Raw genomic sequence first — 56577 nt, 5'->3', positions numbered from 1 at the left:
GACCACGGTCGGGGTCGATCCGATCATCATGCTCACCGGACCCATCCCGGCTACCCGAAAGCTGCTTGAACGCAACGGGATGACGATGAACGACATCGATCTCGTCGAGATCAACGAAGCGTTCTCCTCCGTCGTGTTGGCGTGGGAACGCGAGCTCAAACCCAACATGGGTCGTGTCAATGTCAATGGTGGAGCCATCGCCATGGGACATCCCGTTGGCGCCACCGGCGCCCGTCTCGTCGCTACGGTCGTTGCGGAACTAGAGCGTCGGGACGCGGAGATCGGACTGGTCACCATGTGCTGCGGCGGCGGTCTAGGCACGGCAACTCTGGTGCAACGGATCTAGTGATGATCGATCTGACGCCGTACATCGCAGAGGGCTCGGGCGTGTGGTGGAGCCAGACCACAGCAGAGCCGACGCCGTTGGTGCATGCACTACTGAGGCAAATCCCCGACATCGGCTCGGTCAGTGCCTTTGTCGGTATGTCGCTGGACAAGACATTTGCCGACGTCGTGCCGGACCAGCTCAGTGTCATCTCGTACGGCGGACTCGGTGAGCTGGGGAAATTGAGCAGTCGCGGATTGCTCGATGTTGTGCCGTGCCACTACTCGGCGTTGCCGCGTTTCTTCGAACAGAAGCTGCTGCCATGCGATGTCGGCTTGATCCAGGTCTCGCTGCCCGACGCTGACGGATACTGCTCTCTCGGGGTCGGTGTCGACTACGTCGCCGACGCGATTCCCCATACCCGGGTGCTGATCGCCGAGATGAACAGGCACATGCCGGTAACGAGGGGAGCGATGAAACTACACGTCAGTCGATTCGCTGCGATGCTCGAGACGGATCGGCCATTGCCAGAGGTCCCCGACCGGGCACCGTCAGTAGTCGAGGTGGCCATCGCGTCGAACGTTGCCGGGCTCGTCACGGACGGCGATACGATCCAGACCGGTGTCGGGTCATTGCCGGGTGCTGTCCTGTCCGCGTTGTCGAACCACCGCGATCTCGGCTTGCATTCGGGAATGATCTCGGACGGAGTGGTATCCCTGATCGACAAGGGTGTCCTGACCGGAGCGCGCAAGGAGATCGACACCGGCGTGCTCGTGACCGGCGCGGCGTTGGGGACGTCGGCACTGTACGACAGGCTCGCCGACCTCCCCATCGAGTTTCTGCCTGCCAGTTACACACACGCGCCGAGCGTGCTGTCACAACTTCGCAACCTGGTAGCGATCAATTCGGCAATCGAAGTTGATCTCACCGGACAGGTGGGGGCGGAGACGCGTGGTGAGTCCTACGTAGGCGCTGTGGGTGGCCAGGTGGATTTCTGTCGAGCTGCGTCACTGACCGGTGGCCGCTCCATCATCGCCCTGCGATCGACCTCACGCGGCGAGTCCACGATCAAGGCCACCTTGGATTTCGGCTCGGTGACCACGGCTCGTGCTGACGTGGATTTCGTCGTGACCGAACACGGCGTCGCGAGCTTACGCGGCGTGGGACTGGCTGAACGGGCACGTCGGCTGACAGCCGTCGCAGCTCCGGAGCATCGTGAGCTCCTCAAGCGGAGCCTGACACTAACGGACTGCGCGTCCTAGACGCGGCAGGGGAGAGGAAAGAAATCATGGCTCGACCGGCAAGTGTGAAGATCCGTGAAGTGGGTCCGCGCGACGGTTTCCAGAACGAACCGGAGACTATCTCGACCGACGACAAGGTGAGATTGATCGACAGTCTCGGGCGCAGTGGTCTCAAGCGAATCGAGGTCGCGAGTTTTGTTCGGCCCGATGTCATTCCGCAGCTGTCCGACGGCGTCGAGGTTCTCAGTCGGATCAACGTTCCGGATGACGTTCGCCTCATGGTGCTCGTACCCAACTCGCGTGGCCTGGATAATGCCTTGAAGGTCAAGGACACCTTTCACGAGGTGGCGATCTTTGTCAGTGCGTCGGAGACGCACAACTTCAAGAACGTCAATCGCACGGTGGATCAGACGATGGCGGACAACGACGGTATGGCTCGTCGAATCGTCGACGAGGGCCTCACATGCGCTGCTGTGATCGCGACGTCATTCGGATGCCCCTACGAAGGGCACGTCGAAATGGAACGGGTGCTGGATCTGGCTCAGCGTTTTGCCGAGGCCGGGGCAACCGAGATCGGTTTCGGTGACACGACGGGTATGTGCAACCCTGCCTACGCATCGAAGTTCTTCGCTGCGGCGATCGACCGACTGCCAGGCGTCGAGATCACCGCTCACTTTCACAACACCCGCGGCCAGGGCTTGGCCAACGCCTACGCAGCGCTCGAATCCGGCTGTGCAAGTTTCGAATCGAGCTTCGGCGAACTGGGTGGCTGCCCGGTGCCCGCCGGCTCCACCGGCAACATCGCTACCGAAGATCTCGTGAGCATGTTCCATGAGATGGATGTCGAAACCGGCCTCGATCTCGGCAAGATCATCGACTCCGCGCGTGAGGCGCAGTCCGTACTCGGACGGAAGCTGTCGAGCCATTCCATCATCGCCGGCCCGATCACGTGGAACACCCTCGCTAGCTAGCGCAATTAATCGTTATCGTTATCGAAAGAGAAAAGAGTAGACATGAGCAACAGAGTCGCGTTCGTGACCGGTGGTGCACAGGGTATCGGCAAGGGTATTTCGGAGACATTGGGCGCGCAGGGTTTCCGCGTGGCCGTCGCCGATCTCAACATCGAGGCTGCTGAGGCCACCGCAGCAGAGATCAACGCAGCGGGCGGTGAGGCTATCGCGGTGCGGGTCGATGTCACCGACACGGCATCGGTGCAGTCTGCCGTCAAGGAGGTGTCGGCTCAGCTCGGACCGATCGAGATCGCCGTCAACAACGCAGGTTGGGACGATTTCATGAAGTTCCTCGACACCACCGAGGAATTCTGGGATCGGGTCCTGGAGATCAACTTCAAGGGAGCGCTTCGTGTCACCCAGGCAGTTGTGCCTGGCATGATCGAGCGCGGTTTCGGCCGCGTCGTCAACGTCGGCTCTGACGCCGGCCGCGTCGGCTCTTCACTCGAGGCGGTCTACTCAGGCGCGAAGGGTGGCATCATCGCCTTCACGAAGACCCTCGCTCGTGAGATTGCAACCAAGGGTGTCACCGCCAACACGGTGTGCCCCGGTCCGACCGACACCCCGGCTCTGCGCAAGTTCGCCTCCAACTCCGGAGACGACGCGGACAAGGTTCTCGCCGGCATGACTCGTGCCGTCCCGATGAAGCGGCTCGCCAAGCCGAGCGACGTTGCAGCTGCTGTTGCATTCTTCGCCTCCGACGCGGCCGAGTACGTGACGGGCCAGACCTTGTCCGTCAGTGGCGGGTTGACAATGGCCTGATTCGGCCGAAGTTTCGATGAGTGCCCCTGCTGTGGTTGCCCGTAGCAGGGGCACTGTCGGAGGAATTCGGGCGAACGATCAGGTTGCTAAACGCTTCCATTTTGGTCCTACAATTAGTATTGTAGGACTCAAATGCCGAACAGGCGTCAAGAACAGATGAGGACGTTCCCATGTCAGATACCGCAACAGCCGCAGTCGAGTGGAGTGTCGTCGAGGGCGGCATCATGGTCGTGACCATGGCGCGTACCCCCGCAAACGCGTTGGGGCTCCCTATCATCGAAGGTCTGAACGCAGCCCTCGACGCCGCTGATGCGGACGGTGGGATCAAGGTGGTCGTCGTATCGTCCAGCATCCCGAACTTCTTCGCGGCCGGCGCTGATATCAAGCACATGGCAGCCGTCGACGCGGAGTCGTTCACCGCATACGGCGACCAGTTGCGAAGCGCGCTCGATCGGCTTGCGTCCGCGGATCGAATCTCGATCGCAGCAGTTGACGGCCTGGCTCTCGGTGGCGGTCTCGAACTGGCAATGGCCTGCACTCTCCGTGTCGGTGGTGCGTCCGCACAGTTCGGTCTGCCTGAGGTCAAGCTGGGTCTCATTCCGGGAGCTGGTGGTACACAGCGTCTTCCGCGTCTTGTCGGCCGTGGCCGTGCTCTCGATATCATGCTCACCGCACGTCAGGTCCCGGCGGATGAGGCTCATGCCATCGGTTTGGTGGACAGACTCGTTGATGCCGGAACCGCAACCACTGCAGCACTCGAATTGGCGCGCTTGCTGTGCACCATGTCGCTTCCCGCGCAGCGTGCAGTGATTCGGACGGTCGGTGCCGCGTTCGATACCCCGATCGAGGAGGGTTTTGCCTACGAGGTCGCCCAGGAGCAGCAGCTGTTCGAAGACGGCGAGGCAAAGGAAGGCATCACGGCGTTTCTGGCGAAGCGAGCACCGAACTTCGCGTGATGCGAGTTCCTGATATTCGCAGTCAGCTAGCCACGGATACCGACCAGGCCGACTCCGGCCAATTATGAATGAGGAGTATGTCGCTATGAGCCTTCCGAAGCTTGACTTGGAGACCATCGAGCTCACAGAACCATCGCCCGGCGTCGCATTGGCGACCCTAGACCGTCCGGACCGTATGAACTCGATGACGAACGTCATGTTCGTCGAACTCGAAACTCTTGCACGCGCTCTCGATCGTGACGACGATGTCCGCGTCCTCATCCTGACCGGAGCGGGAAGGGCGTTCTGCGCCGGATACGACCTCGACGATGCCGACCACCTATCCTCGCTGTCTCCTCTGGGAATGCTCGATCAGCAGGAACTCGCAGCGCGGGGTCTCGCGGCGATCCGTTCGATGCGCATTCCTGTCATTGCTGCCGTTAACGGTGCAGCAGCCGGTGGTGGGCTCTCACTCTCGCTGGCCGCCGACATTCGCATCGGTTCCTCGGCGGCGCGATTCAACGCGGCCTTCGTTCGAATCGGTTTGTCTGCGGGCGATTTGGGGGCCTCATGGCTGCTGAGCCGGTTGATCGGCCCTGCCCGCGCTGCGGAGTTCGCCTACACCGGACGCTTGATCGACGCGGTCGAGGCTGAAGATATCGGCCTGATCAACACAATCGTTCCGCCCGATGCGCTCATTTCCGAGGCTGTGTCCATGGCTGAGAAAATCTGCTCCAATTCGCCAGGTGGCGTGCAGTTGTCCAAGCGAGCGCTGCAGGCCAACATGGAGGTTGCGTCCTACGCTGCAGCGCTGGAACTCGAAAACCGGGGCCAGGCGCTGCTGACCCGAGGTCAGGACATGCCGGAAGCGCTGGCGGCATTCAAAGAAAAGCGCGCTCCGCGCTTTACGGGAAAGTGACAAGCCGATGACCAGCACAGATATCAACGACACGTCGACCGAATTGATCAACTACAACCCGCCCGAACTCGAGACACTCCGGCTGGATGTGCTGCCCGGCAAGATCGTCGTCCTGACGATCAACCGGCCGGAGCGGATGAACTCGCAGACGGTGCAGATGTTCACCGAGTACAACACGGTCGCGTACGCGTTACGCGATACCGACGCGCGGGCACTGATCATTCGGGGAGCGGAAGAGCGGGCGTTCTGCGCCGGATTCGATCTGGAGGAGATTGACGTCATCACGACGATGGGCGTCCGCGACTTCCTGAAGTTCCAGGAGACGGCCACCGGCGGACTCGCCGCCATTCGTCATCTACCTTTTCCGGTCATCGCAGCCATTCATGGCGCGGCGACCGGTGGTGGGATGGCACTTGCGCTCGCCGCAGACATCAGGCTGCTGGCACCAACCGCCAAGTTCAGTGCGGCGTTCGTGAAAGTAGGATTGTCCGTTGGTGAGCTCGGGACGTCGTGGCAGCTGACACGGCTGGTGGGCTACGGCCGTGCCGCCGAGATCGGTTACACCGCACGGTTGGTCGGAGCGGATGAGGCCGTGAAGATCGGTATGGCCAACCGCGTTGTACCGTCGGAGGAGCTCATGGATGCAGCAGTGGCCATGGCAAACGACATCGCACTCAACTCGCCAGGTGGAGTCCGAATGTCCAAGCGCGCACTGCAACGCAACCAGGAGGTGTCGTCGTATGCGGCTGCCCTCGAGCTCGAGAATCGTGGTCAGGCGCTACTGACGCGTGGCCAAGACATGCCCGAAGCCCTCGCAGCCTTCAAGGAGAAGCGAGCACCCCGGTTTACCGGGCAATAACGGAAACGAGAGCACGAGATGTGGGAATGGTCCGAATCCGAACGAGCGCAGCTTGCGGTGTTCCTCGAAGACCGAGGCATTGCCGCAGGACCGGTCAGCACGGCGACGATCGGTGACGGTCACTCCAACCTCACCTACCTGGTGACGGATGGAAACGCACGTGTGGTGCTGCGTCGTCCGCCGCCTCCGCCGGTGCCGCGCGGCGCGCACGACATGCTGCGTGAGGCCCGGCTCATCGACGCCCTGCGCGATACAGGCGTTCCCGTCGCCGATGTGCTGGCAACGGGCCAGGTCGGCGACGTCCTCGACGTCCCGTTCTACGTCATGAGCCATGTCCAGGGACCCGTCGTCACGACGGAGACACCTGAGTCGCTGAGTTCACCGGAGGATCGGCGCAAGATCGGTGAGGCACTGATCGACACGCTGGCGGCATTGCACCAGGTCGATTGGCGTGCCGCCGGGCTGTCCGACATCGGAAAACCCGAGGGATTCAATCGCCGTCACCTTGAGCGTATGGGAAAGCTGGTGGCCGACGAAGCCGGAAATCCTCCAGCGGAGTTTGCTGCCATCGACGCGTGGTTGTCGGTTAACGTGCCCACGGAGTCAGGGGCGTCGATCATCCACAACGATTACCGGATCGGTAACGTCATCCTGGCGCCTGATTCGCCGGGGCGCATTGCCGCTGTACTGGATTGGGAGCTTGCGACGGTAGGAGATCCGCTGTTCGACGTCGGGTACTTCCTCGCCTCCTATCCGGTCGAGGGAGAACCGCTCACTCCCACGGCTGAGCTCGGTACGGCTACTCTCGAGGAGGGATACCCGACGCGAGATGAACTGGCACAGCGCTATTCGGCGAGCACAGGTGCCGATCTCACGAACATCGGGTGGTACACGGCGTTGGCGTTGTGGAAGCTCGCGGTGTTGTACGAGTACGGGCGTCGACGCGCAGACAAAGGCGTGGGAGATCTGTACTACAAGGACCCGGAGCTGGTGCGGTCGTTCCTCGAGGCCGCGCATCGCGCAGCGGGCATCGAGTAGATCTCTCGCGTTGTGTGGGTGAGATATCTGCCCGCCGGGCCGACCCACTGACTTCGGTCAGGAGTCCAGCCTGGCGGGCAGATTCGTTTTTGCTCAGAGGGCGGAACTATTGGTCATTCGCGGCGACAACCAGCGCAGATCCCCGAATGGCCGTGTCGTCGCCTCGAGTGAGCGTGAGTTCGACTGTGGCCAAGGTTGTTCCGTCGCCGTCGCCGTCGCCGTCGCCGTCGCCGCCGGAGTTCACGGATGTCACGATAGCGGAGGCAGTCAAGATGTCACCGAGGAACACCGGAGCAACAAATCGAACTTCGTATTCCCGGATGTGTTCTACGCCCACCCAGTCGGACAGTAAGCCGGCAAGAATGCCCGCGTGCATTTGTCCCATGGCGATAACTCCGGGGAACCCAGATGATCGAACGAACTCCGGATCGTGGTGCAGAGGATTGAAATCTCCACCGGCACCGGCGAACCGGACAATGTCGGTTTGGCTGATCGGCCCCACGGTTCGAGATTCGGGTCCCGCGCCGATCGATACTGTCACTGGTGATCTCATGATCCGCCGCCCCGCTCGATGATGGTTTCCTGCTGCCGCGCCACCGTGGCGCCGTGCGCGTCGACGAACTCGGTTTCGAGGGTGATCACACGCATCGTGCCGCCGCGTTTGCCCTCTCGAATCTCGTCTTTCGCCACTCGTCTCACGCCGGTCAACGAGTCCCCGGTAACCAGCGGGCGAAGGTACTCCCATTTCACTCCACCGACCACTACGCGTTCAAGTGCCAGTCCGAGGGAGTCGACGAAGGCGCGTTGATTGCGATGATGTCCCGATACAACCGTGTGGGTCGCGGTGGCGGGGACACCGGCGAATCCTGCTGACATCGCCAGGGTTCGATCGGTGTGTACAGGATCTTCGGTGAAGGTTGCACGGGCGAACTCGCGAACCTTGCCGGCTTCTACGTCGAACTGGACGGTATCGATGACGTGATCGTCAGGTGTGTCTCTTAATGACATGAACTCTCCCTATCGGTCTGACCGATAATACCATTGGTCCAATTCTGCATCGAGTGATTCTGCCAAGGCTCGATCGAGTCGCGGTGCACGCCTACGTCAGGAAGGATTCTGCACGTAAAGTGAACGGCCCCGCAGGAGTTCCCGCGGGACCGTTCACTTTACGACCGGAGTTGGAGAGGTTCTATTCGTCGGCGGGCAAGGTGATGTCGACACGCTCGTCGACTGCCAGAGCCGCTTCTGCGTAGGAATGCACATGCCTTGTCATGCGGCGAAGTGCGGCATCCGGGTCTTGTTCGCGGATGGCGCGTGTGATGCTGCGGTGTGCGCGGAGGGTAGTCGAGCGCACCGTGTCGGTGATGAAGCCTTCGTTCTCGGTTGCCGTGTAGATGGCACGCGAAAGTGCCGTCATCATGCCCATCAAGAGTTCGTTGTGACTTGCATTGGACACGCCCACATGCCAATCCACGTTTGCGCGGAGAAATGCGTCGAGGTCGTCGCCGGCCGCTGCGATTGCCTCGTTGGCGGCGTCGAGTGCTCGGAGATCCTCTGCGGTTCGGTACTTGGCGGCCAGTCGAGCGCAGAATGGTTCAATTGCTTCACGTGTCTCGTGCAGAGCGGCGAGTCGGATCTGCTGCCCCCGGATCAAAAGTGCGACAGAGTTCGCCATCGACTCGCCACCGGGCTTTTGCACGAAGGCGCCGCCGGCGCGTCCAGCCTTGATGCGTACGAGGCCTTGGACTTCCAGGATTCGCAGAGCTTCACGAACAGTGGTGCGGCTCATGCGCGTCTGGACCACCAGTTCACGCTCGGGCGGCAGAGGCGTGCCCTCCTCGTATTCGCCGCTGAGAATGCGCTCGCGCAGTTCATTAGCCAGCACGTCCGATGCTTTCGGAACTTCCATCGGTGTGAGCTGTATGGTTGATCGACTGGCCTTGACGACTCTTTCGGTGGCCCATGCCATGACATCCCCCAGTTGCTGGTCTAATGATCGGACCTAAATGTAGCACTCGATGGATCATTGTCTCGCGTCACCTGCAGAATTCGTTGCCGGTTTGTCGGAGAATCAGCCGGGTTGCTTCGTACGATCTGGGAATCGTTCAGATCACTGATCTCGTGCCGTGAGGCCGATGGTCGTCGTCGCCACCGGCCGTCGGGTGTGGGTTTAGTTGCCGCGGTCTTTGCTGAAGTCGGGTGTGCGTTTTTCGTTGAAGGCGGTGATGCCTTCTTTGGCTTCGTCGGATTCGCCGAAGATTTTGAGGGTGGAGATGGCCATGGCGCCTTGGGCGATGAAGTGTTCGGTGTCGGCGTTGAGGGATTGTTTGAGGATTTTGAGGGTGGTGGGGGAGAGTTGGAGGATTTCGTCGGCCCAGGTGCGGACTTCGGTGGTGAGTTGGTCGGCGGGGACGATTTTGTTGACCAGGCCCCAGTCGAGGGCTTGTTGGGCGGTGTAGCGGCGGCAGAGGAACCAGATTTCGCGGGCGCGTTTTTCGCCGATGGTGCGGGCGAGGTATCCGGTTCCTAGTCCGGCGTCGAAGGATCCGACGCGGGGTCCGTTTTGGCCGAAGATGGCGTCTTCGGTGGTGATGGTGAGGTCGCAGAGGAGGTGGAGGACGTGTCCGCCGCCGACGGCGACGCCGTTGACGGCGGCGATGACGGGTTTGGTGACGTCGCGGATGACGCGGTGGAGGGCTTCGACTTCGAAGAGTCCGCTGTCGGAGGGGCCGTAGTCGCCGGTTTCCATGCGTTGTTTTTGGTCGCCGCCGGCGCAGAAGGCTTTGTTTCCGGCGCCGGTGAGGGCGATGGCGCCGACGTCGTTGCTGCCCCAGGCGTGTTTGAAGGCTTTGACGAGTTCGTCGACGGTGCGGGCGCGGAATGCGTTGTAGCGGTCGGGTCGGTTGATGGTGATCCAGGCGAGGCCGTTGTCTACTTTGTAGGTGACGTCGGTGAAGTCGCTGCTGAAGTCGTTCATGTGACCTGGTGGTCCTTCCGTGGGCGCGTTCGTCGGGTTTGGTCCGACCGTATGACTGAATGTAGCGGTGATAACGATCGTTTTCAAGAGTGGATCGATCCTCGAGAAGGTCGAGTGCTAACTCCGCAATTGTTCGAGTAGTCGTCTGGTCGACTGTGCAGGGGAGGTCTGTAGCTCGGCCAGCGTGTCCTGGCATCGGCGAAATGCGCTGATCACGCGATCGTCGTGGCCCATCGCAGCGGCGACTTTCATCGACAGCCTCCAGGTGCTCTCGCGGTACGGATCATCGATGAGCACGTCCCTGACATAGTTCGCAGCAGACTCGAGATTGCCGAGGGAGAAGGCGGTGGCCGCTGCGTCGTATCGAGTATCGGTAGCCATTTCACGCAGATCTTGTCGACGGTTCACAGTGAAGGTCGAATCGAATCCGTCGAGGTAATCGCCATTGTCCACAATCGTGAGGGCGCGTGTTGCGGCATCGAACCGTGCAGTGCCTTGCAGTCGCATGGATTGTCGGACGGCATGCTCGAACTCGACCGACTCGCTGCTCAGGTATCCACCGATCCAGTGGACGTGTGTTCGGTCGGTATCGACGACAGAATGTTCCGGAAAGGCCTCTCTGAGTCGGTTGATCGTCTGGCGGAGGTACGACTTCGCACTTTCATCGGAACGTCCGTCGAACAGGCCCTCCATCAGTGTGGTCTTCTTCGCTGTGCCTCCATTTGCTCCCAAAAGTGCCAGTAGTTCAACACTTTTGGTGAGTTTTGGGACAATGTTGTTTCCGCCGGAAAGGATGGAACTGTGGCCGAACTCTGTCATCCTCACCGGCGGGGCAACGGATACGGAGGCCAATGTCATACGATTGCGTGCCCGCTTCGGCTGCGGGGCCCCACGATCTGTCAAGACCGATCGGCCGAGTAGGTGCCACGTGGTATCCGTCTCTGGCTCCGAGTCCAGCCGACGCGACACGACGGACGGAAATTCGTGGAGCGCCTGCAGGAGAAGGTGATCGGAACCCTGTGTCATAGCCGCGGCGAGCGCATGATCGGCAGCTTCATCTGCGAGGTCTCCTTGCCCGAGTCGCCACCGGGTTTCCGACATATACACAAATGCGGTGGGAAGGAAGAACTGCCGATCCCAGCGCCGCATCGTCTCGATGGCAGAAACCAGGTGCGTGTGTGCGGTGTCGAGGTCCGACCGAAAGAGTGCGAGGAGCCCTCGCCACATATGGAGTTGCTCGAGGATTCGTACGCGTCTGCGAGCAGTTGGGTCGCTCTCCACACGATCGAGCGCACGGTGAGCGTCGTCGATGTCGTGTGTGACTCGAAGGGCAACCATGGCTTCCTGCAACTCGTGGAGCATCACACAGAAGGGGCTACTGCGCATCGCGATCGTACGACTGTGCCGAAATAATTCGGGGAGTTCGAGTGTGCTGCCACGGTCAACGGCAAGTGCGATCCGGATGCGTGCCAGCGCAGGGGAATTGCGATGAATTGATGCTTCGTCGAGCAGCTGTTGAGCCTCGACGAGTCGGCCGGTGGCCCGGAGCGCCGCGATCCGACTCGAACGCGATGCTGCCCAGGGCGCAGGCGTGTGGGTCAGAACTCGTTCGAATCGACCATGCATCAGATCGATTCGGTGGAGGAGTCCGTCGACGACGTCGCCGCGGTCACCGGGGCGGTCACGGTAGTGGTTCGGCTGGTCGTCCATATCGACTCCCAGCGCGAATCTCCATGTCTCCGTCGCATCGCCGGACCGGGCGTGGTCGGTGACAGTGACAACGTCTTCAAGGCGGCCGACATGAATGAAGCAGGTGCCTATCATGCCGGCCAGCGCGGGATCCAGCCTTCGTCCAGCTGTTGCTCCCTCTTGCATAACAAGCAATCGATCTGCGATCGTTGCGCCTTCGGCCCACGATTCGCGGTCCAGGGCAACTGTCAATTGCGCACGAGTCAGCACCTCGGACGTATGGACGCTGTCGGTATCGAACCGGTGGAGCCACTGGTCTGCGATTGCGAAATCACCTCGTCGAAGTACTGACTGGATGGCCTCCGCTCCTGCTGCCGCTGCAGCAGATGTGTCGCTTGCCGAGAGGAACGACCACACAGCGTCCTCATGATTTCCCTGTTCGGCAAGCAGTCGACCGTAAGCCTGATGAAGTTCTTCGACCACGCTGCCTTCATATGCGTCGAGCCCAGTTCTCAGAAACTCACTTGGTCTCAACAGGTCAACGCGTCACCGACGATAACGGATCAACCCCAGAAGATCGGATCACCACCGTTTTCGATGTGATCGAGTAAATCCTGAATATGAGGGCTCGGATCCAAGAACTGGTAGCGGTGAAATTTGAGGTGCTGATCCCGCCAATACAACGTCCACAACCCGGTCTTCTTCGTGTAATACAGCCGGGCGATCGGAAATCGCGTCCACTCCGGGCCGAAGTCCTCCCGCCACGGCCGCCGGCATTCGCAGATCGTCACATGACGGGCCGCGATGTCATATTCGACCCGAATATCATGACGCAGGTGATCGGGAACTCTACTGGCGCAGTACTTCACGACTCGCGCGACATCGAGTTCGGGAAGTCCGGTAGCAACCATGCCCACCATCATGCCAACCGCCTTCGGCGGCCGGCTTTCCTATCCGGTTGCGCAGGAACCGAGCACTCGTTCTTCTCGTTGACGTGGACTATCCCAATCGAGCACACGCCGAGGCCGATCGTTGAGTCTGTCCGCGACCCTATTCAGGTCATCCTGGGCGAAACTGCGCAGGTCAGCGTTCTTGCGCAGGTACTGCCGAAGCAATGGAGTGGACCCCGAAAGTTGGACTCGTAATGGAACCTTATGCGATGGCGGGTGTTTGGGCGCGGTACTCGTCGGGGCTGAGGTAGCCGAGTCGCTGTTGAATGCGGGTGGTGTTCCACCATCGCAGGTAGTCGGTGAGCCCTGAGTGAAACTCGTCAAGAGTTCCGGGTTTCTGGATGCGGAACCATTCCTCCTTGAGGTGGCTGAAGAATCCTTCCATGACGGCGTTGTCGAGGCACGTGCCTTTGCGGGACATTGACTGGGTGAGCCCTGCTTCGCGCAGCGTGTCCCTCCAGAGGATATGTCGGTACTGAAAACCTTGGATGCTCTCCTGAGAGTCAAGCTGCTTTTCGATGGTGTCGGGTGTTCGGGGTGATGGTCTGCGGTCCAGGGTTGAGGAGGTAGTAGACCTCGCGAGCCAGGTAGCGTTTCAGGCACCGAATGGTTTCCAGTTTCGAGTGGCCTTCGCTGGTTTTCTTCTCTACGTAGGCCTGGGTTTTCGGGTCGAGTCGAATGCGGCCGATGACGGCCAGATGCAAGGCTCGGTTGGCTTGGCGGTCACCGCCGCGATTGAGGCGGTGGCGTTGGGTCATGCCAGAAGATGCGGGTAGCGGCGCGACACCGCATAGCATCGCGAACGCGGCTTCGGATTTCATTCGATCGGAATTGTCGCCGGCGGTGACAAGCATTTGTCCGGCGACTTCGATACCGATTCCGACGCGCTCGAGTAGTTGAGGTGCGAGGGCTTTCACGATCGGGTTGATCAGTTCGTCGAGATCGGCGATCTCGTCGGTCAATTCGAGATAGCGGCGAGCCAGGGATTTCAGCGAAACCCGGTAGGCGGTCACAGGATCGGTAGCGTTCGAGACATCCGGCCGCCACGCGGCGAGGAGGCGTATCAGCTGCATCCGCGTCAGATCGCGGACCTGCTCGCGCAGCTCGTCGGGAGCGGAGATGATCGTCATCCGCAATAGTTGCAGCGCACTGCGCCGCTCTCGTACCGAATGGGCTCGGGTCACCCTCAACACACGAAGTGACTCGACGGCACCGTCTTTCGATTTCGGGGTGGTGGTGCGCCGGTTGGTTTTGGCTGCACGCGCTGCGTTAATGGCATCGAGGTCGTCGTTTTTGCCCTTACGGCGGCGGTCCGAGCGATCGGGGCGGTCCACCTCGAGTACCGTCACGCCGGCTTTCGCGAGGTGGCGGGTCAGCCCAGCTCCGTAGGAGCCAGTGCCCTCAATACCGATCCGGATCAGATTGCCGTACTCGCCGATCCAGGTCAGCATGGTTCGATACCCGTTTCGGGTGGTCGGAAAACTGCGAGTTCCGAGGACGTTGTCGTCGGTATCGATCACCGCGGCGACGTGCAGTTCTTTGTGGGTATCGACTCCGGCGAACACTTCCCGGTCTTGATCGAGATCGGCTTTGTCAGGCATCCTTGTCATGTCGCTTTCCTCTCCGTTGACCGATGAGCAAGGCGGCGCCGCGCATCGACCGAACCGGCGGACAAGACAGTGATGAGCACCTGGTGGTGCAGGCTCTCCTCAGGTCACCCCGACGGTGAGGCGTAGCGCCTCACCGGGGGTTCCCAGGAACCGACAAATCCAAGGAAAGACATACGATCGTCGATCGGAGTGCGGGTCAGGAACACTGGGAACTCCCGGCACCAGCATTCTCTCGTCTCCATGCGTTAACGGTCAGGAAATCCGAAAACACCGGCACAAACAGTCTCACTGTCGGAGTGGAGAAGTGGCTTTTCTCCAGCGTTGAGGGTGTCGATTGCCATGCGGAGGCTGTCGGTGACCATCTTCACGCTCGGAGAGGGCCCCGCCGTCGCTGAGATGATTCGGTTGTCATGGAGATCGAGGATGGGCGAAAGGTAGACCTTGGAGCTGCCGATATTGAACTCGGTTACGTCTGTTGCCCATTTGGTGTGCGCCGTCTCTGCGGCGAACTGGCGGTTCAACACGTTCTCGGCTGCCTCGCCGACTTCTCCTCGGAAGGAGTTGTACCGTTTGCGACGACGCACCAGGCACTGCAGTCCGAGGGCGCGCATCAGTGTGAGCACGGTTTTCTTCGCCACCCGCCGTCCCTGCCGTCGCAGGATAGCGAGGATACGTCGGTGCCCGTAGGCGCCCTTCGCATCTTCGAAGGTCTCACGAATGGCTTCTTTGAGCTCAGCATGCCGGTCCGCGCGACGGAGTCGATTCCGATGGTCATAGAACGTCGATCTGGGGAGGTACGCGATCGACAGCAAGAGTGCCAGCGGAAATTGCGCCTTGAGATCATCGACAGCTCGAACTTTCAGCGTCGTTCCTGCGACCTCAAGGCCCGCAATTTTCCCAAGTACGCGACCTCAGCGCGAAGCCGTTCGTTCTCAGCGCGCAGTGTCTCGAGCTCGCTTTTCGGAGGGGAATCCCCGCGATCGGTTGGAGGCCTGCCACGCCTCTTCGGGCGCAACCCGTCTTCTCCGTCACGTCGGTAGATGACAGTCCAGTTCGCTACCGTTGTGGGCGAGGGCAAGTCGTACTCTTCGGCCAGAGCCCTCCCGGACTCTCCGTTGACGTTGCGACGCACGATCTCGAGCTTGGTCTCGAAATCGTACTGTCTTCGGTCTCTCGTCACCAGCGCACCTGCTCCCCGAAGTTGCCATCGTTGATACAACATTTGGACAGGGTTCGGGGCAAGGTCAAGAGTCAACGCGACGGACTTCGCCGTGAAGCCTTCCTCGAATAGTTCGAGCGCCGACACGGCGTCGGAGTGACTCAACGTGCTTTTCGCGTACATCTGACTACTCCCTGAAGAAGGATACCTAGATTTGGTGTCCAACTTTCGGGGTCCAGTCCAGCAACCCGTTCGCGTTTTCGTTCGTCCCTCGTTGCCACGGATGATGAGGGGCGCAAAAGTAGACGGGCATGTCCAGAGCTGCGGTGATGCGCTCGTGTTCGGCCATTTCCCGTCCCCGATCCCAGGTCAACGAACGACGTAGATGAGCCGGTAACCTGCCCAGGTAGGTGATCAGCGCATCGGCGACCCTCTCGGCCCGGTAGCCGTGCGGCAAGGCCACAACATGGGTGACGCGTGATTGCCGATCCACCAGCGTCGCGACCGCCGACGGGCGGGTTCCGAACACGAGATCACCCTCCAGGTGCCCGGGCTCGCTACGATCGTTTGCCGCAGCTCCTCGAAGATCGATCGAGACCATATTTCGTATCCGCCCACGACCGTGGGAGCGTTTCTTCCCGCGAGGTCTACGTATCGGCCGATCGGTACGCAGTTCGTGAAATACAGTGCTGTCGAATACTTTCCGTGACGGTATGTAGAGGCAACGGTAAATCGTCTCGTGCGAGACCCACATCTGCGGATCGTCCGGGTACTCGCGCCGAAGCCAGACGGAGATCTGTTGCGGTGACCACTGCTCATGGAGCTTGTCCGTGATGACGGTCCGCAGACTCGGCCGGGCACACAGGATCGACATTTTGGGGCGGCGGGCACGGACGTAGGCAGCTGTATCGGCGTCTATCGCCCGGTACTCCTCGCGGCCGCCGTTGCGGGCGATCTCACGTGCAATCGTGGACGGGGATCTTCCGAGGTTCTCGGCGATCGTCCGAGCGCTGTCACCTGCGGCAATTCCACGCGAAACTTCTTCGCGTTCACCTGCGGTGATATGGCTCTTTCTTCGCGTTCGTGGGACCGGTCGGATACCGCCGGACTCACGTAGGAAACGACGAATTCGGGGCATCGTTTCTCCGAGAACCCGCTCGATTTCTCGTATCGATTCCCCGCGGCGGTGAAGATCCCAGATCAGGTTCTCCTGCTCCACAGTGAACCCGAGTGCCTTGCTGCCCATCCATGTCTCCACGATCACGCATCATCTCACCAGTAGTGATGCGTTCACCTATTGAGACCAAGCACGAAATCGGGGGTGCGCACGCATTTCTCGACGATCGGCAGAGAACCAGACGGGAATGTGTCGCTGCGAGATTGACGACATGATTTGAACGGCATTCGTGTGCCCCAGAGCTTTGGCATCGTCTGATGTGACGCTGTGGAGAATGGAGGTGCCCACGAGAAACCATCGTTCCGCGTCACTCAGGTCCCCCATGATCTCAGTAGCGAGATATGTGTTGAGGGCGTCTGTTTCGCCGCCTCCACCAAACGTATGATCGGGCGATCGCCACGCTTCGAAAAGGTTGCCTGCTACCCATCCTCCAGTTGCTTCCACTGCATCCTGCGCGACGGTGTCGGCGTGGCCGAGGCTGGAGAGAACAAGTGTCGCCTCGTCTGCGTTAAAGGCTAGTTCGTGCTCGGTGAGGACTCCGATGCCGCCGACACCGACTGCGCTGCCGAGACGCAGAGTGACAGTTCGCCTTGAGATCAGGACGACTTTCACTGTGGCCGGAAGGCATCGCAAAAATGTCGACAGCGCATCGAGCGCTGCGGGTCCGCCACATGCTCCACTTCGTCGAGTACCAGGGTCAACAGAGTTCCGGCGAGGGCGTCGGCGAGGTCGGCAGCGGCTTCGGCGTGGGGCACCTCGGCAGCCAACGCAGCGGTCGCTGCACGCATCATTGTGGGTGCGATGTGGGTGAGCGCGTCTTCGATGTGCACGAGCAGTCGACCAGGCGCGGTTTCGGTGCTGTCGAGGGTTAGCCATGCGGTATTCGAATCGAGGGCTGTGACCGCATCTACGACCGCCGTCGTCTTTCCCGAACCCGCCGAGCCGAGGACCCACACGATTCGGTAGTCCTGGCGAAGGGTGAACAGCCGTTTGTTGAGACGAGGACGTGGGATGACCCAGTCATTGTGAGCGGGAGGGTGGATCTTTGATCGCGAGGCAGTCACTGTACTCAATCTCTTTGTCGGGATCTGCGCGTCCGAATTGGAGGATGACCAGCTATTTCGCCGGGATTTCGGGCTTCAAATTACCGTTCGTGCCGAGGGTCTGGCAATACCGGAAGTCGCTGCGGCAATGGAGGTTTCCACAGTGCAAGGAAACTGCGGAAGGCGCGCGCGGGCGGTGATGGTCGACCCGTCGCTATCAAAGGAGATGATTTGATCACTGCAGCAGATGCTGAGTACCACCTGACTGGCAACGCGGACACAGCCGATGCCACGTGGGCAGAGACGATAGTTCTCGTGTTCTCGGTTCCCGAGGCCGGGATTCTGGGAAATGCGTATGTCTTGTCCAGACCGAACGTCGGTACGACGATTTCTTCCGTCGTCCTACATTCCGGTTTCTGCACGCAACCCTACGAAATCGATTTCACCGACGCGCAAATGCATGTTCCTGCGCCCGAGAAGTTTTCGGATTTTTCGTTGACCAGCGGATTGAGTCTGACGGCGACAAGCCGCCCACGAGATTTTCGGGTTCGCTACGAGCACGCTCTTGGTTCGTGCCGCCTCGATCTGCAGTTCCGGGGGCTTCACGATCCCTTCGACGTCCACGACCCGACGCAGAATCCGCTCGTCGTCAACGTATCGGAACCCCTGGACACCGGACTAGGCGATGTATGGGCGCACGGTCACTATGACATGATCGGCAGAATCACCGGAACACTCGAACTCCGTGGCAAGACATACGAAGTCGATTGCGTCGACGGAATGGATCGGAGTTGGGGTCCGCGTGCTGAAATCGGTGACCGGGGAGCGGCATGGATTCATGTGACATTCGGTGAAGAGTTCGGTCTCCATCTGGGTATGTCACTCGATATTCGTGACGGCGAGGTTATTTACGACGCTCTGAAGTTCGGCTACGTTGTCGAAGGCGGTGAGCTCTATGGCATCGTCTCCGCGGCGGTGAGTGCGGTTCGGGTCGACATGGTCGCAGTGACTAATCGGATCGTTGCCACCGATATTCGCGGTAAGACTTACGAGTTCTTCGGGACCGCTGTCGGTGGCGCTCCGTGGTACAGCTCCAGCCCGGCATACGCCAGTTTCCAAAGCTTGTTTCGCTACCAAATGGGTGATCGCATCGGATATGCCGAGTCCACTGATGTCCTGGGTCTTGAATTCATGGGCGACAGACTGTCTAAACATGCTCGTCAGGGACGTTTTTCGGCAATTTCCGGCGCTGAGAGGAGTGTGGGTAAATGACAACAAGTGCTAGGTCTACGGCGATGGGCATGGCGGATCCCCATGTCGAAGAGACAATCGACCTGACCCTCACGCGAAAGCTGGCCCGGCGTGGTGTCGTTGTCCATACCAATCCCAGCGCGTCGGATATCCAGGATCGCCTGACAGTATTTCTCGGCAGCAGAATCCAGGGGGAATTCCGGCTGACGAACCTGTCGAGACTCCCCGGCGGCGCATCGAAGGAGCAGAGTTCGGGGGTTCGTGACATTACGCTCGGTGATCTACTTCGCGAGGGCGCAGCTACGGTGCCCGAGAGGATCGCACTGGTCGATGGTGTAGCTGATCCCGACGCGCGCAAGAGCTGGACATACAGCCAACTGTTGGTGGAAACCGAACGTGTCGCGCAGGCGTTGCTCACCGAGTTCAAGCCAGGAGATCGGATTGGTATCTGGGCACCGAACAGTGCGGGGTGGGTGGTTCTTCAACAGGCGATTGCCATGGCGGGCATGGTCGTCGTTGCTGCAAACCCGGCGTACCGTGCGCATGAGCTCGAATATGTGTTGAAGCAGTCCGGTGCCGTTGCGCTGTTCTACCGCGACTCTTACCGAGGCACTGATTTGCGCGAGATTCTCGACGAGATCCGACCTCGGCTTCCCGAACTGAGGAAGGCGATCAGTACGCAGGGTTGGAACTCGTTCGTCGAAGCTGCAGATCGGACGAAAGAACTGCCGGCCGTTTCGCCGACGGATCCGGTTCAGATTCAGTACACGTCTGGTACCACAGGGTTTCCGAAGGGGGCATTACTGCACCACAAGGGCATCGTCAACGAAGCGAAGTTCGTCTTCGAACGTGCCGGCATGGAGGACGGTGGAGTCTGCGTCAATGCGATGCCGATGTATCACATCGGTGGTGGCGCGGTGACCGAACTCGGGACATTTTCGTCGTTTGGAACATACGTCGTACTGCCGATCGGGGAGCAAGGCGAGATCTGCTGCTGCCACCTTCCGATGGAGGGCGTTTGCTAGTCACAGCCAGAACTGTAAATGGTTAGACCGAGGATGGAAATAGCGTCCCAGTCGGTAGATCGGGTGGCTGAGGCGCGAAGTTATTCGCGATGAAGGATGATCGCGTTTCCTTGGCCCCCGCCACCACATAGTGCGGCAGCTCCGGTGCCTCGGCCGTGTTGTTTAAGTGAATTTGCAAGGCTGAGAGCTATTCGGGCGCCAGACATTCCGACGGGATGGCCGAGTGCAATCGCGCCGCCGTGGATGTTGACCCTTTGCTCGTCCACGCCGAGGTCGGCCATCGACGCCAGCGCTACGCCGGCAAAAGCTTCGTTGATCTCGATCAGGTCGAGCATGTCGACCGTCGTTCGTCCGTCGAGTTTGACGGCCTGTGTGATGGCGGCCGCCGGCTGATGGAGCAGGGAGGTGTCGGGCCCAGCTACCAGTGCCGTTCCGCCGATCTCGGCGATCCACTCGAGGCCTCGCTGGACTGCTGTGGACTTCGCCATGACGATCACTGCGCAAGCGCCGTCGGAGAGTTGGGACGACGACCCAGCCGTAATGATCCCGTCGTTGGTGAAGGCAGGTTTCAGGGTCCCAAGTTTCGCAACCGTGGTTTCCGGGCGGATACCTTCGTCGTGTTCGAGCGTGACGGTTCCATGTCGTCCCTTGGTGTCGATGGGCGCAATCTCTGATGCGAAGGTGCCGTTGACGGATGCCTCGGCGGCATACGCGTGCGAGCGGGCCGAAAAGGTGTCGAGTTCTAACCGGCTGACGGTGGCGGAGTCGAGGTAACGTTCAGTGGCTTGGCCCATCGGGATCCGGTCGAAAGCGCACAGTAACGCATCATGTTCGAGTGCATCCTCGAAATCGGCTCGGCCGAATCGGAATCCGGATCTGGCGCCCCGCGCCAAGTAGGGGGCGTTGCTCATCGATTCCATGCCACCGGCGACCACGACTTCCGCGTCACCGGACCGGATCATTCTGTCTGCGTCGATGATTGCTTGAAGTCCCGACAGGCAGAGGTTGTTGATCGTGACGGCCGGGACGGACATGGGGATACCTGCCGACACAGCTGCCTGGCGTGCGGGGTTGGGTCCGACACCTGCTTGAACGACATTTCCCATCACGACGGCATCGACGTCCGACGCGTGCACTTTGGCGCGGCTGAGAGCGTGGCTGATGGCGTGGGCGCCCAAATCGGTGGCGCTGATCGTAGCTAGAGTGCCGCCGAGTTTGCCGATGGGTGTGCGTGCACCGGCGACGATGACTGCGTGTGGCATGGAGAACTCCTGTGGTCTGTGGGTTGGAATGACGGATGTCCCCTGTCACGTCTTGTTTCTTACCATCACTTTGGAATACAGTCCAATGGTTGGACCGAAATGAGGAGTGGCGTGGACGCAGTTGTAATGCAGGAGTTCGGTGGTCCGGAAGTACTTCGTTGGGGGTCGGTGCCCACGCCTGCCGCCCGCGATGGGTGGGTGAGCGTCGAATTGCGAGCGAGTGCGCTGAACTGGCACGACATCCTTGTCCGTCAAGGTCGATACGGTTCGCCGCTTCCACACGTACCTGGCGCGGATGGCGCGGGTGTCAGAACCGATACCGGGGAAGACGTGATCGTCGTTCCGTCTTTGTGGTGGGGCGACAATGAGTTTGCTCCTGGTGAGAAGTGGGAGATCCTGGGTGACCACAGGCACGGTACGTACGCCGAGGTGGTCTCTGTTCCTGCTGAATGTGTCGTACCGAAACCACGTGGATTGGACTGGGCGCAAGCTGCAGCGCTGCCATTGGTGGGTTTGACGACATTTCGTGCGCTGTTCAGTCGTGGACGACTGCGCGCCGGTGAGAGTGTGCTGATTCTGGGTGCAGGTGGCGGAGTGGCCACGATGGCGGTGACGCTGGCGGCAGCCGTCGGCGCCTCCGTCGTGGTGACATCGTCGACCGAGGAGAAGCTCCGGCAATCCGTCGAGTTGGGCGCTCAGGGGGGTGTCTTGTATACCGATCCGGCGTGGCCGCAGGCGGCACGAGCACTCTCGCCGGGCGGGCGTGGGTACGATCTGATCATCGATTCTGTTGGTACATGGTCGGATTCGATCAAGGCACTGCGCCCGGGTGGCCGTTTAGTGGTGTTCGGGGCGTCGCGGAGCGAACACGCAGAGTTGGATGTGCGTGGATTCTATTTCGGTCAATACGAGTTGATCGGGACCACCATGGGTAGCCCGCGGGATTTTTCAGGGTTGGTGTCGCTGCTCGACGAGCGCGCAGTCGCCCCGGTTCCAGTTGGCAAGGTCTTTCCGTTGTCTGATGCTGCGCACGCACATGTTTTCCTGGAGCAGGGTAGTGGATTCGGCAAAGTTGTTCTGTCACATAGGTGATCAATACGCACCCACGGTTGCTGATCACATGAAACATATACTCGAAAGGATCTTTTGATGCCGCAACTGGTTCGGTATGAGATCGAGGAAGACGACATCGCCGTCATCACACTTGACAGTCCGGCAACTCGAAATGCGCTCAGTGACGAGTTGCTCGATGAACTTATCGGGGCTTTCGAATGTGCAAAGGCGGACGTTTCCGTCCGGGTCGTGGTGTTGACGTCCTCACACGAGCGAATCTTCTCCGCCGGCGGAGATCTGAAAGCTTTCGCCAGTGGGACGCCGACCATAGTGAAATATGCCGGCCTGGATCGATTTCCTCGGTTGTATCAACTGATCGGGGGACTGGGGAAGCCCGTAATCTGTGCAGCCAATGGCGACGTTCTCGCCGGCGCCTTCGGACTGGCGCTCGCGTGTGATCTGATTCTTGCGAAGGAATCGGTACATTTCGGCTGTCCGGAAATTAACGTCGGGGTGTTCCCGTTCATGATTTCGGCGCTCATCTATCGCACCGTCGGTCGGTTCACGGCAAACGAGCTGATGATGCTGGGGGACAGGATCACTGCCGCTGAGGCGCGGGAGTACGGACTGGTCAATCGTGTAGTACCCGACGATCAGTTCGACGAGACCGTGAGTGTCTGGGCACGTCGGGTCGCGGACAAGTCTCCGCTGTTGATGAAACTCGGAAAGGATGCGATCAATGCGACCCGCGACATGTCGCTTCCCGATGCACTCACCTCACTGCAGTCGCAATTGGCCCTTGCTTTTACCACCGAGGATGTTGTGGAGGGAGTAACGGCATTCCGGGAGAAGCGTTCTCCTGCATGGAAGATGCGTTGACAATTTCGCGTGAGGAGTCCCGTGTTGTCCGCTTCGGCAACACGGGACTCGAAATACCGATATCGTTCGACCGCTGACTAATTGTCTTCTGGTACGACGATATCGACACGTTCGTCAACCGCCAACACTTCTTCCGCGTAGGAATGGACGTGCCGGGTCATGCGGCGAACGGCGGCATCAGGGTCCTGATCGCGGATTGCACGCGTGATGCTGCGGTGTGCGCGAACGGCGATGGAACGTACCGAATCGTCGATAAAGCCTTCGTTCTCCGTTGCGGTATAGATGGCACGCGAGAGTGCAGTCATCATGCCCATCAAGAGTTCGTTGTGGCTTGCATTGGCTACAGCCACATGCCAGTCGATATTTGCACTCAGAAATGAGTCGAGTTCGCTACCGGCCGCCGCGATCGCGTCGTTGGCAGCGTCCAAGGCCTCGAGATCCTGTGCTGTGCGATGTTCGGCTGCCAAGCGAGCGCAGAATGGTTCGATTGCCTCGCGGGTCTCGAGTAGTGCAGCCAGCCGGATCTGCTGTCCGCGGATCAACAGCGCGACAGAACTTGCCATCGACTCGCCACCCGGTCGCTGCACGAAGGCGCCGCCCGCGCGTCCGGCCTTGATGCGTACGAGGCCTTGGACTTCCAGGATTCGGAGGGCTTCGCGAACGGTGGTACGACTCATGCGCGTCTGGACCACGAGTTCACGCTCGGGCGGTAGTGGCGTACCTTCTTCGTATTCGCCGCTGAGTATACGTTCACGCAGCTCATTGGCCAGCACGTCCGAGGCTTTCGGAACTTCCATCGGTGTGAGCCGAATAGACGACCGTCCGCTTTTCACGCTATTCTCTGCGGCTGGTGCCATGACATCTCCCAATTGGCGGTCTAAAGGTCAGACCTAATATACCATTTGAGGTTCCGGTCGGCCTGCGATTTGACCGCAGAATGAAGCCGGGGAATGGTGCGACGAACCACTGGTGCATCACTCCCCGATTGTGAAAGGTCTCTCAGGCTGCGGAGATTCCACCATTGACGCTTATTGCCTGGCCGGTCAGGCGTCGAGCGGCGGGTGAGGCAAGAAACACCGCGAGGGCAGCGATATCCTCGGATTCGGGAACCCCGAGATGCGCTTGGGTCGCGGCTTTTGCGAATAGCTTGGCACTGAACCCTGCCGAGGTGATGCGCTCGGTGGACCCGGTTCCGTTGACAAGCGAGGGCGTCAGCACGTTGACTCGAATTCCGCTGCGCTTGGCCTCGATTGCCAATGTCCGGGTGAACATCACGATTGCAGCCTTTGCCGCGTCGATGACGGCCTCGCCCGGTGTTGCAGTCTTTCCCGCGTCCGATGCGACGTTGATGATGACGCCGGTCTTGCGTCGACTCATGTGCGGGAGGATTTCGCTGGCCATGTACATCGAGGGCAGTGCAAGTTGGGTGAAGGTTCGTGAGATGTCATCGGTGGGGATGTTTGCGAAGAGTTCCGGCTGAACATCGGCGGCAGTGGTGCAGACGAGTCTGTCGACGCCGCCGAGTTGTTTCTCTGCTTCGGACGCAATACGTGCGGCACCTTCCACGGTTGTGGCGTCCGCGGCAAGAAACGTGACTTCGCAGGAGTTTCCGGAGGCAACCGCCGCTCGGGTTGCTTCACCGCGTTCGGAATTGCGTCCCACGATCATGATGCGAGGAACTCCTGCCGCTGCTAGTTGCGTGGCGGTCGCGGCGCCGATGCCGGCAGTGCCGCCGACTATCAGTGCCGCACTGCCTTTGAGCTCTTTGGGCGTGAACGATTCGTTCGAAGTCATTGTGTTCTCCAGCCTGTTTCGGGAATTTCAGAGTGAGACGGTTCCGCGGGTGTAGATGTCTTTGGAGATGATGCGCTTCTGGATCTCGGAGGTGCCGTCGGCGACCAGATATGCCATGACGTCGCGGTAGCGTTGTTGGAGTGGGAATTCGGTGGAGTAGCCGAGATTTCCGTGCACTCGCATGGCGAACTCGATCGCATTCTTGGCTACGAGCGGGGGCCACCACTTGCTCATCGATGCCAACGAGGTATGCGGCTGTCCGGTCTGCCGCAGCCACAGCGCGCGGTAGCACATCCACCTGGCGCCTTCGAGATATGTTGCGTGCTCTGCCAATTCGAATGCGATGCTCTGGTAAGACGACAACGTGTTGCCGAACGTTTCACGTTGCTCTGAGTAAATGCGTGCTTCCTCGAGGCTCTGCTTTGCTGCGCCGATGCACATGAGTCCGAGTGCAGCGCGGCTGAAGTCGAAATGCGCCATCACGGACTGAAATCCGCGACCGTACTCACCGACGAGGTGTGAGGACGGGACGAACGCACCGTCGAGTTTGATGCTTCCCCATCCGATGGGGAGGCAACCCATTCCGGGCATATGACTGGTGGTGACGCCGTCGGAATCGAGCGGAACGACGAAGCAACTTACGCCGGTCGAGCGTGTCGATCCGGGTTCGCGGGCGTAAACGAGCGCTACCGTCGCGTTCATCGCCCAACTGATAGCCGTTTTCTCGCCGGTCAGCAGCCAGCCTCCGTCGACGGGATTGGCCGTGGTGGTCAGTGCGCTTGCGTCGGAACCGGACCCTGGTTCGGTCAGGGCGATGGCAATTGTCTCCTCGCCGGCGATGAGGGGAGGGAGGTACCTGGCCTGAACTTCGGGGGTGCAGAGAGTGAGTTGTGAGCCGACGAGGCCGATCTGAACAGGTGCGGAAGCCATGTTGACGTTCCCGTATGCCAGGGTTTCGGTAGCCAGCCCGAGTAAGATCGAGTCCTCATCGCCGGTTCCACCGAATTCCTCGGGAAGTCCGATGCCCAGGATGCCGAGATCCCCGAGCTTCTTGTAGATGTCGAATGGGAAGTCCGTGGTCGCAGCGCGATCACGGTATCCGGGGAGCAAGACGCGAGTGCTAAACGACTCGAGAGTCTTCCTGAACTCTTCGTGCTCGCTATCGAATGCAAACGAAACCATGTGATTTCTCTTTCTTCTTCGCAGCCGGGACCGGACCGTACCTGCGCATGTGTGTGGGGGATCGATGACCTGTCGAGTCGTCGTGACGACGAGATCTCCGTGCATGTTCTTCTTTGAAGAATTGGTCTAGATTTGAATAGTAGGACCATAAACTATTTTAAGGCAAGCCTTTTGCTGCCTTCGGCATCTCAGGTTTTGCAGATTCGATCAGAGACCGGTTTCGTCGTCGCCCATTGCTAAACGAGCGACTGCCAGACCATGGGCGAATATGTCGAGATCTTCCGGACCGATCGCTTCGAGTCCGAAACCGACGGCGGCCAGTTGTTCGTTCGCGAGATCGACAAGCTCCGCACCCTCGATTGTCAAGGTGGCGAGCACGGTTCGTCGGTCTGTCGGGTGCGGGCCCCGTTCCACGAGTCCGGCCTTCTGCAGTTGGTCCACTGTCATCGACACCGTTGTCGCATGCACCATCAGGTACTTTGCGAGTTTCCCCATAGAGTGTGTTCGGCCTTCGGACATCTGTAGCGACGTCAAAATCAGGTAGGCGTTGCGCGAGAGCCTTAGACGTCGAAGTACTGCATCGATGACAGTGACGACTTGTTGATGGGTGCGCAGTAACGCCATGGCGGTGCCGTACTGCCGAGCGCCAGGCCCGTGTTGCACCTCCCACTGTGAACTCATCCAGTCGACGACGTTCTCCGGCCGGTCGACCGTGTCGGAATTGCCCGGCTTTGATGAACCTGTCACGATGCATCTCCTCTCATCGAGAACGGTCGTTACGATTTCCATACGCGAATGTGTGATGGTGTGAACGTGGATTCGCGATAACGCACGTTATCGATTGGAGGTAGGGTACCGCTATGTCCATGACAAATGACACCAACCAGGTGGAGTGGTCGCCGGTTGGCGACTACGAAGACATCAAGTACGAACTCAGCGGTGACGGAATCGCCAAGGTCACGATTTGCAGACCGGAAGTGCGAAATGCGTTCCGTCCGCAGACATTGATGGAGATATCCGACGCCTTGATCGAGGCTCGCGAGGACCCGTCGGTCGGCGTCATCATTCTGACCGGCGAGGGCCCTGATGCGTTCTGTTCGGGTGGTGATCAGCGTGTTCGTGGAGATACCGGGTATCTCACAGAGCCAGGTAAAGCCGGCGGGGTAGGTCGTTTCCATGTCACTGACTTGCAGGTCCAGATCCGACGACTGCCCAAGCCCATAGTTGCCATGGTTGCCGGATATGCGATCGGTGGTGGCCACATTCTGCATCTGGTGTGTGATCTGTCGATTGCTGCCGACAATGCTCGCTTCGGTCAAGTTGGTCCGAAGGTCGGTTCGTTCGACGGTGGTTTCGGTGCCGGTCTGCTGGCAGAGTTGGTCGGGGTCAAGAAGGCGAAGGAGATCTGGTTCCTCTGCCGCCAGTACGACGCTCGGGAAGCGAGAGAGATGGGTCTGGTCAACACTGTGGTCCCACTCGCCGATCTCGAGGCGGAGACTGTCCAGTGGTGCCGCGAGATGTTGCAGATGTCTCCGTTTGCGCTGCGGTTGATGAAGGCCAGCTTCAATGCGGCGGAAGATGGTCTGTCGGGTATCCAGCAACTCGCGCACGACGCGAACCTGTTGTTCTACTCCACGGACGAGGCAAAAGAAGGCCGCGAAGCGTACAAGGAGAAGAGGCGGCCCGAGTTCGAGAAGTTCCCGCGTCGTCCGTGATTCAACGTCTTTCATTTTGGTCTGACAATTAATAACATTGGCATGTTCCGCCGGAGTTTCGGAGCGTAATCGCATGATGCTCCCGGCCTGACTGTTTCCGCCGCGTGCGGTGCCGTGAACTAATGAGGATGGCCGAAAATGACTGAACCCGTTGTGTCTGCGGTGGAGTGGCGGGCCGAGGGAGACGGCGGCAAGGTGACGGCCGGGCGCGCAAGTAGAGGCGCAATCGCGTTGGCGCTCGGACTTGTCTACGTCATCTGGGGTTCGATTTACCTCGCCGTGCGATTGGTCATCACAGAACTTCCGCCCTTGGGGTCAATGGGAATCCGGTTTGTTGCTGCTGGCATTCTGATGGGTCTGTACCTCGGAATTCGCGGAGGATTCGGCCGATTGAAGCTTACGTGGCGCCAAGTGGTTGGCGTTGTCTTCATGGGTTTCATGTTGCTGGCAATCGGGAACGGTATGACGTCTCTCGGCCAATTGCAGGGCGTGCCTTCCGGTGTCACGGCGTTGTTGATTGCGACCGTGCCGCTGTGGATCGCGCTGTATCGAACATTCAGTGGGGATCGACCGTCGCGGCTGAGCCTCACCGGTATCGCACTCGGACTGGTGGGCTTGGTCGTGTTGGTAGCAGGCGGGTCACCGGCATCCGATGGTGGGGAACTGCCACTCTTGGGTGTTGGGATCATTTTGGTGTCCAGCCTGTGCTGGTCCTTCGGATCATGGATTCAACCTCGAATCTGGTTGCCGAGCAACGCGTTTGTCGCCTCCACCTATCAATTGCTGGTGGCGGGTGGAGTGATGATGATCGGCGCCGTGATCTCAGGTGAACGATTCGAAGGATCTGTGAGCGCTCAAACGTGGGGCGCCCTCACGTATCTTGTGCTGATCGGTTCGATCGTCGGCTTCACTGCCTATGTCTGGCTACTCGGAAACGCGCCGGTGTCGCTCGTCGCGACACACGCGTATGTGAACCCGGTTGTCGCAATTTTCCTCGGATGGTTGGTACTGGCGGAGCCCGTCACGCCCGCGATTGCGATCGGCGGCGGGATTGTCGTGGCGTCGGTTGTTCTCGTAATCGCAGGCGAGAAGATTCGGAAGGAAAATACGTCCGTGGCTGCCGTGGATGACCGTATCTCCCCCTGATGGGGGTGGTATATCTCCCCTTCGAGGGGTGTTCAAGGTCCAATTGTTCGACCATTCTTGTGTGACGCGCCACACAGAGGGTGCGTTAGATTTCGGATGGAGCGATCGGCTCCTCGATCCCAATACAAGGGGTGGATAGTAGTGGCGAGCAAATTCTGGACTGCGCTTTCAGCGCTGATGATTGGCGGCCTCGTAGTCGCATGTGGAACACCAGGCAGTGCTGGGACCGATACAAGTGACGTCGTCAAGGTCGCGATCATTCCTTCGTCGAGTGGTGCACTGGCGCAGTTCGGTTCGGATGCCGCAGACGCATGGCAGTTCGCCGTTGACGAGGTCAATGCCTCAGGTGGTATAGCGGGTCGCCAGATCGAACTGGTACGTGTTGATACAGATGCGACGCCGGCTGCAACTGTGCGCGCGGCGCGCGAAGCTGTCACGCAGCGAGGTGCAAGCTTCATCGGAGCGGTAATGACGTCGACCGAGCACGGAGCGCTGAACGCCCAGTTGCCCGGACTGAATGCACTTTCATTCAACGGTCTGGGGAAGGACGACGCTCTGACCGGTAAAGACTGCAACGCCAACGCATTTAGGGCCGTGCAGTCTACGACCATGGACATGAATGCTCTGGCTGCAAGCCTTGCTGAGTTGCCTGGTGAAAAGTGGGCTATTCAAGCCGTCGATTACTCGACGGGACATACGTCCGCTGAGATTTTCAAGGAAGCCGCCGCGAAGGCCGGCAAGACGGTGGTACTCGAGCAGTACGCGCCGCTTAACACCACCGAGTTCGGTTCGTACATTTCCAAGATCGTCGCCAGCGCCGCAGATGCTCTGTTTGCTGTCGAATTCGGTGCTGACGGAATCGCATTCGTCAACCAAGCTGCTCAATTCAACCTCGCCGACAGATTCGAGACCGTTTTGGGATTCAACATGGTTTCCGAACCGCTTTTCGACGCCTTGGGTGACAAAATTCTCGGCTACTACAACAACCTCGGTTACGACGTCAACGAGTTGTTCGGTCTGCATACAAGAACCGACGATGTGTGATGCCGTCACTGCAACGTCCGCGCCTCGTTGTCGCAGTTGCTCGTACAGGTGGCGCCCGGACGCTGTCGGTCCGGCCTCGAGCGACTTCCTCGGCACTGGTTCGTCGAGGGCCATCTTTTGTTCGTTGTCGGAATTCACGATTAGCACCTCGTAACTCCTTGTCGGTTGCGGGCATACTATAACGATCGTTCACGCTTGTGCTAGGTTCAGATGGTGGACAGGAATCGCAAAATTCTCGATACCGCAGCTGAACTCTTCTACGAGAAGGGCTTCCACGGAACAAGTATGGACGAATTGGGGACTCGCGCCGGCATGAGTGGGCCGGCGGTGTACCGCCATTTCGCAGGCAAAGACGAGATCCTGGCGTCGCTGTTCGGTGAGGCAATGGATGAATTGCTCGCTGCGACAGAACCTGTCGACGACGATCCGGCGCGGGACCTGGAGCGTTTGGTCCGGTTCCACGTGGTTTTCGCATTGGGCAATCGGCATCTGGTCAATGTCACGCAACGCGAGGACCGCTCTCTCGTTGACCCCTGGCGGCGCCGAGTCGATCGCAGACGTAAAAAATATGTCGCCGGTTGGGAATCCGCAGTTGCGCTGTACCTGCCACTATCGTCTACCGCGGAGGTAGCTGTCGCCGCACAGTCCTGCCTCGGAATGATCTTCTCGATCGCGTACTGGCCGACCAAAGCTACTCGAACTCCTGGACTCGAAGACATCGTCGTCCGTACCTCGCTGGCCGGACTCGAGGCGTTCAAGCGCTGATCGAGCACCAAGTCGGATAGGTCATCCTCGCAGGGGTGAGTGGAGAATTCCTAACCCTCAGTGCTGATTCCGTCGAATCCTCCCGTCCTGTGCTTTGCACACCGGACGGGAGAATGTGGGTGTTCCTCAGCGACCCGCGGGTTGACCGACAAGCTTGTCGTAGCTGAATTCTGTTGGTATCGGATCGCCTCCATTGTAGGCGCTCAGTTCCCGTTGCTGTAACTCGACGCGTCGAATCTTTCCCGAGATTGTCTTGGGGAGGTCGAAGAACTCGATCCGTCGAACTTTCAAATATGCAGGCAGATGTGCGCTTGCATACTCGAGGATGGATCTTGCAGTCTCTTCGGTTGGCTCCCAGCCTGCAGCGAGTGAGACGTACGCCTTGGGGAGCGCTAGTCGCGTCTCGTCCGGCTGGGGCACGACGGCGGCTTCGACTACGGCTGGGTGTTCGATCAGGACGCTTTCGAGTTCGAAGGGGGATACCTTGTAATCCGAAGATTTGAACACGTCGTCGGTGCGGCCGATGTAGGTGATGTAGCCGTCCTCGTCGCGCTTGGCGATATCACCGGTGTGGTAATAGTTGTCGGCCATGACTTCGGCGTTTCGCTCAGGGTCGCCGAGATATCCGGACATCAAGTTCAAGGGTGAGCGGCGCAGGTCCAGGCAGATCTCGCCTTCGTCTGACGGTTGCCCGCTGGTCGGATCGATCAGGATGACGGGTACACCGGGCATAGGGCGCCCCATCGATCCGGCTTTGAGTGGTTGGTTCGGAGTGTTTCCGATCAACAGAGTGGTTTCGGTCTGTCCGAAGCCGTCGCGAATGGTGAGTCCCCAGGATTCCTCAACCCGTCGGATGCCGTCGGGGTTGAGGGGTTCACAGGCGCCGAGCACTTCGCGTAGGCCTTCGGGCTTGTCGCCGAGATCTGCCTGAATGAGCATTCGCCATACTGTCGGTGGTGCACAAAAAGTGTTGATGTATGCGCGGCGCAGCTGCGCCAAAAGTGCGGCAGCATCGAACCGCTGGTAGTTGTACACGAAGATGGTGGCTTCGGCGATCCACGGTGCGAAGAAGCAGCTCCAGGCGGGCTTTGCCCATCCTGGTGAGCTGATTGCGAGGTGGATGTCGCCGGGTTTGGCGCCGATCCAGGCCATTGTCGTGAAATGTCCTACTGCGTAGCTGATCTGGGAATGTGCTACGAGTTTGGGCTTGCTCGTAGTCCCGGAGGTGAAGTAGATCAGCATGGTGTCGTCGACCGTTGTGGGCGATTCGAACGGGCCCTGCGACGGCTCCGAGTAGGCGTCGTCGTACGGGAGCCAGCCTTCGACCGGGTTGCCGATGACGATCCTCGTGTAGTCACCTTCGATACCGGCGAACTTCCCGGCATCACGACTGTTGGTGATGATGAATTTTGCATCGCCACGGTTAATTCGGTTGGTTAGGCCCCCGTTAGCAGTCCAGCGCCTATGCGATAGCTAGTTGTTTTTCTTGAGTCCAGTTTTCCCAGTATCGGTTTGGCGTCATGCCATCCAGGGATCCGTGGGGCCGTTCATGATTGTAGATAGCTTTCCATTCATCGGCCAAATAGGTCGCTTCACCCATGGTGTCCATGATTTCTCCCGAGAGTTGTTCCCTTCTGAACTGGGCGTTGAACGATTCGACGAAACCGTTCTGCCACGGTGAACCCGGGTCGATGAAGGCGGTGCCCACGCCGACGGTGTCGCACCAGTCGATCAGTGCGGCGGCGGTGAATTCGGGACCGTTGTCGCAGCGGACGTAGGTCGGGGCGGTGCCGGTTTCGGCGATGACGTTCTCCAATACTGCGACTACGTCGGAGGCTGTGAACGACCGACGCGCGATGATGGCCAGCGCGGTGCGGGTGTATTCGTCGATGACATTGAAGAATCGGATGTGCCGCCCGCAGGAAGTCACGTCGGATTGGAAGTCGAAACTGACCACGTGCATCGGGTATTCGGCCGTCAGCCGCTTCTGCTCCCCGGCGCAGGGACCGGCCCGGCGCTTCTTCCGCGCCTTGGGTTTACAGACGAGGCCTTCCTCGCGCCAGAGCCGGCGCACGCGCTTGTTGTTGAGCGCCATCCCAGCCCACTCATGGGCGAGCAGGCACCAGCGGGCTTTCCTCCATCCCCATGCCGGATGCTTGACCGCGATGGCGCGCAGGGCGCCGCGAAGCCGTGTCTCCTCGAGTCCCGTATCGGGTTTCTTCTTCCGGAAGGCAGACCGGTTTTGGCCGATGATCTTGCAGGCAAAACGCTCCGAAGCCCCGAACTTCTCCACCGCCATGCGCACGGCACGGCGGCGGGGTTCGGGGCTCAAAATTTTCCCTTGGCCACCTCGTTGAGGATGTCGATGGCCAGTTCCTTCTCCGCCAGAAGCCGTTGGAGTCGCGCGTTCTCCTTCTCCAGTTCCTTGGTCCGTGTGGACGCCTCGGCGTTCTTTCGGACCCGTACTGGTTCAGCCACCGGTACCAGGTCGCTTCGGTGACCCGGAGTTCCTTGACGACCTCGATCATCGGGTGGCCGTCGTTGAGCATTTTCTGGCCCTGCCGGACCTTCGCGATGACCTGTTCAGGGGTGTGTCTACGTGCCATGATTCGTGAATTTCCTCCTGTGTCCATTGTCGGACACGAAAATCACACAGACACTGGACTTCTACACGGGGCCCCAACCACGGTCGCGAAGGTCGTCTGTTCCGAGTGCGCCCGTCGTGGGCATGACGATCGCGCCCAATTTGGCCACCGTGAGCATCGCCTCCCGCAGTTCGACTTGGTTTCCGAGCATCAGAATCACTCGGTCACCTTTGACGACACCGAAGCGGCGCAGCCAGGTTGCTACTTGGTCTGAACGCGTTGCCATCTCGTCGAACGTAACCTTCTGCTCGGTGCCGTCTTCTTCGACGATCCACAGTGCGGGGCGGTCGTTTCCACGAGCGATGGTGTCGAACCAGTCGATTGCCCAGTTGAATGATCCGGTTAACTGTGGCCACTCGAACTCGGCGACTGCCCTGTCGTAGTCCTCGGTCATTTCGATGAGGGAGTCGCGAGATGCGCGGTACAGGTTGGTGTTCCGTGCTGAGGTTGCCGGTGTCACGTGCCGTAGTCCTTTCAACGTCGATGTTCGATGGTGCGCGGTCGTGGATTCTTGCGCGAGTGCGATTCTGTCGATCTCACCCGAGACCTGTGGCGGGTAGAGATGTGGAACTGTCGAATCTCTCACTCTCGGTCGGACTCTCAGAGTGAGGGAAGTTGCTGCTCTCTGTTCATGGCTTGTTCCGGTGGTCGGAACTGTGCGAGTCGAGGCGGGCGTTCCAGACCCCGGAACAGTCCGTGGAGATCGGCGGTCGGTGAACGCGACAGTAGCAGAGACAAAGACGCTGATTCGAGGAGAGAACATGGTTGATGTTCAAGAATGTGCTGAGGCTGAATCGATGGCCTTGAGCCACGAGGTGGAGCAGTTTCTCTACAACGAGGCAGATCTGCTCGATTCGTGGCGACTGCCGGAGTGGCTGGAACTGTTTGTGCCAACGGGCGTGTACTTGATTCCGGCGACGGACAAGCCTGGCGGGGACCCGGCGAAGGATCTGTTTCTGGTGCAGGATGACCGCTTCCTGCTCGAACAGCGGATTAATTCGCTGATGCGGCGCGCTGCGCACGCAGAGTATCCGCACCCGCGGACTCGCCGGTTGATAACCAATGTCAGGGTGGCCCCTGACGAGGACGGTCGACTGAAGGTCGCGGCGAACTTTGCGGTCTTTCGGATGCGGTCGGGAACCATGGACACCTATGTCGGGTACTACAACCACGTCGTCGATCGAAATGAACTGGGAGAATTCCGCTTTCATGTTCGGAAGTCGATTCTGGACCTCGACGCGCTGCGCCCCCACGGAAAAGTGAGCATCATCCTGTGAACCGCTTGGCAGACAAAGTGGCAATCGTGACCGGTGCCAGCCCGAACATCGGCGGGACATTGGCGATGGGACTTGCGGCCGAGGGTGCGCGGGTTCTGTGCACGGATCTGTCGCCAAGCGTGGCGGAGGATTGCGCTGCGAAGATTGTCGCGCAGGGTGGTGAGGCGATCGCAATCGCCGGAGACGTGACGGATCCCGCTCACGCCGACGAGGCAGCCGCTGCTGCGGTCGACTGCTGGGGCAAGATCGACCTTCTGGTCAACAACGCCATGTTCTTTCAGCAGCAGGGCGTACTGACGATGCCCTACGAGGACTTCCGTCGACAGCTCGACGTGATTCTGGGTGGGTCGTTCCTCTTCACCCGCGCTGTCGCGCGAACAATGATCGAGACCGGTACAGCCGGCAGTATCGTCAACGTATTATCCACGGCGGCATGGCAAGGACAGCCTGGAAACATTGGCTATTCGACAGGCAAGAGCGGTCTTGTGAACTTCACGAGATCGGTTGCCATGGAGTTGGCCGAGTACGGTTGGTAGGACCCCGTTTGGTGAGCCACTCGCTATCAGAGAATCAATGCGTGTGAATACAGCTGGCAGCGTACTCATTCGGAGTGCGGTACGCCAGCGATGAATGACGGTGTCGGTTGTTGTAATCCTCCTTCCAATCCTCGATGACCACCCTGGCTTCGAGGAGGCTGTGGAATTCGTTCATGTTCAGGCACTCGTCGCGAACACGATTGTTGAAGGACTCGATGTACCCGTTCTTCCACGGTTGACCAGGTGGAACGTAGCCGATACCAACCTGGTCCTCGCAGAATGCCCTCAGCGCGTCGGAGATGAACTCGGGCCCGTTGTCACACCGAAGGACCTGTGGTGGGCCGCCCCAGAGTGCAAACGTTTTCTCCAACGCTGCGACGAGATCCTCTGCCGGGATGGATCGCTCGACCATGTTGAGCACCGACTGCCGGGTGTGTTCGTCGACCATCGACGCGATCTTGAATTTCCGGCCGTCGGTGGTGGAGTCAAATTGGAAGTCGATCGCCCACACCACCTTCGGGGCATCGGCCTCGGTAATCGGAGTGGTCGAAGCGCCGGCCCGTTTCCGGATCTTGCGGACCTTCACCCGCAGTCCTTCCTCGCGCCAGAGACGCTGAACCTTCTTCTTGTTGATCACCCAGCCCGCGGCACGCAAGTCCGCCCACGCCCGACGAAATCCCTTGCGGGCATTCGCTTTGGCCCAGTCCCGCAACCACTTCCGCAGATCGGCGTCCGGGTCGTCCGGGGTGTTCTTCGCAAGCACTTTCCGTTGAGTCGATCGCGGTTGCCCGACGACCTTGCAGGCGAAACGCTGCGAGAGCCCCATCGTTTCCTGGAGCATTGTGACTGCGTTTCGTTTGGCGGTCGGGCTCAGAATTTTCCCTTCGCGATCTCCTTGAGCGCGGCCTTTTCGAGTTCGGCTTCGGCGAGGAGCTTCTTGAGCAGGGCGTTTTCGTTCTTGAGTTCCTTGAACTCTTTGGCGTCGTCGGCTTTCATGCCGCCGTACTGCTTGCGCCAGTTGTAGAGCGTCGGCACTGAGACGTCGAGTTGTCGGGCGATTTCTTCGACGTCGGCGCCTGTGGCGGCGAGTTCGTCGCCTTGGCGCAGTTTTCGGATGATCTGTTCGGGCGTGTGCCGTTTACGTCCAGCCATGAGATGAAGCCTTTCATACCCGTGATCAGGGCAGAAGGATTCTCATAACTTGCGGATCACTTCACGGGGGTCATGCCACTCCCGACCGAGAAACACCCTTAGGAAGGAACCCCCTATCATGACCAACTTTAGTCTGCGGGCCATACGGACCCAGCCGCGAGCAGTGCCATTCGCGCTGGCCCTGACGATTCTCGCTGTACTCGTATTCTCATTCGGTGCGGTACGTGACTTTGCCGTGCAGGCAGGCATACCGGAGCACCTTGCATGGCTATTTCCTGTCCTCATAGACGGCATGATCGCCGGCTCGATCATTGCAATGCTCTTCCTCCGCTACCTCGAGACGAGAGAGCGACGGGCCGGCGCAGAAGCCAAGCGCAACTGAGCAGTTCGATACATCAGAAAAGAGGAGCCCCACCGGCGCATTGCGGTTCCGGTTCGCCGAGAGAGTGTGTGGGACCCGTGATCTTTGGACTCCGTGATTGCAACTCCGATTCAGTTCGCATCGTGTCACGGTTAACTCCCTGACGATAAGTCGGAGCTGTACTTCATCCGTGCAGCAGGCCTTCTTCTGAAATGCGTAGATGGTCGAGCTCTGGGTTTGAATCCCATCATTGGCGGCTCTGGCCGTGTTTTCGAAGCCTTGGATTGTGCCGGAGTTGACCGCTGGTGTCAGCATCGCCCGAAGGCCGTTCGGTATGAGATTTTGCAGTGTGGGCGGGTGCACCTTGCGGACTCCGGGGCCGCAAAGTGATACTAGATGCAGTATCACTAGTGCATGGGAAAGAGAGACAAGCTGCGAGCGCGAATGCGGAGCGCACCGCAGAACGTCACTTACGACGAACTGTTCGCACTCTGTATCGACGTCACCGGTCAGGCCCGACAAAACGCTGGTTCTCACGCCAAGTTCCAGACGCCCTGGCCCAGGCCGCGCATCAACATCCAAAAGGGTTCGGTGGCAAGGCCAAGCAGTACCAGGTCGGTCAGGTTTTGGCAGCAATCGAACGTATGGAAGGAGATACGCAGTGATCCCTTCAGTGGAGCACTACACATACCGAGTTGAGTGGTACGAGCCCGACGGAGAGTTCCTGGGAACCTGCACGGAGTTCCCTGGCCTGTCATGGCTTGCAGATACCCAGGCAGCCGCCCTGGACGGCATCCGGACAGCAGTTGCCGAAACGCTCGAGGACATGGCAGAGACCGGTGAGCGGATCCCCGAATCGCTCAGCGAGCGTGGATATTCCGGAAAGTTTCAGGTGCGGATCACGCCGACCTTGCACCGGAAACTTGCCCGCGACGCCGCTGAGGAAGGTGTGTCGCTCAACGCGTTGGTCTCCGAACGTCTCGCCTCTGCCTGATGGGCGTTGGGTCGGGAAAGTTGTCGTCAACGACGGGGCGGAAACTAGTCCATTCCCTCCGTAACGTTATGTGGCGTGCTGGATTTGGAGTGCGAACCAGTCGCTGAGCCATTGGATTGCGTTGCGGCCGGAGTTGTCGACGGTGAGCCCGGCGTAGTTGGTGTGTGCGCCGGAGGCGAGGAACGAGGCCGCGCCGAGGCCCTGGCCGACGAGGGTTGCCACGTCTTCCGTGTCTTGCGATCCAGCCATCACGGTAAGGGAACTGGTCAGCTCGCTCAGGTCCATATTCTGGCCTTGGCGGGCGACCTGGGTGGACGAGACGGATGGAAAAACTTCTTTGCCCAGTAGTGATACGTCGGTTTTGGTTGCTGTGCCGGTGAGCATTGTTGTTGCGGCAGAGGCGAGGTCGAGCCCGATCGGGAGCAGACCGGCGAGTGCGGCCGGGTTTCCTTCGAGTACCGACCAGGCAACTTCTTGGATCTGTCCGACGTTGTGAGCGATGCGGATGATGTCGACTCCGGAGAGAATGTTGCAGAAGACAGCCGCGAAGTGCGCGGTGCCGGTCGGGTCCGGGATGGCGGAGAGAATCTGCGATATCCATGTGAGGTCGACGCCGGCGGCCATTTTCACCAGCGGTGCGAACTGGTTGTTGAGATCTCCTGCGATCTGGTGTGCTCCGGCGACGTCGAGTGCGGCCACTTTCTGGGGCAGCATCGCGAGGTCATTCAGGATCGCTGGATAGTTGATGGCGGTGATGCCGGTGGCGATGTTGAGAACTTGATCGACCACGACCCGCGGTTTGAGAACTGACAGCACGCTCGATGCCTGGCCGAGGACATCCGGTGGCGTGGCGGCTAAGGGTGTTATCTGGTTGTTCAGTGTTGCGGCGGTGGCGGCGAGCGTGGCGGCTTCCGGTGAACTTGTCGCCAGGGATGTATGCCCTGTGTCGATCAATTGCGTTGCAGCGGCCGCGATCCTGTTTACATTTGACAACGCGCCTGACAGATCCGAAGCCTGGGCGTCTGCGAGTACGTGGTTGGCGGCGTTCTCCGCAGTACCTGCAGGGGCGCTGGACAGGTTGCTGGTCGACGCCGGGTTCGCAGTCCCTGACGCGAGAAGGTCCGCCAACGGGCTCAAGCTGCCCAGCAACGACGTGGCGCTGTGTGCGATGTTCGAGATGTTGACTGCTTGTCCTGCGGGAGGGCTGAGTGCTGTTGCGAGGTCTGCAACGTCGGCGCCGATGCCGCTGAGGTCGGCGTGGGAGAAATCGGACGTCAGTGCCGTTGCCAGACGAGAGCCGCCGCCGACGACGGGGGAGTCGGTGGATGCACCGGGTGACTTACTCAGAACGGTTCCGAGCGCCCCGAGAACACTGTTGCGGCCTTTATCGATTGAGCAGTAAAGGTCTTTCGGGTCGCAGATGGTCGCGACTCGTCCTGCGAGCGTGCCCATTCCCTGGGGGCGGGGGTCTGCGATCCCGGTTCCGGCGGCGGGTGGGCCGACGACGGATTCCCCTTCTGTTCCTCGGCCGGGGTCCGCGAGCAGTCCGACGGCGAGGACTTTGTCGGCGCTGATCGGGCCTTTGCCGTTCCCGATGCTGGAGGCGATGTCTCCGGTGGCATCGGCGCCTTGGGAGTAGCCGGCGAAGATGAATTCCGTCTGGGGGCAGTTCGCGGCGACGGTGCTTACTTTGTCGTTGATGGCGCCGATTGCCGTTGTTTTGCTGTCGCCGTAGGTTTTTCCCTGATCGAATGCCGAGGCAGCGTACGGGGTGTAGAACAGCTCAACTTTGTTGCCGTACGTCGTTTTCAGCGTGTTTCCCACTGCTGCGAGCATTCCGACGGGAACCCTGGGATCGGCGTCGGATGTGGTTTCCCACGTCCCGGGGGTTATGACGGCGAGGACGTTGGTGCATTCAGCCGGTGTAGCGGCCGCGAGTGAGGGAACCGTGAGCGCTAAAGTTCCGGCACCGAGCGTCGACATGGCGAGTCCGAGCGCTAGTGCGCGGCGGCTGGAATCGGTCTTTCTGGTACGTCGACGGCCGAATGATGTTGGTGCGTTGAACATGTGGGTACCTCATCTGCCGTCTGGAGAATGCTCGCCCGGTAGATGAGGTGGAGTCCGTTTCTGCCGGGATGATTGTGCGTTCAGTGTCGACGGCGGTGGGTACGGACGACAAAGTCACTGTGGATAACTTCGCCGGTTGGCTGGTGAACGAGAAGCCAATGTGTTGGGCAGGATGGGTCGATACCTCTAGTGATCGGGAGCTGACTACGCCCATCCTCGGCGGGTGGATGTTCGTTGAGCGCCAAATTATCAATGCTGCGTATTTTTCTAGGGACTAGGGCCCCGGGATTGGCGCTTGACGCAGTCTCTCGATCAGGAAGCTCGTCGGCCAGTGGTGCGATCAGCAGACCGACGAGAGTCCAGTTGCTCCAAGGGGCCGGGTGGGGAATCAGCGCACCTAGAGGGCTGTTTCACCGCAGGGAGAAACCATGTGTGGGGTTCACAGTGGCGCCAGCATGGGGAGTAGGGCGGCGCCCGCGGATACGATAATGCCTGCGGCGCCGGCAACGATGCCGAGTAGCGCCCGTAGCGAGGCTGCTTCGTCATCGGCGACCGCGGGCCGTGACGTGGCGACGGTGCCGCAAACCGCGGCGGCTACTCCCAGTACGAAGCCGAGTCCGACCATCCAGAACGCCGCAATGGACAGTGCCCCCAAGGTGATCGACGCCGCGGGTAACCGCGAGCGGTGTTGCTGCTGCGTGTCGTTGTCGCCGTATGAGGCACACGGGAGGTTGTCGGTGTGGCGGCTGTGGGGGACGGTGGTCATGCTCCTCCTTCGTGTCGTCGGTAGTCGTGTCGACGGGCATCTGTCGGCATTCGCGGTCCGGGGATATCTTCGGTCTGTTCGATCGAAGAATTCGCGCAGGGGTGGTCGAGACCGCGTCTGCGGCTGATCGTCGCGATCGGCCGAAGGCCAGTGGCTTGTGACGGACTCGGCCAGGGCCTTTGCTTGTGGCGTAGGCCTCATCAAAATTTAGCACTCATGCACGTCGAGTGCTAACTCTTTTCACTAAGTAACTTTCACCCGCTGATATCGACCAGATTTTCGTTCACGGCCGATTGTCGTTTCTGGCTGCGGTATCGGATGTCGAGGTGTATCGACGTGGGGTTTCCATGGCTCGAGTAGCAGGCCGCCGCTTTCGACGCGAGGCCCCACCGGGCATCGCGGCCGATAGCGGATCATCCCAGCCTGAGATTGTGTGATGTTCAAGGGTGAAGATTACGCCCTTGTGGTACGTCAGATACGATAGGTACTTCAAGTTGGACTTGCCTTCGACTGGTAAGGAGCGCCATGAGTACCGAAATTGCCCGATCGCAGACATCTGTCGCCGGCTACGACATCGATTCCGTGGCGGTGGAGCACCTGACCGCAGCAATCCGCACCGACGGTCTCCCTCACGCATTCAGCGTCCACGTGGCGGAAATGTGGCAGGCCTACACCACCGAACTGCACCCTTCCCGCCCCATTCCGGAGCGCGGTCGAGAGAAAGCCACGCGAGATTACGACCTCCACGCACCGGCAGGGAAAGGCACTGCCAGCGGTGACATCGTCACCGCGGTCGCACAACTTTCAGCAGCTTCCCTAACCGGCACACAGCGTCTGGCGCTCGCGCAGCTTCTTATCGCGTCGGTCTCTGTATCCGATGAGGTCTCGACGGCACCACCGGAGACCTCCACAGATGACGAGGATCCATCAAGGTCAACAGCATTGGCGAATGCACGAAGGTCAATTCTCGATTCCCTCGATGTCCTCGACTCCAAGGACGTCGCCCGCATACTCGCTCCGACAAGTGAAGCGACCCGCAGCGTCGCGCAGAAACGTCGCAAGGCCGGTGAGCTGATCGGACTGCCCATCGGGACCCGACCCAACTACAAGTACCCAGCGTTTCAGCTCGACGAGGAGCGGCACAAGATCCACGACGTGGTTCGGCACGCGAACCTGCGGCTCCATGTCGAGCGGGACCCGTACGGCGCGGCGAGTTGGTGGCTGACGAGTACGGATCTGCTCGACGGAAACAGTCCGCTCGAGGATCTCGAGGCCGGGCAGCTCACGGAGATCGCGGTCGACAACGTGCTCGACTACTCGCGTCGAGGCATGTGAGCGGGTGCGCAAGTACAACGGAGCGCCTGCACACACCGCGATCGTGCCGGCTGGGACGGAACTGTGGCGCGTTCACCGCACCGACAGCCGCTACCCTGCAAACAGTTTCAACTCGACGGGGATCGCACCGCTGACCGATGCAGTGGCTTTCGATATCAGAAAGCACCGAGGTTTACCTCGTCAGGGTCGGTTCGATCCGGTCCATGACAACACGGTCTGTCCTGGAGGATCGGGGTTGGGCGGATACCTGTACGTCGGATTATCAGTAGGTGCCGTGGTGGCAGAGGGAATTCTGCGAGGTACCGACATCCCCAAATCCAAGTTGCTTTCCTACGCGGCGGTCGCCGACTTCTCGCTGACGAAACTAACACTTGGAGAAAACATTTCGGTGATCACCCTCGACACCCAGGTTGGACTGGCTGCGATCAACCAAGACGGATCGTTGGTCGGGTGCACGTGGCGAGACTACCGGGATTCGCGTGTAACCTGCACGGACATCTTGGTGGGGACTCCGGGTGCTTTGGGCGTCCGCTACCCCTGCCGACACGGCAAGGACGAACGTGCTGTCATGCTCGTCGACCGCCGTAACTCGCTGCCCGTGGACATAACGGACACCAGTGATCTCTCTGTGCCGGGATGGGGACTGGACCTGGTCCGCCGAACCCTCAGGCTGGGATTCGACCTGGATATCGACCTTCCCTGATTACTCTCCGCTGGCCACAGATGGAACAAATGTCGCACGCGTAGTTTTCGTGTCGCACGCGTAGTTTTCGGGAAATCGGGGACAGTTGCGTTGTTTGTCTGGGAACCTTCGACCTCTTCGACTACGGCGAGCGCGACTACAACATGCTGTTCGCGTCGAAACTCGACCCAATTCTGGAAGAAAACAACAGCGAAAAGCAATTTTTGACGGCACTCACCCCCAAATGCCACTGAAAGACATGGCCTTTCGACGACATGACCGCGTCGGTGCGTGAGGTCGTGGCCACGGTCAACGTGCTTCTTGGTGCGGGGGGCTGACCCGTGGGGAGTGGCCTCGTGGTGGCTGACACCGTCTACGCGACTGCCGCAGGGGCAAACTCCGGCTGATCTTGCTGTATATCCCGACCTGCCGCCCATCGGACGCTCGAACGGCTTGCCGCCGCGGTGCTCGCTGACTGATGCCCGATATAGAACCACCGGCCGGGGGCCTGTTCCGGCCGGCTCTTCGCAGCACACTCGCAGCCGACACGACGGTGTGGCGGGTCCACAGCAGCCGCCGCAGCGCGTTGGCACCCAATCCCACCGCGCAACCGGACGAGCTGGCTGGGGGTCGATTCGACTCACTCGACGGCACGTACGCCTACCTGTACATCGCTGACGGTCCGGACGGGGCGATCGCCGAAACTATCTGCCGGTATCTGCCTTTGGACCCGACCACCGCGAGGATTGTGCCTGCCAGCGCGGTGACGGGCCGCACGTTGACCGCGTTGACACTCACCCGCACCGTCACCGTTGCGGCGCTGCACGGCCGGCACCTGTCTGTGGTCGGGCAGGATTTGTGGTTGACCAAATGTGAAGCGCGACATTACGTCACCACGCGCAAGTGGGCTCACGCGATCCATGCTGCCGACCCTGCTCTCGGTGGCCTCGCGTATCGCCCTCGGCACAACGAGGACACTCTCGCGTGGGTCCTGACCACAGATCCGGCCGTCACATCGCATCCGGCTCTTGCAGTCGATTCGTCTGTCGCTGCACTGTCTCTCGATCGGGGCAGAGGCCGCGATCTGGTAGAACGCGTCGTCGCCGATCACAGTGCCATTCTCTCCTCAGCATGAGCGCATGACGATATTCGCCTGCTCGGCGCATTCGGCCGATGTGGCGGACGTGGATCCCCGCCGCCGCCCTTGTTTCACCCGCCAACGTCAAAGTGTGCGCGGACAGCGGTCGTTCTGGGTCGTTTCGGAATGCGATCTCAGCGCTTGGCGACGCCCGAGTGCATGCCCGGAGAAAACAGGCGCGAAAAACAGACCGGTACTCCGTGCCCTAGCGCCCAAACACATTTACTTTGAGGATATTTGGTCTACACACTCAGATCTCACCCTAAGTCAAGATCGAAGAAATACGGGACCGGCGGGCGTCGAGTGGGACGACCACGATGCTTTTGGCGTATCAACGCGCCCGGGTGGTGATTGCGCAGCATCGCTTAAACCGCACGAGACCGAGTACGCGTGAACAGGGTCGGACGGCAACTATTTTTGGCCCGGATGAAGGTTGCGCGCGTTGATGTCTGGAGCACCCACCGGTGATGTTTCGGCTAGTGCATCAACAGATCCAGACGCGCCCCTGGACGAGAAATGGCGCGAGGTAGTTTTTCATCCACTACTCGCACCGCCGCCCACAGCGTAGCACTGGTGTCGCTGCTGGAAAGTCGGCAGAGACCGGGTGTGAGACAAGGAAGGCGGTTGCTGCGCTCGCGGGTGGGCAAGGAGCGCGGCGGGCGGGTTCTTACCTGTTGAGGTGGTCGGCGAGTCGATTGATGGGGCGGGTGACGATAGTCAGATTCGTAGATTGACGATCTCCGGTGATGAGTACGCCGGCGCTGGCGCGGACATGGGCGTCGCCGTCGATGGCGACTGTGGTGGTGTCTGTGGCTGCGATGCGGGTGTATCCGGCGGCGTGGACGTGGCAGTGGCAGTGCGCGAAGACGATGGCGTGCTCGTCTGCCCGGATGTCGGCGTGATCGGTTCCGACGATGCGGCTTTCCCCGTGTGCGTCGATGGTGGCGGTGTCGAAGGCTTCGACGTGGGCGAAGTCGTAGGCGCTCACGCGGGCGTGGTGGGTGGCTTGGAGGAAGCATCGGCCGGCGGCGGTGATGGATCCGCCGGTGACGGCGGCGCAGGTTTGTCCGGTGATGGTGACGTCGACGCTGCCGGGGATGTGTCCGAGGTCGAGCCATAGGTCGGAGCCGGAGTCGATGATCAGTACAGGAGAATTGCATGAGAGCGACACGCATAACGACCAATCTCAGAGTGGATGGCGTTGAGGCGGCAAAAGGTTTCTATACCGACTATCTCGGTTTGAGCACCGAGGAGTTCAACCTCGGGTGGGTGGCTCGCTACACGTATCCAAGCAACGAGGAACACATCCAACTTGTAACGCGCGATGCAACTGCGCCCGAAGATTCGGTTATCTCAGTCCACACGGATGACCTCGACGGCGCGTACGAAGAAGCCTGCAAACTCGGCTTCGAGATCGTGCACCCGATAACTACCGTGGAATGGGGCGTTCGACGGTTCTTCGTTCGAGCGCCGGACGGCAATGTCATCAACATCGTGAGTCATCGTGACTGACGCTGACGGAAATGATGTTGCCGTGCAGTCTGAATTGACTGCACGGCAACATCATTACGACGTGCCCTGACTGGTTGTCATCGAACTATGTCGCGTCCGATGATCTCCTTCATTACCTCGGTGGTTCCGCCGTAGATGGTCTGGATTCTGGTGTCGACATACGCCTTGCCCACGGCGTATTCCGTCATGTATCCGTACCCGCCGTGCAGTTGCAGGCATCGGTCGATCACACGTTTCTGCAGTTCGCTGATGTACCACTTGCCCTTTGCCGCGTCGACCGGAGTCAGCTTGCCGGCGTTGTACGCGAGCACGCTTTGGTCGACGTATGACGTGGCGATATCAATTTCGGTCGCCATCTCGGCAAGTTCGAAACGTGTGTTCTGGAAGTCGGCGATAGCCTGCCCGAATGCTCGACGCTCCTTGCAGTAGTTCACGGTGATGTCGAAGATCGCACGTGTAGTCGCCATTGCCTTCGCTGTGACGCCGAGACGCTCACGGGGGAGGTGGCTCATCAAGTACTGCAGCCCTCGGCCTTCTTCGCCGAGAAGGTGCGTCGCCGGAACTCTCGCGTTCTCGAAGAACAGTTCAGCAGTATCTTGTGATGGTAGTCCGATCTTGTCGAGCTGCCGTCCGCGCACAAATCCGGGAGTGTCGCGTTCGACGACAAACAGACTGAAGCCGCGTGAACCCGCATTCGGATCGGTACGTGCAGCGACTACGACGATGTCGGCCATGATTCCGCTCGAGATGAACGTCTTCTGCCCGTTGATGATCCAGTCGTCACCATCGCGAACGGCGCTCGTTCGAATTCCCTGTAGATCACTTCCCGTGCCGGGTTCGGTCATGGCAAGCGCGCCGATCGTCTCACCCGCCGCGAAGCCTGGCAGCCAACGTTGTTTCTGCTCGTCGTTGGTGAGGTCGAGTAGATAGTGCAACACCAGATCGTCCTGCAGGCTGATGGTCAGCCCGAAGGACAACGCGTTGATCTTCGCGACCTCTTCGCAGACGATCATCCGGTAACGGTAGTCGCTCTCGCTCGATCCGCCGTACTCCTCGGGGATCTGCAATCCGTACACCCCGGCACTTGCAGCGCGGGCGAAGACCGTCGGGTCGATCCAGCGTTCTGTGTCCCACCGGTCCTTGTGCGGTTCTACTTCTCGCACAAGGAATTCGCGAACAGTCTCACGGTAGAGCTCGTGATCCTTCTCGTAGAGTACGCGTTCCATGGCTCAGAGCCTTTCGATAATGGTGACGTTCGCTTGTCCACCGCCCTCGCACATGGTCTGCAAGCCGTACCGTCCGCCCGTTCGCTCGAGTTCGTGCAGCAGCGACGTCATCAGACGGGCGCCCGTGCAACCGATGGGATGGCCGAGTGCGATGGCACCTCCGTTGATGTTCACCTTGGCCGGATCGGCGCCGATGTCTGCGAGCCAGGCCAACACAACAGGCGCGAAGGCTTCGTTGATCTCAACGGCGTCGATGTCGTCGATCGAGAGTCCAGCCTTCTTCAGAGCGTGCTGGGTGGCGGGAATCGGGGCCGCGAGCATCATCACGGGATCGGCGCCGCGGACGGAGATGTGATGAATGCGCGCGCGGGGAGTGAAGCCGTAACGCTCGACCGCGGCCTCGGAGGCGACAAGAAGTGCGGCGGATCCATCCGAGATCTGGCTGGCGACAGCGGCAGTCAGCTTTCCGCCCTCCGTGAGGGTCTTCAGGCCGGACATCTTCTCGAGGGTGGTGTCGACTCGCGGGCCCTCGTCGGTGGAGATGCCCTCGAACTCGGTGATCTCACGCTCGAACCGGCCTTCGGCGATGGCCTTCATGGCCCGCTGGTGGCTCTCGTACGCGAACTTCTCGTTGTCTTCCCGGCTCAGGTTCCACTGGTCCGCGATCATTTCGGCCCCGCGGAACTGCGAGATCTCCTCGTTGCCGTAACGCGCTGCCCAACCCTTGGAGCCCGTCCACGGATCGGTGGATCCGAAGGGCTCGCCGGCACCGAACGCGCTGAGAATGGGGAACTGGCTCATCTTCTGGACGCCACCGGCGACGATGAGGTCAGCCGTGCCGCTCATGACGCCCTGGGCTGCAAAATGTACGGCTTGCTGCGCCGAACCGCACTGGCGGTCGATCGTGACACCGGGAACGTTCTCCGGAAGTCCGGCCGCGAGTGCGGCGGTGCGGGCGATGTCGCCGGCCTGGGATCCGATGTTGTCGAGGCAACCGAGGATGACGTCATCGATGTCGGCGGGATCGAAATCGTGACGGCCGACGACCGTCTTGATGACGTGCGCAGCCATGTCTGCTGGGTGAGACTGCGCGAATCCGCCGCCGCGCTTGCCGACCGCAGTGCGGACGGCGTCGACGATATAGGCCTCGGTCATGTGAGTTCCTCCTGATGGAAGTCATTGTGATTGAGTAGATTTCGGTACCCGGAACAGCCGGGACTGCAGTGGTCCAGCCCGGACTCCGGGTGAGCGCCCGGTCGGTCAGATCGAGAACCGGATATTGACTACCTCACACTAACTAATTTATGTTCAATTCAAAAGTACACCAACTGAGGGAGAATGAATGAAGGTATTCAACGGGATCGAAGACGTGATCGCGGCGGAAGGATCCGACCTGGGAACCACCGACTGGACGGCGATCGAGCAGGAGCGCGTCAATCAGTTCGCAGACGCGACCGGAGATCACCAGTGGATCCACGTCGACACCGAACGGGCGAAGGACGGCCCGTTCGGCGGAACGATCGCCCACGGATTCCTCACTCTGTCGATGTTGCCGGTATTGCAGCAGCAGCTCTACCGAGTCGACGGCATCACGATGGCCGTCAATTACGGGCTGAACAAGGTCCGATTCGCGGCACCAGTGCTGGTTGGAGCGAAGGTACGCGCCTCCGTCACCCTTACCAAGGTGACACCTCTCGACAGTGCGATCCAGGCGGAGTTCACCACCACGATCGAGGTCGAGGGAAGCTCCAAGCCCGCGTGCATCGTCGAATCTATTGCCCGGTACGTAGCCTGACCATGATCACCTACGGAGGAAAATTCTCGTGACTTCAGGACTCGAAGACCGGCTTCTGACCGAGTCGTACTGGCCCATCGACGACAGCATTTTGCTGTCCGAGCACACGCTGGGATCGCTCTTGCAGGAGCGGGCCCAGCAGCTTCCGGACACCGTGGCCGTGATTGCCAACGCGCACGGCACGGGGGAAGAGCGCCGGCTCACCTACCGGGAGCTGTACGACGAGGCGCAGCGGGTAGCTGCTGCAATCCTCGAGTTGGCCGAGCCTGGAGACTATGTTGCGTTGTGGGCGCCCAATGTCGTCGAATGGCCGATCATTCTTTTCGGGGCAGCGATCGCGGGCGTCACGCTCGTGGCACTCAATCCGGTTCTTCGCCGCGACGAACTGGTATATGCGTTGGGGCACAGCCGAGCAACACTGTTGATTCACGCCGATATCAGCCGCGCTTACGACATGGCTGCCGTTGTGGCGGAAGCGAAGCCGCAGTGTTCGGGTCTGCGGAACGTCGTCAGTCTGTCCGAGATCGATCGGTGGTGCGCCGCTGCGCCGCTGGCCGAGGGTGGGGCAGGTCCGAGTGCGTCCGATTCCTTTGCTCCCGTGATGCTGCAGTACACCTCGGGAACCACGGGCCTGCCCAAGGGCGTTTTGTTGCGGCATCGCTCGCTGGTCAACTGTGCTCGATTCACATTGGAAGGCATCGAGCCTCCGACGCCACTCATCGGTGTCAATCCGCTGCCGATGTTCCATACAGCCTCGTGTGTGATCGGCACGGTCGGAACGATCTGGATGGGCGGAACCATGGTGCTGATCGAACAGTTCACGCCTACCGGTGTGCTCGAGTCCATCAGGTCCGAGAACGTGAATCTTCTGTTCTACGTGCCCACTGTGCTCGGTGCCGTACTGGAAGCTGCACGGTTGGACGACAAGCCGGTGCCGCGCCTCGTTCGCGTGCTCGGCGGCGGTGCCAACGTGCCGGGTTCCATGATCGAAGCGACGGAGAAGGTATTCGGGGCCACCACGCACAACCTGTTCGGGCAGACGGAACTCTCGCCGGTCATCTCACTCACCCGTACGACGGATTCACGCGAGGACCAGATCAATTCGAGTGGACATCCGCTTCCTCAGGTGGCGGTGAAGATCGTCGACCCCTTCGACGGCTCGGTGGTGCCGATCGGCGAATCCGGTGAGGTGTGTGCCCGGGGATATCAGCAGATGATCGAATACCTCCACAATCCCGAGGCCACTGCTGCCGCGGTCGACGCCGAAGGTTGGTTGCACACCGGCGATCTCGGAAAGTTTGATCAGCGTGGCACTTTGACGATCACCGGCCGGCTCAAGGATCTCATCATCCGCGGCGGTGAGAACGTTTCCCCCGCGGAGATCGAGTCGTTCCTGATGGCACACGAGGATGTTCTCGACGTGACGGTTATCGGCGTTCCCGACGAGAAGTGGGGCGAGGCGATCGTGGCCGTCGTCGTTCCCCGCGGCGAGCCCGGTGAGGGCCTGCGGCAGAAGTTGGTGGACTACGCCGTCCAGGGTTTGTCTCCGTACAAGGTGCCACGCGACTGGTATGTGGCGACAGCACTGCCTACTACCGCCTCGGGCAAGATCCAAAAGTTCAAGATCCGTGCGGACATTGTCGACGGAACCTATTCACCGCTGGCCTGACCCGGTCGCGGACAACACATTCATCGAGCTTAAGGGGTAGATATGCCAGGAGTACATGACCGGGTCATCGTGGTGACCGGAGCAGGCGGCGGTCTCGGACGTGAGTACGCGTTGCTGCTTGCACGAGAAGGCGCCCGAGTGGTGGTCAACGATCTCGGCGGCGCACGCGACGGTTCGGGATCGGGATCGACGATGGCCGACGACGTGGTGGCGGAGGTCCGCAAGGCCGGCGGTCTCGCAGTGGCCAACTATGACAGCGTGGCCACCGAGGGGGGCGCGCTGTCCCTGATTCAGACGGCACTCGACGAATTCGGTGCGGTGCATGGCGTGGTCAATAATGCCGGCATCCTCCGTGACGGTGCGTTCCACAAGATGACGAGCGACAACTGGGATGCAGTAATGAAGGTGCATCTCTACGGCGGATACAACGTCTCCCGTGCGGCGTGGCCACACTTCCGTGAGCAGAAGTTCGGTCGCATCGTCGTTGCAGCCTCCACGAGTGGCCTGTACGGAAACTTCGGTCAATCCAACTACGGTGCAGCAAAACTCGGACTCGTCGGTCTGATCAACACGCTGGCAATCGAGGGTGCCAAGTACGGGATCAATGCCAATGCGGTTGCACCGCTCGCGGCAACCAGGATGACCGAGGACATCGCACCGCCGGAGTTTCTCGAGAAGCTGCCGCCGGCGCACGTTGCGCCGGTCGTCGGTTACCTCCTCACCGAGGAATCCACCGAGACCGGGTCGGTATTCGTGGTCGGTGGCGGACAGGTTCAGCGCGTGGCTCAGTTCCAGAACAAGGGAGTGACATTTGCCGAACCGCCCACTGTCGACCAGCTTGCAGAGCGTTGGGCGGAGATCTCCGACATGACCGGTGCCGTCCCGGGTGTGAATCCGCTCGGGTAGCGCTCGGTTGAACCTGTGCGGGTGTCGAACAGTTATTGTTCGACACCCGCACAAGTATATTGGGAGTCAGATCGTGAAGTGGTGGACGCCGTCGACGTCGGTGCGCGTCAGTCGTCCTTGTATCGCCAGTACGTCCAGGTGTGCGCCGATTTCCAGGATGGCCAGCATACGGTGGACGTCGCTCAGGTCGGCAAGTGCACGCTCGTGTCGCGTCCAGGTCAGGGCGCCTGCAACGTCGACTGCGCTGTGTCGGCCGGAGATTACCTGTGAGAGAACGGCATCGAATCGTTCGTCGTGATGTGCAAGTAGGGCGTCAACTCGGTCGTGGACGTGCGGAGTGACCTGGCCGTGGGCGGGCAGCATCGAGGCGTTGGGCAGAGATTTCACCCGTGCCAATGACGCGAGGAACGAGGCGAGTGGCAATTCCTCCGGAGCGCGCTCGAATCCGATGGACGGCGTGATTCGGGGAAGTATGTGATCGCCGGTGATCATGACGTTTCGCTCGGAATCGACCACGATCATGTGCCCGCGCGTGTGTCCGGGTGTGTGATGAACATCGAGCGTCCGGTCGCCGACCGAAAGTTGTTGTCCGTCTTTGAGCCACGCGTCAGGTTCCCCGAAAGGGACATCCCTTTCGTGTTCTTCGTGTTCGAGTGCCTTGATCAGATCGGCCAGTTCGGGGGCACCGCAGGTTCTCAGTAACTCGGCCTGTCGCGGGTGCATCCCGGCGATTTTGTCGAACGCATCGATGGTGTGCCGTTCCTGCTCGCCCACGAGCACTTGGGTTCCGTAGGAATCGCGAAGCGCGATGGCCTGGGTGTAATGATCCCAATGTGTGTGCGTCACAACGATCTGCTCGACGTCTGCCAGTGCGAATCCGAGATTCGAAAGAGCCTCGCTCAGGGCATGTTCGGTAGCAGGCGAGGCCCATCCCGGGTCTACGAGGGTGATCGAGGACCCCGACGTGACCGCATAGCAGTTGACGGTCGTCAGATCTGCCATGGGCAGAGCGAGTGGAATTCGGTAGATCCCCTCGGTTACTCGGTGTACGGCGGGGGTGCTCGAGTTGTCGGACTGCTCGGGGAGGGCGGTCATGGCACCGTCACCTCGACTGCTTCGATGGCAACTCCGCGGGCGATGAGATCTTCGATGTGGGTTGCGCCCCAACGGGAAAGAACCTCCCGAGAGTGCTCGCCGGGCATGGGAGGCGGCCAGTTTACCGTCGACTGCTCCTTGGAGAACCGCGGTGCCGGTGCGGACTGCAGTACGCCGTTGACCTCGACGAGGGAACCACGGGCGCGAACGTGGGAATTCTCGGCAGCACCCGTCAGAGTTTCGATGGGTGCCACGCATGCGTCAGTGTTTGCGAAGTGATCCGTCCACTCTGATTGCGTGCGGGTTTTGAACGTAGCGGCGATACTTCTGCGAAGCCCCGGCCAGCGGCTCTGGTCCTGCTGCAGGTGCGCCGGCTCGTCCAGCCCGAGGCCGGAGAGAAGTTCGGCATAGAACTTGGGCTCGAGGGCGCCGACAGCCATATGACGGCCGTCAGCGGTCTCGTAGATCGAGTAGTAGGGAGTGCCGCCGTCGAGCATGTTGCTCTGGCGGTGGTCCACCCAGGCCCCGGCAGCCATCATCATGTGCGTCGAGGACAGTAGGTGACTGACGCCGTCGACGATTGCGGCGTCCACCACTTGGCCGGTGTCGGTCGCCTTGGCGTCGATGAGCGCCGCGAGCACGCCGATCACGAGATAGATGCCGCCACCGCCGAAGTCGCCGAGAAGATTCAGCGGAATCTGTGGGGCTCCGTCCGCTGGGCCGATGGCATGCAATGCGCCGGTGAGTGCGATGTAGTCGATATCGTGACCTGCTGATTGGGCGAGCGGGCCGTCTTGACCCCATCCGGTGATGCGGCCGTAGACGAGTTTGGGGTTGCGGGCCAGGCAGGCCTCGGGACCGACCCCCAGCTTTTCGGCTACGCCGGGTCGGTATCCCTCGATCAGCACGTCCGCGCGCTCCACCATGCCGAGGAGTACGTCGACCGCTTCGGGCTTCTTGAGATCCAGAAGCAGTGACTGCTTCCCGCGGTTCATGATGTCGATGTGTTCCGAACCGGCGAAGAATCCGCTACCGCCGGGGCGGTCCACCCGCACAACTTCGGCGCCGAGATCCGCCAGGAACATCCCGGCAAAAGGTCCCGGACCGATCCCCGCAAGTTCGAGTACCCGGCAGCCTGCGAGTGGTTTCGCCATGTCTGTTTTCCTTTCATCGGGCCGAATCTGAGGAGTTTCCTTGCAGTTTCGACATTCTTCTCAGTCTGATGGAGTCTTCTATGTGGCGACGGGACTCAGCCCGTGCCGGACCAGGCTCTGCGTGGTCGCCACGAGTTCGGAGAGCGAACCGTCGGATCCGCGCCACCACTCAGGGGCCCAGTTGAGCGCGCCGATCACAAGCTTGCGGGCAGTTCTCAGGTCCAGATCTGCCCGTATCTGCCCCGCAGCGAAGGCCGCGTCCATCAGTTCGCGCCACAAGGTGGAATAGGCGTGTGAATCCTCGCGCAACCGCTCGCGGATGCCGTCGGGCAACTGGCCGGTGTTGCGGGTGACCGCCGTCGCGAAGTCGGACAATTCGAGTTCGACCTCGAGGTGCGCCGCAACTGCAGCGCAAATTCGGTCCATCGGGTTGGTCTCAGCAGGTAAGGAATCGAGGGCAGCGGTGACGTGCTCGCGCAGACGGCTCTGGCCAACCGACATGACTTCGGAAATCAACTCGTGCCTGGACGCAAAGTAGTAGTAAACGGCAGGTGCGCGTAGGCCGGCTACGTCGGCGATATCGGTGAGGCGAGTCTCGGAAATGCCTTTGCGAGAGAGTACTTTTGCGGCCGCGAACAGAAGACGCTCCTCGGTGGCCTCGGATTTGCTGCCAGAGGTGGACGGCTTGTTCGTCCTCACGGCATCGAATACCCGCCGCTGACAGACAAGACTTGGCCGGTGATTTGGCGAGCCGCACCTGCGGAGCAGAAGAAGACCACGGCATCAGCGACGTCGTGGGCGGTTGTGAGGCGGCGGAGGGGGATGCCCTTTTCGAGGTTTTCGATCTGGCTGGCGTTGAACACCTTGTCGGCACCTGCCGCCCACAGGCTGCCTGTGCCCACGGCGTCCGGGCTCTCCGGAAGAACCAGGCCCGGGCACACGACGTTGGAGCGGATGCCTTGGCGCCCATGCTCTTTCGCTACGGTGCGGGCCATGGAGATCAGTCCGGCTTTGGTTGCCCCGTAGATGCCTTGCCGGACTTCGCCGAAGGCTGCATCGGAGGAGATGAAGACGATGGAGCCGGACTGGGCCTCGCGCATGGGGCCGAGTGCGGCCTGAGTGCAGGCGATTGCGGTGTAGAGGTTGATCTCGATGGTCTTCTGCCAGCGCGCTCGATCGGTGTCTTTGGCGAAGAATTCGGCCTCGCTGAATCCGGCGTTGTTCACCAGTGAGTCTATGCCGCCCCACTTTTCCAGGAGTGCGCCCACGGATCGTTCCGCGCCGCCTTCCTTGGTAAGGTCTTCGGCCAGCATGATCGCTTCGGCGGCGCCGAGTTCGAGGGCCTCGATGCGTACCTTCTCGGCCTGATCTCCGTCGATGTCACAGATCGCCACTCGGGCGCCCTCGCGGGCAAAGCCGTGCACGATGCCACGGCCCACGTTCGACCCGCCTCCGGTGACCAGCACCCGTCCATTCTTCAGACCTAGGTCCATCTGCTTGTCTCACTTCCGTGTCTTGGCGCTCCGGCATTGACTCCGGCAGCTTAACTAATTTATGTTAAATTCAAAAGTATTCATCCAGGAGGTTGCATGAGGATTCTTCGCAGGGTCTGCCACGTCGTGTTCGGTGTCGAGTCGCGCCGGGGGTGCGCATCGTGAGGGCAGGATTGGTCGAGGGAAAGAGTGCGGCCATTACGGGTGCTGCTCAGGGAATTGGACTGGAGATCGCACGCCTCCTGCATGAGGAGGGCGCAAAGGTGATGATCCTCGACGTCAACGAGGATCAGGCTTCTGCGGCTGCCGTGTCGTTAGGTGAGGGTGCTGTGGGCCGGGGTTGCGACGTCACCGATGAGGACTCTGTGCGTGATGCAGTGGAAGCGACTGTCACAGAGTTCGGTTGCCTTGACATCTTCGTCAACAATGCAGGCATCACCCGAGACTCGTCGCTGGGCAAGATGACGCTGGCCGACTTCGAAGCAGTCCTCAACGTGCATCTCAAGGGCAGTTGGCTCGGCGTGCGGGCAGCATCGGCCGTGATGCGCGAAGCCGGTAGCGGATCCATCATCAACATGTCGTCCCTGTCGGGGAAGTCCGGCAACTTTGGCCAGACCAACTACAGCTCCGCAAAAGCCGGTATCGTCGGTCTGACGAAGTCTGCCGCGAAGGAACTGGCGCACAAAGGTGTTCGAGTCAATGCTGTGCAACCTGGCCTGATTCGCACCCCGATGACCGAGGCCATGCCGACCGATATTTTCGCTGCTCGTGAGGCGGATATTCCTATGAAGCGCGCCGGCGAACCTCGCGAGGTGGCGGGGGCAGTGCTGTTCTTGGCTTCACAGCATTCGAGTTACATGACCGGTGCCGTGCTCGAAGTCGGCGGCGGGCGGTTGATGTGACTGCCGCGGATGTCAAGCGTACCGTGTCCGTCGTCGAGGCTGTCGTAGATGGGGCCATCGGCCGCATCATGCTCAATAGGCCTGAGGCGATGAACGCGATCACGGTCGCACTCGGTGAGCAGTTGGAGACGGCGCTTCGGACGTTGGCGCCGCAGGTACGGGTCATAGTTCTGCGCGGCGCCGGCGGTAATTTCTCTGTGGGCGGGGATTTCCACGAGCTGCAGCAACTGCGCGAGCAAGGCCGTGACGCGATGTCAGAGCTGTTCGGCAATTTCAGCCGGGCGTGTTCGGCGATCGCCGAGCTGGATGTGCCCGTGATTGCGGCAGTCGAGGGTTACGCCATGGCAGGTGGTTTCGAATTGATGCAGTCCGCTGATATTGCGCTGGTACACGCGAAAGCCAAACTGGCCGATACTCATTCCAATCACGGCATGGTGCCGGGTGGTGGTAGCACGCAGCGACTTCCCCGTCTGGTTGGTCGGCAACGGGCGCTGGCACACATTCTCACCGGAGACAGGCTCTCCGCGGATCAGGCAGTGGCCTGGGGGCTCGCTTACCGCGCTCTGCCGGCGGACACGTTCGACGCGGATGTAGACGCGTTTGCCGAGGCGCTGGCCGCCAAGGACCCCGTCGCACTCGGGCGCAGCAAGCAACTCGTGTACGCGGGGCTTCGTTTGCCCCTGGCGGACGGACTGTCCCTCGAGCATCGCACTGTTCTCGATCATCTCAGTGAAGATTCGGGCGGCACGGGCATCGACGAATTCACGAACAAGGATCAACAAAGGAGCACGCCATGACCGAAAATCTCATCCCTGAGGGGCCTGTGTTGCTGGACCTCGAGTCCAATGGTGTTGCCAGGCTGCGTCTTAACCGACCTGAAGCGTCCAACGGAATGGACGTCGGATTCCTGCAGGCCCTGCATGCTGCGGTATTGCGGTGCCACGGCGAGCCGCGGGTGAGGGTTGTCGTCATCACCGGGGAAGGCAAGCACTTCTGCGCCGGCGGTGACGTTCGTACCTTCGCCTCAAAGGGCGAGGCGCTGCCGGATTACCTCCGTGAGGC

56 protein-coding genes and 5 pseudogenes (2 of these 61 running past the window's edge) are annotated in these 56577 nt (G+C 60.4%); 30 read left to right on the top strand and 31 right to left on the bottom strand.

What is annotated here, in order from left to right; genetic code table 11:
• From YH3_RS31895 to YH3_RS31860, 8 genes are all read left to right on the top strand, one after another.
• Window positions 1–346 carry the 3' end of a thiolase family protein gene (locus tag YH3_RS31895; protein ID WP_082920726.1) on the top strand. 848 nt of this gene lie to the left of the window's left edge, so the window shows 346 of its 1194 coding nt (coding positions 849–1194); the start codon falls outside the window, past its left edge; the stop codon is at window positions 344–346.
• Between the two features lie 2 nt (window positions 347–348).
• Complete coding sequence (locus tag YH3_RS31890; RefSeq protein WP_064444776.1) at window positions 349–1587, top strand: acetyl-CoA hydrolase/transferase family protein; 1239 nt, start codon at window positions 349–351, stop codon at window positions 1585–1587.
• Window positions 1588–1613: 26 nt separating this feature from the next.
• A complete protein-coding gene (locus tag YH3_RS31885; protein ID WP_042446847.1) occupies window positions 1614–2537 on the top strand; it encodes a hydroxymethylglutaryl-CoA lyase in 924 nt (307 codons plus the stop codon).
• Between the two features lie 42 nt (window positions 2538–2579).
• Window positions 2580–3338, top strand: coding sequence for an SDR family NAD(P)-dependent oxidoreductase (locus tag YH3_RS31880; RefSeq protein ID WP_042446844.1), 759 nt, complete (start codon window positions 2580–2582; stop codon window positions 3336–3338).
• A gap of 170 nt (window positions 3339–3508) precedes the next feature.
• Window positions 3509–4294 carry an enoyl-CoA hydratase/isomerase family protein gene (locus tag YH3_RS31875; protein WP_064444775.1) on the top strand — a complete coding sequence of 262 codons (786 nt, stop codon included), beginning with the start codon at window positions 3509–3511 and terminating at the stop codon, window positions 4292–4294.
• A gap of 85 nt (window positions 4295–4379) precedes the next feature.
• Window positions 4380–5192, top strand: coding sequence for an enoyl-CoA hydratase/isomerase family protein (locus tag YH3_RS31870; protein WP_064444848.1), 813 nt, complete (start codon window positions 4380–4382; stop codon window positions 5190–5192).
• A gap of 7 nt (window positions 5193–5199) precedes the next feature.
• Entirely contained in the window at window positions 5200–6051 is an 852-nt protein-coding gene (locus YH3_RS31865) for an enoyl-CoA hydratase/isomerase family protein (protein WP_080726554.1), read from the top strand.
• Between the two features lie 18 nt (window positions 6052–6069).
• On the top strand, window positions 6070–7089 hold the full coding sequence (locus YH3_RS31860) for a phosphotransferase family protein (protein WP_064444774.1): 1020 nt from the start codon (window positions 6070–6072) through the stop codon (window positions 7087–7089).
• A 106-nt stretch (window positions 7090–7195) separates the two neighbouring features.
• Here the strand turns inward: YH3_RS31860 and YH3_RS31855 are convergent, their stop codons facing one another.
• From YH3_RS31855 to YH3_RS31795, 12 genes are all read right to left on the bottom strand, one after another.
• Window positions 7196–7642 (bottom strand): MaoC/PaaZ C-terminal domain-containing protein, encoded by a 447-nt coding sequence (locus YH3_RS31855; RefSeq protein ID WP_082920725.1) that lies wholly within the window; start codon window positions 7640–7642, stop codon window positions 7196–7198.
• Complete coding sequence (locus tag YH3_RS31850) at window positions 7639–8097, bottom strand: MaoC family dehydratase N-terminal domain-containing protein (protein WP_042446836.1); 459 nt, start codon at window positions 8095–8097, stop codon at window positions 7639–7641. The genes YH3_RS31855 and YH3_RS31850 overlap by 4 nt, the downstream gene beginning before the upstream one ends.
• A 181-nt stretch (window positions 8098–8278) precedes the next feature.
• Window positions 8279–8998 (bottom strand): FadR/GntR family transcriptional regulator, encoded by a 720-nt coding sequence (locus tag YH3_RS31845; RefSeq protein WP_042446895.1) that lies wholly within the window; start codon window positions 8996–8998, stop codon window positions 8279–8281.
• A gap of 261 nt (window positions 8999–9259) precedes the next feature.
• Window positions 9260–10066 carry an enoyl-CoA hydratase-related protein gene (locus YH3_RS31840; protein ID WP_064444773.1) on the bottom strand — a complete coding sequence of 269 codons (807 nt, stop codon included), beginning with the start codon at window positions 10064–10066 and terminating at the stop codon, window positions 9260–9262.
• Window positions 10067–10183: 117 nt separating this feature from the next.
• Window positions 10184–12238, bottom strand: coding sequence for a bacterial transcriptional activator domain-containing protein (locus YH3_RS31835; RefSeq protein ID WP_064444772.1), 2055 nt, complete (start codon window positions 12236–12238; stop codon window positions 10184–10186).
• 80 nt (window positions 12239–12318) lie between these two features.
• Window positions 12319–12666, bottom strand: coding sequence for a DUF3024 domain-containing protein (locus tag YH3_RS31830; RefSeq protein ID WP_064444846.1), 348 nt, complete (start codon window positions 12664–12666; stop codon window positions 12319–12321).
• Between the two features lie 241 nt (window positions 12667–12907).
• Window positions 12908–13153 carry an IS3 family transposase gene (locus tag YH3_RS31825; RefSeq protein ID WP_274522705.1) on the bottom strand — a complete coding sequence of 82 codons (246 nt, stop codon included), beginning with the start codon at window positions 13151–13153 and terminating at the stop codon, window positions 12908–12910.
• Between the two features lie 55 nt (window positions 13154–13208).
• The gene (locus YH3_RS31820; RefSeq protein ID WP_082920510.1) at window positions 13209–14315 is read right to left on the bottom strand and encodes an IS110 family transposase; all 1107 of its coding nucleotides are present in this window, start codon (window positions 14313–14315) and stop codon (window positions 13209–13211) included.
• A 245-nt stretch (window positions 14316–14560) separates the two neighbouring features.
• Entirely contained in the window at window positions 14561–15127 is a 567-nt protein-coding gene (locus YH3_RS31815) for an IS3 family transposase (RefSeq protein WP_064444770.1), read from the bottom strand.
• Between the two features lie 47 nt (window positions 15128–15174).
• The gene (locus YH3_RS31810) at window positions 15175–15657 is read right to left on the bottom strand and encodes a helix-turn-helix domain-containing protein (protein WP_064444769.1); all 483 of its coding nucleotides are present in this window, start codon (window positions 15655–15657) and stop codon (window positions 15175–15177) included.
• A 25-nt stretch (window positions 15658–15682) separates the two neighbouring features.
• Window positions 15683–16720 (bottom strand): IS30 family transposase, encoded by a 1038-nt coding sequence (locus tag YH3_RS31805; protein ID WP_064444768.1) that lies wholly within the window; start codon window positions 16718–16720, stop codon window positions 15683–15685.
• A gap of 539 nt (window positions 16721–17259) precedes the next feature.
• Complete coding sequence (locus tag YH3_RS31795; protein WP_064444766.1) at window positions 17260–17715, bottom strand: hypothetical protein; 456 nt, start codon at window positions 17713–17715, stop codon at window positions 17260–17262.
• Between the two features lie 210 nt (window positions 17716–17925).
• Between YH3_RS31795 and YH3_RS31790 the strand changes: the two genes are divergently transcribed.
• Window positions 17926–18966 (top strand): hypothetical protein, encoded by a 1041-nt coding sequence (locus YH3_RS31790; protein WP_064444765.1) that lies wholly within the window; start codon window positions 17926–17928, stop codon window positions 18964–18966.
• Between the two features lie 191 nt (window positions 18967–19157).
• Window positions 19158–19913, top strand: a pseudogene (locus YH3_RS31785) (AMP-binding protein); the annotation flags it as partial.
• Window positions 19914–20050: 137 nt separating this feature from the next.
• Here the strand turns inward: YH3_RS31785 and YH3_RS31780 are convergent.
• Entirely contained in the window at window positions 20051–21232 is a 1182-nt protein-coding gene (locus YH3_RS31780; RefSeq protein WP_064444764.1) for an acetyl-CoA C-acyltransferase, read from the bottom strand.
• A 111-nt stretch (window positions 21233–21343) separates the two neighbouring features.
• On the opposite strand from YH3_RS31780, the gene YH3_RS31775 reads away from it, so the two are divergent.
• The gene (locus tag YH3_RS31775; protein WP_064444763.1) at window positions 21344–22324 is read left to right on the top strand and encodes a zinc-binding dehydrogenase; all 981 of its coding nucleotides are present in this window, start codon (window positions 21344–21346) and stop codon (window positions 22322–22324) included.
• A gap of 57 nt (window positions 22325–22381) precedes the next feature.
• The gene (locus tag YH3_RS31770; protein ID WP_064444762.1) at window positions 22382–23164 is read left to right on the top strand and encodes an enoyl-CoA hydratase/isomerase family protein; all 783 of its coding nucleotides are present in this window, start codon (window positions 22382–22384) and stop codon (window positions 23162–23164) included.
• 77 nt (window positions 23165–23241) lie between these two features.
• On the opposite strand, the gene YH3_RS31765 is transcribed toward YH3_RS31770, so the two are convergent.
• The 4 genes from YH3_RS31765 to YH3_RS31750 form a co-directional block, all read right to left on the bottom strand.
• Window positions 23242–23961 (bottom strand): FadR/GntR family transcriptional regulator, encoded by a 720-nt coding sequence (locus YH3_RS31765; RefSeq protein ID WP_042446550.1) that lies wholly within the window; start codon window positions 23959–23961, stop codon window positions 23242–23244.
• A 202-nt stretch (window positions 23962–24163) separates the two neighbouring features.
• A complete protein-coding gene (locus YH3_RS31760) occupies window positions 24164–24958 on the bottom strand; it encodes an SDR family NAD(P)-dependent oxidoreductase (RefSeq protein WP_064444761.1) in 795 nt (264 codons plus the stop codon).
• Between the two features lie 27 nt (window positions 24959–24985).
• Window positions 24986–26140 (bottom strand): acyl-CoA dehydrogenase family protein, encoded by a 1155-nt coding sequence (locus YH3_RS31755; RefSeq protein WP_064444760.1) that lies wholly within the window; start codon window positions 26138–26140, stop codon window positions 24986–24988.
• A gap of 207 nt (window positions 26141–26347) precedes the next feature.
• Entirely contained in the window at window positions 26348–26887 is a 540-nt protein-coding gene (locus YH3_RS31750; protein WP_238592747.1) for a MarR family winged helix-turn-helix transcriptional regulator, read from the bottom strand.
• Window positions 26888–27006: 119 nt separating this feature from the next.
• On the opposite strand from YH3_RS31750, the gene menB reads away from it, so the two are divergent.
• The 4 genes from menB to YH3_RS31730 all read left to right on the top strand — a co-directional run bounded on the left by menB (window position 27007) and on the right by YH3_RS31730 (window position 30810).
• Window positions 27007–27855, top strand: a complete 849-nt coding sequence (gene menB, locus YH3_RS31745) for a 1,4-dihydroxy-2-naphthoyl-CoA synthase (protein ID WP_042446607.1) — start codon at window positions 27007–27009, stop codon at window positions 27853–27855.
• A 138-nt stretch (window positions 27856–27993) separates the two neighbouring features.
• Window positions 27994–29001, top strand: coding sequence for an EamA family transporter (locus tag YH3_RS31740; RefSeq protein ID WP_238592746.1), 1008 nt, complete (start codon window positions 27994–27996; stop codon window positions 28999–29001).
• A gap of 141 nt (window positions 29002–29142) precedes the next feature.
• Window positions 29143–30045: an ABC transporter substrate-binding protein gene (locus tag YH3_RS31735; RefSeq protein WP_064444759.1), complete on the top strand. Its 903-nt coding sequence runs from the start codon at window positions 29143–29145 to the stop codon at window positions 30043–30045.
• A 213-nt stretch (window positions 30046–30258) separates the two neighbouring features.
• Complete coding sequence (locus YH3_RS31730; RefSeq protein ID WP_042446590.1) at window positions 30259–30810, top strand: TetR/AcrR family transcriptional regulator; 552 nt, start codon at window positions 30259–30261, stop codon at window positions 30808–30810.
• Window positions 30811–30936: 126 nt separating this feature from the next.
• On the opposite strand, the pseudogene YH3_RS31725 reads toward YH3_RS31730, so the two are convergent.
• The 3 pseudogenes from YH3_RS31725 to YH3_RS31710 all read right to left on the bottom strand — a co-directional run.
• A pseudogene (locus YH3_RS31725) lies at window positions 30937–32250 on the bottom strand (AMP-binding protein); the annotation flags it as partial.
• A gap of 22 nt (window positions 32251–32272) precedes the next feature.
• Window positions 32273–33416, bottom strand: a pseudogene (locus YH3_RS31720) (IS3 family transposase).
• Between the two features lie 79 nt (window positions 33417–33495).
• A pseudogene (locus YH3_RS31710) lies at window positions 33496–33849 on the bottom strand (AMP-binding protein); the annotation flags it as partial.
• A gap of 367 nt (window positions 33850–34216) precedes the next feature.
• Between YH3_RS31710 and YH3_RS31705 the strand changes: the two are divergent.
• Window positions 34217–34732 (top strand): aromatic-ring-hydroxylating dioxygenase subunit beta, encoded by a 516-nt coding sequence (locus YH3_RS31705; RefSeq protein ID WP_064444843.1) that lies wholly within the window; start codon window positions 34217–34219, stop codon window positions 34730–34732.
• The gene (locus YH3_RS31700; RefSeq protein ID WP_082920719.1) at window positions 34729–35268 is read left to right on the top strand and encodes an SDR family NAD(P)-dependent oxidoreductase; all 540 of its coding nucleotides are present in this window, start codon (window positions 34729–34731) and stop codon (window positions 35266–35268) included. Before YH3_RS31705 ends, YH3_RS31700 begins: the two co-directional genes overlap by 4 nt.
• A 34-nt stretch (window positions 35269–35302) precedes the next feature.
• Here YH3_RS31700 and YH3_RS31695 read toward each other — a convergent pair whose 3' ends face one another.
• Together YH3_RS31695 and YH3_RS36940 are read right to left on the bottom strand one after the other, a co-directional pair.
• Complete coding sequence (locus tag YH3_RS31695; protein WP_238592759.1) at window positions 35303–36286, bottom strand: IS3 family transposase; 984 nt, start codon at window positions 36284–36286, stop codon at window positions 35303–35305.
• Window positions 36253–36420, bottom strand: a pseudogene (locus tag YH3_RS36940) (transposase); the annotation flags it as partial. The gene YH3_RS31695 and the pseudogene YH3_RS36940, both read right to left, overlap by 34 nt.
• A 118-nt stretch (window positions 36421–36538) precedes the next feature.
• Here YH3_RS36940 and YH3_RS31685 point away from each other — a divergent pair.
• Together YH3_RS31685 and YH3_RS35745 are read left to right on the top strand one after the other, a co-directional pair.
• Window positions 36539–36802 carry a DUF2637 domain-containing protein gene (locus YH3_RS31685; protein ID WP_064444754.1) on the top strand — a complete coding sequence of 88 codons (264 nt, stop codon included), beginning with the start codon at window positions 36539–36541 and terminating at the stop codon, window positions 36800–36802.
• 640 nt (window positions 36803–37442) lie between these two features.
• Window positions 37443–37775, top strand: a complete 333-nt coding sequence (locus YH3_RS35745; protein WP_064444753.1) for a toxin-antitoxin system HicB family antitoxin — start codon at window positions 37443–37445, stop codon at window positions 37773–37775.
• Window positions 37776–37841: 66 nt separating this feature from the next.
• On the opposite strand, the gene YH3_RS31675 is transcribed toward YH3_RS35745, so the two are convergent.
• Both YH3_RS31675 and YH3_RS36935 read right to left on the bottom strand, forming a co-directional pair.
• The gene (locus YH3_RS31675) at window positions 37842–39842 is read right to left on the bottom strand and encodes a cutinase family protein (protein WP_082920718.1); all 2001 of its coding nucleotides are present in this window, start codon (window positions 39840–39842) and stop codon (window positions 37842–37844) included.
• Between the two features lie 439 nt (window positions 39843–40281).
• The gene (locus YH3_RS36935) at window positions 40282–40608 is read right to left on the bottom strand and encodes a hypothetical protein (RefSeq protein ID WP_045063533.1); all 327 of its coding nucleotides are present in this window, start codon (window positions 40606–40608) and stop codon (window positions 40282–40284) included.
• A 525-nt stretch (window positions 40609–41133) separates the two neighbouring features.
• On the opposite strand from YH3_RS36935, the gene YH3_RS31660 reads away from it, so the two are divergent.
• From YH3_RS31660 to YH3_RS31650, 3 genes are all read left to right on the top strand, one after another.
• On the top strand, window positions 41134–41943 hold the full coding sequence (locus tag YH3_RS31660) for a hypothetical protein (RefSeq protein WP_064444750.1): 810 nt from the start codon (window positions 41134–41136) through the stop codon (window positions 41941–41943).
• Window positions 41944–41947: 4 nt separating this feature from the next.
• On the top strand, window positions 41948–42646 hold the full coding sequence (locus YH3_RS36930) for a hypothetical protein (RefSeq protein ID WP_238592745.1): 699 nt from the start codon (window positions 41948–41950) through the stop codon (window positions 42644–42646).
• Window positions 42647–43103: 457 nt separating this feature from the next.
• The gene (locus YH3_RS31650; protein ID WP_082920717.1) at window positions 43104–43760 is read left to right on the top strand and encodes an RES family NAD+ phosphorylase; all 657 of its coding nucleotides are present in this window, start codon (window positions 43104–43106) and stop codon (window positions 43758–43760) included.
• A 670-nt stretch (window positions 43761–44430) separates the two neighbouring features.
• On the opposite strand, the gene YH3_RS31645 is transcribed toward YH3_RS31650, so the two are convergent.
• Window positions 44431–44934: a hypothetical protein gene (locus tag YH3_RS31645; RefSeq protein ID WP_064444748.1), complete on the bottom strand. Its 504-nt coding sequence runs from the start codon at window positions 44932–44934 to the stop codon at window positions 44431–44433.
• On the opposite strand from YH3_RS31645, the gene YH3_RS31640 reads away from it, so the two are divergent.
• Complete coding sequence (locus tag YH3_RS31640) at window positions 44922–45275, top strand: VOC family protein (RefSeq protein ID WP_064444841.1); 354 nt, start codon at window positions 44922–44924, stop codon at window positions 45273–45275. The two genes, YH3_RS31645 and YH3_RS31640, sit on opposite strands and share 13 nt — an antisense overlap.
• Before the next feature lie 77 nt (window positions 45276–45352).
• Here YH3_RS31640 and YH3_RS31635 read toward each other — a convergent pair whose 3' ends face one another.
• Window positions 45353–46501 (bottom strand): acyl-CoA dehydrogenase family protein, encoded by a 1149-nt coding sequence (locus tag YH3_RS31635; RefSeq protein WP_064444747.1) that lies wholly within the window; start codon window positions 46499–46501, stop codon window positions 45353–45355.
• Window positions 46502–46504: 3 nt separating this feature from the next.
• Complete coding sequence (locus YH3_RS31630; RefSeq protein ID WP_064444746.1) at window positions 46505–47656, bottom strand: acetyl-CoA C-acetyltransferase; 1152 nt, start codon at window positions 47654–47656, stop codon at window positions 46505–46507.
• 187 nt (window positions 47657–47843) lie between these two features.
• Here YH3_RS31630 and YH3_RS31625 point away from each other — a divergent pair, with 187 nt between their 5' ends.
• Genes YH3_RS31625 through YH3_RS31615 form a run of 3 tightly spaced genes read left to right on the top strand, consistent with a single transcriptional unit; the run spans window position 47844 to window position 50871 of the window.
• The gene (locus YH3_RS31625; RefSeq protein WP_064444745.1) at window positions 47844–48296 is read left to right on the top strand and encodes a MaoC family dehydratase; all 453 of its coding nucleotides are present in this window, start codon (window positions 47844–47846) and stop codon (window positions 48294–48296) included.
• A 28-nt stretch (window positions 48297–48324) separates the two neighbouring features.
• Window positions 48325–49965 carry a class I adenylate-forming enzyme family protein gene (locus YH3_RS31620; protein ID WP_064444744.1) on the top strand — a complete coding sequence of 547 codons (1641 nt, stop codon included), beginning with the start codon at window positions 48325–48327 and terminating at the stop codon, window positions 49963–49965.
• 42 nt (window positions 49966–50007) lie between these two features.
• Window positions 50008–50871, top strand: a complete 864-nt coding sequence (locus YH3_RS31615) for an SDR family oxidoreductase (protein ID WP_064444743.1) — start codon at window positions 50008–50010, stop codon at window positions 50869–50871.
• 66 nt (window positions 50872–50937) lie between these two features.
• On the opposite strand, the gene YH3_RS31610 is transcribed toward YH3_RS31615, so the two are convergent.
• The 4 genes from YH3_RS31610 to YH3_RS31595 all read right to left on the bottom strand — a co-directional run bounded on the left by YH3_RS31610 (window position 50938) and on the right by YH3_RS31595 (window position 54613).
• Complete coding sequence (locus tag YH3_RS31610) at window positions 50938–51966, bottom strand: MBL fold metallo-hydrolase (RefSeq protein WP_064444742.1); 1029 nt, start codon at window positions 51964–51966, stop codon at window positions 50938–50940.
• Window positions 51963–53120 (bottom strand): CaiB/BaiF CoA-transferase family protein, encoded by a 1158-nt coding sequence (locus YH3_RS31605; RefSeq protein ID WP_064444741.1) that lies wholly within the window; start codon window positions 53118–53120, stop codon window positions 51963–51965. Before YH3_RS31605 ends, YH3_RS31610 begins: the two co-directional genes overlap by 4 nt.
• Before the next feature lie 78 nt (window positions 53121–53198).
• On the bottom strand, window positions 53199–53819 hold the full coding sequence (locus YH3_RS31600) for a TetR/AcrR family transcriptional regulator (RefSeq protein WP_064444740.1): 621 nt from the start codon (window positions 53817–53819) through the stop codon (window positions 53199–53201).
• Complete coding sequence (locus YH3_RS31595) at window positions 53816–54613, bottom strand: SDR family NAD(P)-dependent oxidoreductase (RefSeq protein ID WP_064444739.1); 798 nt, start codon at window positions 54611–54613, stop codon at window positions 53816–53818. The genes YH3_RS31600 and YH3_RS31595 overlap by 4 nt, the downstream gene beginning before the upstream one ends.
• 161 nt (window positions 54614–54774) lie before the next feature.
• Between YH3_RS31595 and fabG the strand changes: the two genes are divergently transcribed.
• The 3 genes in view from fabG to YH3_RS31580 are tightly spaced (at most 23 nt apart) and all read left to right on the top strand, a layout consistent with a single transcriptional unit that may run on beyond the window.
• A complete protein-coding gene (gene fabG / locus YH3_RS31590) occupies window positions 54775–55515 on the top strand; it encodes a 3-oxoacyl-ACP reductase FabG (RefSeq protein WP_064444840.1) in 741 nt (246 codons plus the stop codon).
• A gap of 23 nt (window positions 55516–55538) precedes the next feature.
• Window positions 55539–56312 carry an enoyl-CoA hydratase/isomerase family protein gene (locus tag YH3_RS31585; RefSeq protein ID WP_064444839.1) on the top strand — a complete coding sequence of 258 codons (774 nt, stop codon included), beginning with the start codon at window positions 55539–55541 and terminating at the stop codon, window positions 56310–56312.
• Window positions 56309–56577 carry the beginning of an enoyl-CoA hydratase/isomerase family protein gene (locus tag YH3_RS31580; RefSeq protein WP_064444738.1) on the top strand. 541 nt of this gene lie beyond the right edge of the window, so only the first 269 of its 810 coding nucleotides appear in the window; it begins with the start codon at window positions 56309–56311; its stop codon lies beyond the right edge, outside the window. The genes YH3_RS31585 and YH3_RS31580 overlap by 4 nt, the downstream gene beginning before the upstream one ends.

This window comes from Rhodococcus sp. YH3-3, from assembly GCF_001653035.1.
GTDB lineage: Bacteria > Actinomycetota > Actinomycetes > Mycobacteriales > Mycobacteriaceae > Rhodococcus_F > Rhodococcus_F qingshengii.
The sequence above is the reverse complement of the archived record's forward strand: the minus strand, read 5'-3'. Positions and strand labels throughout refer to the sequence as shown.

Coding starts and splice junctions, on each gene's coding strand:
- YH3_RS31890 (WP_064444776.1), top strand. CDS start 349: ATGATCGATCTGACGCCGTACATCGCAGAGGGCTCGGGCGTGTGGTGG.
- YH3_RS31885 (WP_042446847.1), top strand. CDS start 1,614: ATGGCTCGACCGGCAAGTGTGAAGATCCGTGAAGTGGGTCCGCGCGAC.
- YH3_RS31880 (WP_042446844.1), top strand. CDS start 2,580: ATGAGCAACAGAGTCGCGTTCGTGACCGGTGGTGCACAGGGTATCGGC.
- YH3_RS31875 (WP_064444775.1), top strand. CDS start 3,509: ATGTCAGATACCGCAACAGCCGCAGTCGAGTGGAGTGTCGTCGAGGGC.
- YH3_RS31870 (WP_064444848.1), top strand. CDS start 4,380: ATGAGCCTTCCGAAGCTTGACTTGGAGACCATCGAGCTCACAGAACCA.
- YH3_RS31865 (WP_080726554.1), top strand. CDS start 5,200: ATGACCAGCACAGATATCAACGACACGTCGACCGAATTGATCAACTAC.
- YH3_RS31860 (WP_064444774.1), top strand. CDS start 6,070: ATGTGGGAATGGTCCGAATCCGAACGAGCGCAGCTTGCGGTGTTCCTC.
- YH3_RS31855 (WP_082920725.1), bottom strand. CDS start 7,642: ATGAGATCACCAGTGACAGTATCGATCGGCGCGGGACCCGAATCTCGA.
- YH3_RS31850 (WP_042446836.1), bottom strand. CDS start 8,097: ATGTCATTAAGAGACACACCTGACGATCACGTCATCGATACCGTCCAG.
- YH3_RS31845 (WP_042446895.1), bottom strand. CDS start 8,998: ATGGAAGTTCCGAAAGCATCGGACGTGCTGGCTAATGAACTGCGCGAG.
- YH3_RS31840 (WP_064444773.1), bottom strand. CDS start 10,066: ATGAACGACTTCAGCAGCGACTTCACCGACGTCACCTACAAAGTAGAC.
- YH3_RS31830 (WP_064444846.1), bottom strand. CDS start 12,666: ATGGTTGCTACCGGACTTCCCGAACTCGATGTCGCGCGAGTCGTGAAG.
- YH3_RS31820 (WP_082920510.1), bottom strand. CDS start 14,315: ATGACAAGGATGCCTGACAAAGCCGATCTCGATCAAGACCGGGAAGTG.
- YH3_RS31810 (WP_064444769.1), bottom strand. CDS start 15,657: ATGTACGCGAAAAGCACGTTGAGTCACTCCGACGCCGTGTCGGCGCTC.
- YH3_RS31805 (WP_064444768.1), bottom strand. CDS start 16,720: ATGGGCAGCAAGGCACTCGGGTTCACTGTGGAGCAGGAGAACCTGATC.
- YH3_RS31780 (WP_064444764.1), bottom strand. CDS start 21,232: ATGCCACACGCAGTCATCGTCGCCGGTGCACGCACACCCATCGGCAAA.
- YH3_RS31770 (WP_064444762.1), top strand. CDS start 22,382: ATGCCGCAACTGGTTCGGTATGAGATCGAGGAAGACGACATCGCCGTC.
- YH3_RS31765 (WP_042446550.1), bottom strand. CDS start 23,961: ATGGAAGTTCCGAAAGCCTCGGACGTGCTGGCCAATGAGCTGCGTGAA.
- YH3_RS31760 (WP_064444761.1), bottom strand. CDS start 24,958: ATGACTTCGAACGAATCGTTCACGCCCAAAGAGCTCAAAGGCAGTGCG.
- YH3_RS31755 (WP_064444760.1), bottom strand. CDS start 26,140: ATGGTTTCGTTTGCATTCGATAGCGAGCACGAAGAGTTCAGGAAGACT.
- menB (WP_042446607.1), top strand. CDS start 27,007: ATGACAAATGACACCAACCAGGTGGAGTGGTCGCCGGTTGGCGACTAC.
- YH3_RS31740 (WP_238592746.1), top strand. CDS start 27,994: ATGACTGAACCCGTTGTGTCTGCGGTGGAGTGGCGGGCCGAGGGAGAC.
- YH3_RS31705 (WP_064444843.1), top strand. CDS start 34,217: ATGGTTGATGTTCAAGAATGTGCTGAGGCTGAATCGATGGCCTTGAGC.
- YH3_RS31685 (WP_064444754.1), top strand. CDS start 36,539: ATGACCAACTTTAGTCTGCGGGCCATACGGACCCAGCCGCGAGCAGTG.
- YH3_RS31675 (WP_082920718.1), bottom strand. CDS start 39,842: ATGTTCAACGCACCAACATCATTCGGCCGTCGACGTACCAGAAAGACC.
- YH3_RS36935 (WP_045063533.1), bottom strand. CDS start 40,608: ATGACCACCGTCCCCCACAGCCGCCACACCGACAACCTCCCGTGTGCC.
- YH3_RS31660 (WP_064444750.1), top strand. CDS start 41,134: ATGAGTACCGAAATTGCCCGATCGCAGACATCTGTCGCCGGCTACGAC.
- YH3_RS31650 (WP_082920717.1), top strand. CDS start 43,104: ATGCCCGATATAGAACCACCGGCCGGGGGCCTGTTCCGGCCGGCTCTT.
- YH3_RS31640 (WP_064444841.1), top strand. CDS start 44,922: ATGAGAGCGACACGCATAACGACCAATCTCAGAGTGGATGGCGTTGAG.
- YH3_RS31635 (WP_064444747.1), bottom strand. CDS start 46,501: ATGGAACGCGTACTCTACGAGAAGGATCACGAGCTCTACCGTGAGACT.
- YH3_RS31630 (WP_064444746.1), bottom strand. CDS start 47,656: ATGACCGAGGCCTATATCGTCGACGCCGTCCGCACTGCGGTCGGCAAG.
- YH3_RS31625 (WP_064444745.1), top strand. CDS start 47,844: ATGAAGGTATTCAACGGGATCGAAGACGTGATCGCGGCGGAAGGATCC.
- YH3_RS31615 (WP_064444743.1), top strand. CDS start 50,008: ATGCCAGGAGTACATGACCGGGTCATCGTGGTGACCGGAGCAGGCGGC.
- YH3_RS31610 (WP_064444742.1), bottom strand. CDS start 51,966: ATGACCGCCCTCCCCGAGCAGTCCGACAACTCGAGCACCCCCGCCGTA.
- YH3_RS31605 (WP_064444741.1), bottom strand. CDS start 53,120: ATGGCGAAACCACTCGCAGGCTGCCGGGTACTCGAACTTGCGGGGATC.
- YH3_RS31595 (WP_064444739.1), bottom strand. CDS start 54,613: ATGGACCTAGGTCTGAAGAATGGACGGGTGCTGGTCACCGGAGGCGGG.